Source organism: Leptospira gomenensis (assembly GCF_004770155.1).
GTDB lineage: Bacteria > Spirochaetota > Leptospiria > Leptospirales > Leptospiraceae > Leptospira > Leptospira gomenensis.
On sequence record NZ_RQFA01000014.1, the window covers coordinates 173,014 to 230,684 of the forward strand.

Genomic DNA, 57,671 nt, shown 5'->3' on the forward strand with positions numbered 1-57,671 from the left:
GCGGCGGTGTTAAACGACTTCCCGGAAGCGAGAAAGGAAGAGATTCTCATACAGATCCACGATCTGGATCTTTCCAGCGAATACGAAAAAAACCGTCTCGAACGTTTTCTCAAATTCAAACTGGAAGCGATCGCACTGGAGGAAAAAAGCCTCCCGATCCGGAACCCCAAAGGCAAAAAGGCGGCCGATCTGTTGGGACGCCTCCAACCCGGAGATTCGCAAAAAATCTTCGATCGGATCCGCGAGAAGCGCCCTCATTTTGCCGAAAATATTATGGAACACTTCTTTCGGATGGAAGACCTTTTGTTCTTGGAACGAGAACCTCTCAATCGGTTCTTTTCCGCCTTTCATCCGATCGTCCTGGCCTGCGCGTTAAAGGGAACCGAAACGGAGATTCAAATTCGAATTCTCGAAAAATTGGATCCGGCCCTGTGCGCTTCGGTTCGTTTGGAATCGGATTCGATGGGTCCGATCAGTCTGGCCGAAATGGAAATCGCTCAAAACGGAGTTCTTGAAAGGCTTCGGGACGAGATCGAGGAAGGAAGTATCAAATTTTGGAGGGCCACGTAGTCCATGGCAAAACTCGTCTTTAAACCGATTCAAATCGCCGACATCAAGGATCAGGTCGAATTAGCGATTCCAGATAAATACAAAAAATTCCACAGAGACGAGGACGCGGAGGAGTTCGAGGTAGACCAGGAAGGAAATATCATCGAACAATACCAAGGCCCTTCCATCGAGGAAATCGAAGCGGAACTCAGTCGTTATCGGGAAGAAAACGAAGAACAAGTTCGAAAACTTCTGGAAGACGCGAGAAGAAAGGCGGAAGAGATCGAAGAGGAAGGTCGCAAACGCGCCTTTCAGATGATCCAAGATTCCAAGGAAAAAGTTAAACTCGAAGAGGATACGGGCAAGGCAAAAGCGGAACAGATCCTGGATCGCGCCAAAATGGAAGTCGAGAGGATGATCAAAGAGGCGGAGATGAAGGTCGCCGAGATCGAACACGAAGCCTACCTCAAAGGATACGACGCCGGTCGGGAAGTCGGTTTCAAAAAAGGACAAGGAGAGGTTCGGCGTCTTATCGACCGCCTGGGAACGATCGTTGGTAAGGCGATCGACATTCGCGAAGAAATCATCCAGGCTTCCGAGAAACAGATGGTGGAAATGATCCTCATCATTTCCCGCAAAGTGATCAAGGATGAAATCATCGAAAGAAAGGAAATCGTTCTCAACAATATTAGAGAAGCGTTAAAAAGAATCAAGGATCGGGACCGCGTGGACATCCGAGTCAACTTTGCGGATCTCGAACTCACGACGGCCCACAAGGACGAACTCATCAAACTTATGGAATCCCTTCGGAAGGTCAATATCTACGAGGACTCCCGGGTGGATCGGGGCGGTGTTATCATCGAAACCGATGTGGGCGCCATCGACGCAAGGATTTCCACGCAGCTCAAGGAAATCGAGGAAGCGATCCGGAATGCGGAGCCGATCTGAAAAAGGCAGGAGTTCCCACGAGTATCCCGAACGTTCGGCGTGCTGTCGGAGCTCCTTTTCAAAACGAGACATTCTTCTCCCTTCTTATCGATCTCCCGGGGATTCCGGGAGATCTTTTCTTTTTCCAGAGAACTTGCGCAGGAATTCCGACGCCCCTGCCGTAAACAAGAAGGCGCCCCGCCCTGGTTGGGTGGTGGAGGTGGGTTGGCGGGAAAAAATCGACGGACTTTTCCCTATCACGAATTCCTCCGTTTGGCAAGCGCGATCCATTGCCTCCATTCGCGTGGGAGCTCCCACACAACGAAGAACGGATCGAACCAATCCCTCGCCCATCTCCCACGGCGACTATCCAACCGACTCTTCGGTTCCACCTTGCCTTTTTTCTTTTAGAGACATAATTCTTTTATTTTCCCATAGATACTTGACTTCCTCGCAAACCCCGCGATACAAAGGGATAATTCCGAGCCTTCTATGATCGAAAAGAAATTCCACGAGAAAGTGGACGTGATGTCCAAATACTTCCTGATCATGGATCGCACCGAAACGATCCGGAAATCCGGCAAAGTCATTCGTGTTTCAGGCAACGTCATCTATTCTGAAGGCCCCCCCGATTCCAAAATAGGCGAACTTATGGATGTCCAAAAAAGCGGAAAAGAGGGATACCTTCAGTGTGAAATCGTAGGCTTCGAAGGCCACGTCTATACGCTGATGCCCCTCGGCCCGGTGGAAGGAATCTACCCCGAAGCGTTCGTATTTTCCTCGGGAAGAAAACTTTCCATTCCCGTTGGCAAAGAACTTTTAGGGAGAGTTTTGAACGGGGTAGGAAGACCGATCGACAAAAAAGGTCATATCATCACCAAGGAAGAACGCGGCCCCGACAACGAAGTCCCCAACCCGCTGGATCGCCCGATCATTCGCGACGTTCTTACCACCGGCGTACGCGCAATCGACGGAATTCTTACCATTGGACGAGGCCAGCGCGTGGGAATTTTCTCCGGCTCAGGCGTCGGTAAATCCAGCCTTCTCGGTATGATCGCCCGATACACCGACGCGGACGTAAACGTGATCGCACTCGTGGGAGAACGGGGTCGCGAAGTCAACGAATTCATAGAACTCGACCTCGGCAAAGAAGGACTTCAAAAATCCATCGTTCTCGCGGCGACTTCGGATTCTCCAAAAATGGAACAAGTCAACTGTGCCCTTCTCGCCACATCGATCGCGGAATATTTTCGAGACCAAGGCAAACACGTAAACTTAATGATGGATTCCCTGACTCGATTCGCGCAGGCCAATCGGGAAATTTCCGCGTCCAATCACGAACCCCCGATCACAAGAGGATTCAGCTCCTCCGTATTTTCCAAACTCGCCAAACTCGTAGAACGTTCCGGAACTTCGAAAACCGGAGGAACGATCACCGGTTTTTACACCGTTCTTACGGAAGCCGACGAAATGGAAGACCCGATCGCGGACGCGGTTCGAGGTTACATAGACGGACACATCATCTTAAACAGAAAACTTGCGGAGCGCAATCACTACCCCGCCATCGACGTCCCCGCTTCTCTTTCCCGGGTGATGGCCCGAATCGCCTCCGAAGACCAAAACCTCAGAGCGGGAATGATCCGCGAACTCATCAGCGCCTACAACTCCGCGGAAGAATTGATCCGTCTCAACGCGTACGTCTCCGGTTCGGACGCGCGCGTAGATTTGGCCATCCGAAAGAAGGAGCAAATCGACCGTTACCTAAAACAAAAAATCCAAGAGCGAAGCTCGTTTTCCCAAGCGGAAAAAGGTTTAAAAGAAGTTCTGGAAGAAGAACAGGAAGAAGAGGAATTTTAATCTTTGAAACGGTTTCGATTCAATCTAGAACCCGTTTTAAATCTTCGCAAAAAAACGGAGGATGAAAAGCTCAAAACCTTTTCCCTCGTGGCGGGCGAAATCAATCAGATCCGCAATTCCATTATGGAAAACGAAAAACGGATCGAGATACTCACGGGAGAATCGTATTCGCTCCACGGCGCATCATTGCGAGATTATCAGTTGCACCAGGGTTATATCCGATCCTTAATCACGAAAAACGAAACTCTGGAGCAGGATATAGAAAACCGTAAACCGGAACTCGACGCCAAACGTGCGGAGTTGATCTCGGCGCAAAAGGATCGCAAAATTCTGGAGATTCTGAAAGAAAATCAATATAAAGAATACAGAAAGTTATATTTCAAAAAAGAGAAGTTCGAACTCGAAGAACACTACAACCAATTGAATTCCATCCAAAGGAGACAATCCGATGAATCCTCTCTCTCTCAACCGCCTCCGCGAATCTTTACATACGATACGGGATCGAGCGCTGAAAACCCGAACGACGACTCCGGAACCTCCGAACTCAAAAAACTCTACGAACGATTCAAAAAGTGAATCCATATTCCGGAAACTTTTGGGAGAATCCGTTTCGAATTCTTCCGGTGAAACGGATTCCATGCTCACCCTCCGGAGCAAAATCGCCGATTTTCAAGAAAAGGCCGAAAAGCTGGAGAATAAAATCGGCAGGAATCGGATCGACCTAAAGGTTTAACATGGCATCATTAAGCGACAAAGCAAGGGCGATTTACCTCGTTCTTTTAATTCTATTCCTTTTGGCCATAGGCTTCTTCGTTTTTGATTACTTTCAAATCATCAACGCTTCGGACATTTTTCCCTTTCTCAGAAAGGAACCGGCTCTCGTAAACCAAGACAGCGAATCGCCTACGGAATTGCAGAAGTTGGAATTCGCAAAAGCTCAGGAACGTTTCGCCGAGGAATTGGACGAACTCGAAAAACGTAAGGTCGAATTGTTGACGGAAAAAAGCAGACTCGAGGCCGAAATGGAAAAACTCGAAGAGATGCGTAAAGGTCTCATCACCAAAGAAAAGGAGATGAAATCTTCGGAAGCCGAAAAAAACAGTCGCCAGAAACTCGTAAAAGTTCTCGCAGATAAGGTAGGAAACATGCCTCCGGATTCCGCAGTCGGAATGCTCGTCAACTGGCCGGACGGAGATATCATCGACGTTTTTATCCAAATGGACAAAGACGCCGAGGATGACGGAAGACCTACGATCACCACGTATTTGTTAACCCTTTTTCCGGCGGACCGAAGGGCGATGATCACCAACAAATGGTTGAGCCGTTCCGGCGGGATCAAAACTCCGGACATCCCCGACGACGCGGTGGAAGCCAATCCTTAGAAACATAGGAACAGTGAATTATGAATTTAAAATATACGAAAACGTTTATCTTATTCTTGGCAGTTCTTTCGATTTCATCCGAAGCGACCGCTAAAAAAAAGTCCGCGGGACCTCCCCCGAAAGTAAGCGGCTACGAACTCGTCTCCAACCCTTCGGCCGCCGTAGGGAAAACGATTCAAATCGCGGGAACCGTTTCTGAAATCTTATACAAAGGAAATTCGATTCGATTCGTTGTTTATTTTTCCGGAAAACCGGTCGCATTGGATTCCGACTCGGCGTCCCTGATTTCCAATGTGCACGTGGGAAGTTATGTTTCCGTCTGCGGATTCTATCTCAAGGATCGCGAATTGAAAGCCAACGGAGTTCCGACCAATATGCCGTTTATTTTGGTGGATACTCCGGATTGTAGATAGAGCGAATCCGTTTTTCGTAACGGAAACCGAGCGAGGATCTTGTTTCGCGATCGTTCAAGGAAATTTTCGTGCGCTATTTATTTAGTTGCCGCGCGGGGACCTGGCTTCTAATCGTTCCGTTTTTCGAACTGTTGTCTATTGATTCCGAAAACCCATACTTTTCCAAATTCGTCGTTCGGCTCTTCGGATAAGAACGTCATTCCGCATTTTTTTAAAACTCGATTCGATGCGTTTTCTTCCGCCAAAGTAGTGGCCTTCACCTGAAAGACATTCGCCTCTCCGAACGCCAATGCGATCAAACGTTCGGCCGCGAGAGTCGCGTATCCTCGATTCCAAAACTCGGTTGCAATCTCATAACCGATTTCCACGGAATTTCCCGCGTCGGGTGGCCCGGTAAAACCTCCGTTTCCGACCAGGGTTTTTGTTTCGAAATCTATAAAAAAATATCCCCCAAAAATATCCGCGGTTTCTATACCATCGTCGGAGTTAGAGTCCTGTTGCGAGATTTGAAACGCTTCCGGAAAGGTGGGCCAAGATTCGGGAAGTTTCAGATTCAAATAACGACCAAGCTCCGCCTTTCCTTCTAAGAGTTTTAACTTGTGGATTTTATACACGGGCTGCAATGTTAGATTCATTCTTTTCTTTGCTCTATCGTATCATTTTCGATCGTCAATTTCCGATCGATTCTTAGAAACTTCAATCCGTGTTTCGTAGGAACTCCCACGATCCTACCGCAAACAAGGCGCCCCACCCTGTTTTGGGTGGAGGGGCGGGTGGTGGAACAAATCCGGAAATTCCCCTATAACAGAAACCCCGCTGCCAAACAAGCGCAATCCGAATCCGTGTTTCGTAGGAACTCCCACGGTCCTACCGCAAACAGGGCCGGTCAAAAAAACTCGGAATCCAAGAGAACCGAGATTTCGAATCCATCGTAAAACGGAAACATCGATTCGAAATCCTTTATCTCGAATCATTCCGAAAATTCGTTTCCTGACTTTCCTTCAAATTCGAGAAAATAATTTTTTCCAACGTTTCGAGCGCCGTATCGAGATCGTCGTTCACGATCTTATGATCGAATTCGTTCTGACGCTCCAATTCGAGCTTCCCGTTTTTGATCCGTTTCACGATGTTTTCCTCGGAATCGGTTCCCCTTCCCCGAAGACGCCGTTCCCATTCCGCATCGTTCGGGGGAAGAATAAAAATCGTCACGACTTTACCGGGAAGTTTACTCCGGACGATCCCTGCTCCCTGGACGTCAATGTCCATAATCACGGAAGAACCCACCGAGAACGCATCCTCCACGAACTTGGCCGGGGTTCCGTAATATTGATCGTGAACCAAAGCCCATTCCAAAAACGCAGATTCTGAAATCCCTTTTTCGAATTCCTCTTTGGAGAGAAAGTGATACGTTATGCCCTCTTTGTCCCCCGGACGAGGCGAGCGTGTGGTACAGGAAACCGAAAAAAGAATTTCCGGATGTTTCTCCCGCAGCTTTTGGATTAGGGTCGATTTTCCTCCGCCGGCGACGGAAGAAAGCACGAACAACTTGGGAAAATTCAGTCTACGTCTTCCTCGTCGGTCGCGATGGAATTATCGCTCGCTTCGATTCTTCTCGTTAAGGATTCCACCCGGAGATTGGAGAGAATCAAATGATTGCTGTCCGTCACAATGATCGAACGGGTTTTTTTTCCTTGAGTCGCGTCGATCAAACTGTTGTTGCTTTTGGCTTCGTTCCGGATCCGTTTTGCGGAAGCCGAATCCGAATGAATGATGCTGACCACTTTCGATACTAGAACGATATTCCCGAATCCTACGTTCAATACGCTAAACTGGGACATCAGAACCTCCTATTTCTGTCCAACCTGAATCTTTCTATGATATCCACTTCGCCGAGGGCAAGATCCAAAACTTCTGAAATTTCCTCATGAGAATACTTTCGTTTCAAAAGGAAAACAACTTTCTCGATTTTCGAAGCGTCTTCGGCGATTTCGAGCAAAACGGATTCCGCGGAGATTTTCGCGGAGTCGGATCGTTGCGGTTCGTATCCGGTCAACGTGTCGTTCAGAATTCTCCCGAAATTAGCTTCCTTTGCCGAACGATTGTCGGTAAAACGGGAAGCCCCCGTTGCTGCGGAATTTTCATTCTCTTCGGGAGCGAACGGATCCTCGTCCAAGGAGATATCCAAGGTTGAATTTCTTGTGCCTGGAAAATAATCGTTTTTGTCGGTTTCTTCCGCAATCGTTTTGATTTCCTGGATACCGAAAAATTTTCTCACCCCTTTGCCGATCGTTTCCAAAACGAGGTTGGACGTGGAGCCCGAGGTCGTCGGGATCGGGTTCGTTCCCCGAGAATTTTGTTTTGCCACTCGATTGGGAGCGGGAGTTCCCACGAATTTTCCGGGATCCGATGCGAAGGAAGATTGTATCCGTTCCTCGGAAGAGAAAACGGAAGTTTTTCCCTGTTTCGAGGAGGATTTATTTTTTGAAACAGGGACCGGATCTCCGTTTCCGGAAATAAAAACGTCTCGTTCGTCCTCATCTTCCTGGTTCAATTCCAAATTCTCTTTGTAGATATGTCCTATGCCTTGTTGGATCGAGCCGGGAATTTTAGAACCGGAGCCTTGCGCCGCGGTTTCGTATTTTTCCTGCGGATTCTGCAGAGCCGAATTTTTCCGGGAAAGAATCTGCGACTCGGAGTTCGTCATTCCCGCCTTGAGATTGGAAACAACTTCTCCACCGGCCGCCTGTTCGATCCTGCGAACCAACTCCTCCGCTTTGAGAGTCATTTCTTTGAATGTAAGAATCCTCGAACCGATCAGATCGACCTGTCGTAACGATTCCGTTTCCAACTCGTCCACGAAATCCCTGATTTCTTCGTTGATTTTTTTAAGCATATGAGTCCGAATTCTTTCGGTTACTTTGGAAGTGATCGTATAATAAAGTACGACCGACACCACTGCGTTGATAGCAAACACTGCAAATAGTTCCATTCGTTTTCCTCGGTTCCGTCTCCAACAACATTCCCTTCGGAAAATGGATTATGCGAAAATTTCGAACCTACCTCTGTGGGACAAATCGCTCGCGGACTTTCTACCCTGCGGGGAATACGTCACCAATTCAGCTTCTCGGGGAAGTTCTCCCGAAGCGGGTTTGTAGGTTTTGAGCTGATCCCGGATTCTGTCTATCTTTTCGTTTCGGGCGGAGGCCATCCGTTCTCTAGATTCGGGAGAAAGGGAAAAGACGTCGGTGTAAAGTTCGACGGCGTATTTCCGAGTGTCGTTGTATTCTTTGACGACTCTGGCGGTTTCCGAAATCAGATGCGGCATGGTGAATGGATGTTCCACCTGCTGTTTCCGGATCATGTCCGGAGCCTGACCGTAACCGAAGAGAGTGTCGTTCAACCTCATCCTACGGTTTAATTACCACGATTTCGTTTTTTTCTCCAGTCTTTTTTCTCGGGTTCCGGATCCTCATATGGAACTTGCCGGATCATTCCGTTTTCTTCCAGGAATGTTTTGGTTTTGATTTCGTTTCTGGTTTTGAAATCGGAGTTGCGGATCCGCATCGTGACCCCGCCGTAGAGAACCTTTTCGACGCTGATCTTTCCATGGGAGGACTTTTCCTCCATGTAGTTCTTCAGGTTTTCGATTTCGGTTTCGAATTCCTTGATCCGAGAATCGAGTTTGTCCACCGCCTTCTGCATTTTGACCATTTGATTTTGATGGTCTTCCGTAAACGAAGCAGGATCGGATTCTTTCCGGGCTTGAAGCGTTTTTAAACTTTTGAATACCTGTTCGTGTTTGGACTGACTTTCGTGCATTTTCGACTCGTAGTCGGCGATCTGTTTTAAAACCTTCGGATCGATTCCCACAACGAGCTCCGTAGCCGGGTTTGCCGGAGAACCGATCGTTCTGGCTCCGATCAATTCGGAAGCGCGCACGGTTCCCCCCACGATCTGTCCTCGCTTTCCGTTACAAAGCACTTTGCCGCCGGCGCTAACGAAGGAATGGAGAATCCCTTCCTGAACGAGAACGTCGCGTTCTGTAATCACGGTAGCGCTCTGGATGAATTTCGCGATCACGTTCCCGCCCGTCGATTCGATATGCGCTTCTTCCCTTCCCGAAATTCCCTGACGAATGATGATGTCTCCGTCGGCTTCCACACGCGCCTTTTGTACGGTGCCGTAGATTTCAATGTTACCCGCGGCCTTGACGGAATAGTTGTCTTCCACGTTACCCGTAATTACGATCGAACCGAGAAAGGTCACGTTCCCCGTTTTGATACCCACGTCTCCGTTGACTCGGTAAACGGTTTCCACCGAAAGTCTTCCGGTCGCGTAGAGAACCTGCCCATTGACCTCGGCGGTGAGTTTACTTCTGTCTTCCGATAGGATGGTTCCCTTTCCTTGTTTGAGATCGGTGTCGATCCCGTCCTTTGCGGGAAGAAGTTCGTTGAAAAGAGTACGTCCGTATTTCCCTTTTTCTGCGGGAACTTTTTCGGCGAGAAGTTGACCTACGACCACGTTTTCGATCAGGTCGAGATCCTTAAAGTCCACACGGCCGCTTTCGTCTTCTTTGAAGGAAACGTTTTTGCTCGTTCGAACGTGATAGATGATCTGCGCGTTTTTGCCGTTGATCGGAAAATCCCCTTCCGCGGCGAGAAAGGGTTGGTTGAAAAATTCATCTTCCAGTTTTTTCTGGATCTCTTCCTCTTTAAAGCCGTATTTGACTCCAGCGTTTTTGAGATGATTGATCACGTCTTTGACGTCCAAGTCTCTCCCGCCCGGTCTCGGCGGAAGAACGGTCACCTTAGCCTTCATCTTATCCGGGGTGATGTCGAGGATCATCTTGGCTTCCATTCCCTGTCTCGGTTTTTGTTCCGAGATAAGAACCGGTTCTCCCTTTTGATCCTTTGCGATTTTACGGATCAGTTTCTCGTCCTCTACGGCAACCCCTCTTAGGGAAAGTTTTTTGGAAACCTCGTCGAACTGCACCGCGCGCCCTTCGCCTAACGGTGGAAAGACGGTAAGATAGGTTCCGTTTCGGAAAATCTGAACCAAGACCCGTCCGTCCTTGTCCTTGGCTTGGATGAATTCTTTGAGATCTTTAGAGACGAGTTTTCCCGATCCTCCGGTCAACTTCTGATCCAGTTCGGTGAGTTCGTCCAGAAAGTTATCTTCGGGAAGGATGCTTACGCGGATATGCCAGGGTTCATGCCCGAAGAGTTTTTTCTTTCCGCGTTTGAGAACGACGTAGTCTAGTTCGTGAACCTGTTTTTTGAGATGTTTGGCGGCAAGACGTAGCGAATTTTCGAGCGTATCACCGAATACTTCTACCTGTTCCTTTTGGATCCGATCCAGTTCCCGGACTTGGTCTTCTAAAAACGGTTTGAGGGAGCCCATTTCGTTTTCCTAATCGGTAGGATTATTTGCGGGAGATAACGGATTTAACTTTTCCCAGTTTGCTTCTGAGTCTCGAAACCGCACGCGTATGAAGTTGGGAAATTCTGGATTCGGTTACTTCCAAAACTTCTCCGATTTCCTTTAACGTTAGATCTTCATAATAATATAATACGATGACTTTCTTTTCCTTTTCGGGAAGGGTTTTGATCGCTTCCACAATCACGTTTTTGATCTCTTCCTTTTCGATGATCGTATCCGGATTCATGTTCATCGGAGATTCGAGCGTTTCCATAAAGGAAACTTCGTCGTTTTCGTCTCCGAGAAACCAGATGTCGTTTAGGGAAACGAGGGAAGTGCCGCTGATTTTGGTGAGCAGGGAATTGTATTCTTCCATGGAAATCCCGAGTTCTTTCGCGATCGCCTCGTCGTCCACCTGTTGGCCTTCTTTGTTCTCCAACATACCGATGATCTGCTCCAGTTGTTTCGCCTTTTGGCGGATCGATCGGGGAATCCAGTCGATGGAACGAAGTTCGTCGAAAATACTTCCCCGGATCCGAGTCATCGCGTAGGTTTTGAACTTGATGAGTCGATCCGGATCGAATTTTTCGATCGCGTCCAACAATCCGAACACACCGTACGAAACCAAATCGTCGAATTCCACGTTCTGCGGCATTCCGATCGCGATTCTTCCGGCCACGTGTTTGACTAAGGGGGAATATTTTTCTACGAGATACGAACGGATGTCTTGGTCTTTGTTATCCCGATAGGATTTCCAAAGTTCCGTCTCATCCTGCTGGTTATATTTCTCATACTTTTTGGACATAAGCTCGGATCTGGAAAAACCTTGACCTTCATTCTAAAGTGTCGAGCTTCTCAGAAAATTGCAATAGCATTTTTTGGGGCAAAAACGGGGAAATCAAGCAGTTTTTTGTCTCATTGGCTTTCCCGGTCGCGGAAGAGCGAGTTTGGAAAAAAATTTCCTACTTTTCTCCCATGTCGTCTTTGGCGAGCATCGTACGGATGGCCTCGGCCATAAGTTTCGGCTCGTTTTTGATCGCGATATTTTCCACCATGATATGATCCCCGAAATTCCCGCTTTTCTGACGTTTCGGAGTCGCGGAAGCAAAGACTTCGGAAGAAGAAGGTCCGTCCCCCGTGGAGGAAGATTCGTACGTATCGGAAGGTTGTTGCGAATAATCTCTCATCCCCGCTCCCGCCAACGCGCCGTCCCCCGACGAAGACCCGACGAATTCTCCCCCTAAATTGGAAATAAAATCCAAAAACTCGGGAACCTTGGTCTCCAAAAAAGCGTGAATTCCGAAACCGAGAACGGCAAACGCGAGCGTGGACAAAACGGAGACCAAAAGAATATGACTCCACTGATTTCCGGTTAAAAAACCGCAGACCGTGCTAACGACGAGAGCGACGGAAGAAAAAACTACTAGGAACGAAATCTGGAGATTCAAGGTTTATTCTTCGTCGCCCTTCTCGAGTTCCTTTTCGCGGACGTCCATAAAGTTGAAGAACTTCTTAAAAAATCCGCTGATGCCCGAGTCTTCGAGCGGTTCCATCTCTTGATTCAAAAGCGAATACGTAATCCGATTGAGACAGGCGGCCGCCTTACTTTTGGGGGAATTGATGATGTAGGGTTTTTGTTCCCGAATGCTCTTTTCCACCTCTTCGTCCTGAAAGATAAATCCTAGATTGTCCACCTTCACTTCCAGAAACTGACCGCTGATATCGATGACACGATCGGCGACTTTTTTTCCTTCGATCGCGCTTCGAACCCGGTTGACGACCATTTTCAGATTTTTGTCCCGACTCTGCGAAACGATCGCCTTGATCAATCCGTAGGAATCGGTGATAGCCGTCGGTTCGGGAGTCGTGATCACGATTACGTCGTCCGCGGGAAGTGTGAGACCGATCACGTTCGAGCTGATTCCCGCTCCGGTGTCGATGATCATAATGTCGTAGTTGTCCAAATCGGCGAATCCCTTGATGAGGGAATTTCTTTGTGTATCGTTTAGGTTTGCAAGTTGCGAATATCCGGACGCTCCCGCGATGATGTCCACTCCCTCGGGAGTTTGTATGATGATGTCTTTGAGGCTTTTGTGACCTTTTACGACGTGGTAGAGGTTGTATTTGGGAATGATCCCTAAGATAACGTTTACGTTCGCGAGACCCAAGTCTCCGTCGAAAACGAGAACTTTCTGACCGGCCCGGGCCATGGATATGGCGAGGTTTACGGAGATGGTACTTTTGCCCACTCCTCCCTTTCCGGACGCGATCGCTATGATCTTGGTCGTCGGCTTTCTGGATGACAGAACTTTAAGACTCGTATTTCCCTCGGTGAGTTTACGTAAATGAGTCGCCTGGTCCATTCTTTACCTCTTCGAAGCTCTGCGGATCAGGCACCGGCAACGGTGAACACTTCTCCTCTGAGTTCTGCAATTTTCTCGGGAATTACCACACACTCCGCCAAAAGATTTTTTTCCGCGGGAAGGATATCGAAAGGAACCTCCTGCCCCACGCTGTAGTATGTGAAACTCTTAGAGTATGTATCGGCCAGTTCCAGAAAACCACCTAAAAAATCCGCTTCGTCCAATTTGGTCAAAAGGATTCTCCGGTAATTCAGAGACTCATAGGCTTTTAATACCGTATTGGTATGATGGTAGGAGGAAGTGGCGGAAAGGACAAGAAGATTTTCCACCGAGTCCTTTTCTCCGAAACAGGAAAGATACGCATTCATCTTTTCAAGCTGCTCTAGATTACGATGGCTGTAACCGGCCGTATCGATCAGGATCAATTCCGATCCGTCACGGGCCAAGGTTTCCTTGAATTTTTTTATGTCTTTAACCGGATAAAACGGCATTCCCATCGTATCGGCGTAACGTTTGAGCTGTTCGATAGCCGCGATTCTATAGTTGTCGGTCGTATAAAGCGAAACGGATCTTCCCATATGTAGGAAATACTTCGCCGCAAGTTTGGCTACGCTCGTCGTCTTTCCGGAGCCCGTCGGACCCACGAGAAAAACCACCTTTCTCTGATGTTTACCCGTTCCGCGAAAAAGATCGGGGTCCACGCTCACCCGTTCTTTGAGAACTTCGATCGCACGTTCTCCGACCGTATGATTTCTTCCTTGGTCGATCGGAGAAAGTCTTTCTTCGATTTTGGAAAGGAGTTCCTCGACGTAAGAAGGGCTCATTCCTTCCCGGAGAAATCGTTCGCCGAGTCTGGTTAAGGGAGAATCCTTTCTCGCGCGGGCGGCCGGATCTTTTTGCGCGCGTTGCGTTTTGTCAAAAAGTTCTTTCTCAAACGAAAGCCCGACGCGTTCCGGTTCGGTAGTTACTTCCTGAATTTCCCAGATATCTTCTTCGGACGGTGAAACCGGATTTTCCTTTTCTTCCAAAGTGCGGGAAAGAGGTTTGATCGTCTGCAGAGTCTTTTTACGCTCGGGCGCCGCATAGGATTTCTGTTTGAGAAGGTCCTTTAAGTCCTGGAGTTTACGTTCTATCTTTTCGCGGGAAGCCTGTTTTTCGGGAATTCCTATCTGGATTTCGATCATCTTTTTAGCAAGAAGACCGGTTCCCATGACCCCGCCCTCGGTCACGACGGTTTGAGAAATCACGGTCGCTTCCGGACCGTATTTCATCTTCATTTCCATCAGACAGTCCTGATAACTTTTACCGCGAATTTTAGCGAATTCCATAATCGGCTCCTTGCCCTTTCCACATTAAAAAGAAAGAATATTCAAATAATTTCATATTTCGTCGCCCACTCCCGCCGCGGCGGCCGCTTGTGTCTGCGGAAGTTTCAGCTCCGCTTCGATCACCGAATCCACCGAGGAATGGATCTCTTCGTAGGCCAAAACGCCGAAGTTACGCGGAGGAAATTCCTTTGCGAGAAGGTATGAGAACGGAAGTCTCACTTCCCTGTTCACAACGAAGATAGGAAATTTTCCTTCGGTCCGGAAATTGCGGTAAAGTTCCGCGACGCCGTCGATCAACCTTCTGTAAAAATCGGGAGAAAGCGAAAGGACGTCCCTGTTTTCGATCCTATCCTGCGCGATCGACTTGTTGAGTCGGTCCAGGATTCTACTTTCGAGAGTGATGACGCGGAGTTTACCGTCCATGGAAAGATAATCCCGGACGACCGTGCGCGAGATCGACTGCCGTACGAGCTCCGTGAGAATGTACGGGTTTTGATATTTGCTCAAATTATTGGCGATCGATTCCAAAATCGGAACGAGGTTGCGGATTCCCAAACCTTCTCGGAGAAGATTCTGAAGAACTTGTTGAATGATTCCGAGATTTCCCGGTTTGTCCGCATCCAGTTCTCCCACGAGAGTCGGATAACTCGCCTTATAATGATCCAGAAGTTTTTTAACCTCTTCCCTTCCGAGTAACGTGGATGCGTGTGTGGCGAGAAGTTCCTTAAGATGAGTGACCACGACCGTGGAAGCGTCCACGACCGTATAACCTTTCGCTTCGGCTTCCGCCTTGTCCTCCGTGCCGATCCACTTGGCCTTTTGTCCGAAGGACGGTTCCAGAAAATCCTCTCCTTGAATCGGCTCCGCGGTTCCGGGGCTGGTATTGAGTGCCATCAACTTATCCGGTTTGACTACGGAAGTTCCCACCTCGGTGCCGTTGATCTTGATCGAGTACGTATCCGGATTTAAATCAAGATTGTCTAATATTCGTACGGGAGGAATGACCACTCCGTTGTCTTGGGCGAATTTTTTTCTTAGGTTGCTGATCTGATCCAGCAGCGCCCCGCCTTGCGAAGCATCGACTAACGGAATGAGATGATATCCCACTTCGATTTCGATCGGATCGGTTCTGAGTTCCTCGTAAAAGTCCTTGGGTTTTCTGTCCTGACCCGATTCCTTTTCCTTCTTTTCGATGGATTCGAGCTGTTCCTTGACCGTCTGTTCCAACGAATAACCGAGATAACCCACACCCGCCGCCAACAACAGAAGGGGAATAAACGGAAGTCCCGGAATCAGGGAAGCGAAACCCAAACTTCCGGAAACCACGTAAAGAACTTTGGAATTGCTGAATAGTTGACTTTTGAATTGTGTCGCGAGATCCGATTCGGAACCCGATCGGGTGACGATGATACCGGTTGCGACCGTGGTCAGAAGAGCGGGGATTTGGGACACCAATCCGTCCCCGATCGTAAATTTGCCGTAGGTTTCGATCGCCTGGGTGAAGGATTCTCCGCGGATCGAAGCGCCTATGATTACACCGCCTAACAGGTTAATGGCGGTGATGATGAGGCCGGCTCGCACGTCTCCTTGGACGAATTTACTCGCACCGTCCATGGAACCGTAGAAATCGACTTCGGCTTCGATTTTTTTTCTTCTTTTTTTGGCTTCCTCTTCATTGATGTTACCGGAGGAAAGTTCCATGTCGATGGCCATCTGCTTACCGGGTAACGCGTCCAAGGTAAAACGTGCTGCCACTTCCGAAATCCGGGTGGCACCTTTGGTGATCACTAACACCTGAACGAGAACCAAAATGATGAAGATGATAAATCCCACCACGTATTTTGAAAGGCCGGACTCGCTTCCGATGATAAAGGATCCGAATGCGTCGATGATACTACTGTTCATCGCGGGTCCTTTGGAAAGGATCTGTCGTGTAGTAGACACGTTGAGCGCCAGACGATACAGGGTCGTGATCAATAACAAACTGGGAAAGATCGAAAAATCGGCCGGTTCACGGACGGAAAGCGACGTCAAAAGTACGAGGAGTCCGATCGCCAAACTGAGAATAATCAAAATATCTAATATGAATCCGGGAAGCGGAATTACCAACATCGCCACGATGGCGACGGCCCCGATTCCGAGAATGATGTCGGATTGATTCCACCATTTTTTTTCCATAACTTCCCCTTACACGGCCCTCCGAAAAGATTCCAGACGCGAAAGAATCGCCGCGATCGCACGGTAAAATTGTTGAGGCACTTCCGCTCCGAGTTCCACTTCCTCGTAAAGGCCTCGGGCCTGAAGTCGATCTTCCACGGTGGGAACTCCGTTTTCGCGCGCGATACGGATGATCAACAACGCGAAATCGTCCACTCCCTTGGCGACTACCACGGGCGCTTTGTGGATTCCGGGTTTGTATTCCAGTGCAACCGCGAAATGTGTCGGGTTGGTGATGACCACGTCGGCTTCCGGAACCTTGGCGAGCATCTTACGTTTATTCATCATATCCCGGGCGAGTTGTCTTCTTCTCGCCTGCAAAGAACGGTCCCCGTCGGATTCTTTGGCCTCTCTCTTCGCTTCGGAAGGAGTCATCTTTAAGGATTCTTCATATTCGTATCTTTGATAGAGATAATCGACTATGCTGATCGCAAGAAGGATGATTCCCACGACGAGAAATATCTTAAACGAAGTGCTCATAACGAGCGCGACCGCCTGTTCCAGACCCATTTCACCGGAAAGAAGGATGGGAAAAAAATCCTTACTGATAACGATGTACGAAACCCAAGCGATCAGGGCCACTTTGGAGAGGGACTTTCCTAAGTTAAAGAGCGTCTGACGTGTCGGTAATACCTTTTTAAAGTTGGGTCGGATTCTACTGAAATTGAAACTGAGTGCTCTCGGTGCAAAGATGAATCCTACCTGAGCCACGTTTCCGAGAACGGCTCCCACCAAAGTGATTCCCAAAAGCGGCCAAAGAAGCGTGAACAGATCGGTCGATGCATTTTTCAAAAGTTCGGTTACGGATTCGGAACTGATATCGTTTCGAAGTCCGACCCCGTGTATGTATTTGCGAAGTATGTAAAACGCCCTCATGAAAAAATATTCTCCCATGAGGTAAACGAGTGCGACTCCCGCCAAAAGGACGACTGCGGCGGGAAGTTCGGGGGATTTGGGAACATTACCTTTTTCGCGCTCTTCTCTTCTTCTGCGTTCGGATCCGGGTTCTGTCCGGCCCTCGTCTTCCGCCGCAAAAAGTTGGAGATCGATTCGAAACTCTTCCGCCGTGTCCAACAAAAAAGCGGTTGGCGCGGTCGTACTTCCTACGAAAGGGTCCGTAGAACGCGCGTTTGTCGGAATTACTACCTCGGAAAAAAAAAGGAATTCGAATTGCAGAAAGTCGCCTTTTGTGATAGCGAAAAATTTCCGGAGTTTACCCGCCACCACACCCCTCCACCCAAGATCGGGGCGGGGCGCGCTCGAAAATACGGCGGGAGTCGGAGTTACGACGACGTTTTCCGTTCTCACGGAATGTCTCTTCTTGGAGAGAAATTCCCGGATCGATGAATAGGCCGTTTCCCAGACGAAATTCATTTCGGCCACTCCTGGAGCATCAAATTCAACTTATCAAATGACAAATCGAATGCCACTCCCATCTGCGAAACCAAATACGGGGTGATAAAAATCATCACCACAAGACCGATCGTCACCTTGATCGGAAAGGACAACTGAAGGATGTTCAACTGCGGGGCCGCCTTTCCCATCAACGCTTCCGATACGGTCACGAGCAAAATGATTCCAAGCACAGGAAGAGACAATTTAAACGCGACCAAAAACATAGCGCCGACCGCGTCTTCCAAGGCCTTATAAATTCCGTTTTGAATTTCCGGAACGAACGTCAAAACCTGGATTTTTTCGAAGGAATAAGCGATACTTTCGAACATCACGCGATACGCGCCTAACGTCAGAAAGAGTAACATTCCCAAAAGATTCTTCAACGTACTGATCACAGGCAAACTCGTCTGAGTGACCGGATCCAAAACTTCCGCGTATCCGAATCCCAACTGAACGTTAAAAAATTCTCCTGCCATCTGAAAGGAAGCAAAGATCAAGCTGATTAAAAAACCCATCAGCATTCCGATGAGCGCCTCCGCAATCACTACCAAACCGTAATGCCCCATATCTCCGGGAATAGGCGGAAGGAAACCGGCGGTCACCGGGAAAAGAATCACGGAAACTAAAAAAGAAAAAATCATCTTCTGCGGAACGCTGATCGACGGATAGGAAAAAATCGGCGCCACCGACAAAAGCCCCATCAGTCTCGAAAGAATGAGAAGAAATACTTGAAAATGATTGATAAAGTATTCCATAATATTCTAAAATTTCTCTATCATCAAAAATAGGTCGCGCGTATAATCCGTCATAGTCTGGATCATCCAGGATGAAAAAATCACGATCACGATGAAAATGGCGACCAACTTAGGAACGAAAGCGATCGTGGGCTCCTGGATGGAAGTTGTAGTCTGTAGAATTCCTATGATAAGCCCTACCACCAGCGCGGTCGCGAGGATAGGGGAAGAGATTTTAAGCGTGACATACAACGCGTCCCGGATAAGAGACATCGCATCCAATTCCGTCATTTATAACTCCTGACGAGTTCGTAGACGATCAGATTCCAACCGTCAACGAGGACGAATAAAATCAATTTGAACGGAAGGCTGACCATAACGGGAGGAAGCATCATCAAACCCATGGAAAGAAGGGCCGACGCGACCACTAGATCGATTACTATGAACGGAATAAAGATTATGATCCCGATCCAAAACGCCTTTTTGATCTCGCTTAACATAAACGCCGGAATCAAAACGTAAGAAGGAACGTCGTCGAAGGATTCCACGTTCTCCACTTTTCCGATTTTCAAAAACAACGCTACGTCCTTGGCGCCGGAGGTCCCGATTTGACGCATCATAAATTCGCGAATGGGTATCATTCCCTTTTCGAAAAAAGTATTGGTGTCTATCTTTCCTTCCAGATATGGACCTAACGCGCGTTCGTTGACGGTGTTCAAAGTCGGAGCCATGATAAAGAATGTCATAAACAACGCAAGACCCATCATCACCTGATTCGGAGGAAGGTTCTGAATGGAAAGAGCCCTTCTCACGAAATCCAAAACGATCACGATTTTGGTAAATGAGGTCAGGGACATTACGATCGCCGGAGCCAGGGAAAGGATGGTGACTAAAAAAAGTACCATCAAAGAAAGACTGGTTTCCCTCGGGCCTTTGGCCTCGTTTACGTTGATGTTCAAATTCGGAATCGGAATTCGAGTTCCGGCCGATTGAGCCTCCAGCGTAAAGAATGAGGAACTCAGAGACAATCCCGCAACCAGCAGAAGCATCCATATTATGTTCTTAATAAGTTTTTTATGTCTCATTCTCACGGAACAACGACTTCCTAAATCCTATTTTTCAAAATCCTATCTCAAATCGAAAAGCCCGCTTTCCAGCGAGCTCGTCTTTTCTTTGAGTTCTTCCAACTTTTTTCGAGCTTGCTTACGCTTTTCTTCCCGAGCCGCCCCGCCCGCTTCTTTCGAATCCGGAGGGCCTTCCTGAGTTCCGGAAATTCGAGAATTCAAATCCTTGATCTGTTCCAACACCGTCACTAAAAAGCCGCCTTCTGGCGGTTGATACGTTTCCTTTTTTTGGAGAATCCGATGTTTCACTTCCGGATCCGAAATTTCGGTGATCAGATTGATCCCGTGATCGGCGACTCCCAACACCAACAATTGACCCGAAACCTCCACGATCTGCAGTTGTTTATTGGGACCGAGAATCAGGCTGGAAAGAACGTTCATTTCTCCGCGAACGGGAAGGCGACCTTCCCTATTTTTCGCCACATACTTTAGAATATAATAAAGTCCTACACAAAGAAGGCCTAATATAAAAACCACACGAAACAAAGTTCCTGCGATTCCCGGGCCCTCGTCTTTTGGGCGATACCGTTCCTCTACGGGATTGCTCTCGGGCGCGATAGTTTGTCCGGAATCCGATTTCTGCCCGTTAGTTTCCGCAGAATCGTTAGAGGGAGTCCCCGAGGAGGTTTTTTTTTCCTTGGAAACTTCCGCGGCGGAACCCGATTTTTTTTTGTCATCACGATCCGAAGAAGGAGTTTGACCCAATTCTTTTTTGAGGGCTTCGTCCATCAACTCGCGTTCGGATTGAGCGTCGGAGGAAAGCGCAAAAAAGAAAAATAAGAATAGTAGAATAATCGAATGTAGGATCCCGGCTCGGAACGTCCGGGAATAAGCCGCGGATTTCACTTAGCCTCCGGCTTGATCCTATCGGTAGGACTGACGATATCCGTTACGCGGACACCGAAGTTTTCGTCGATGACCACGACCTCTCCCTTGGCGATGAGTTTTCCGTTCACAAGTAAATCCACCGGCTCACCGGCGAGTTTATCCAGCTCGATGATCGAACCTTCACCCAAACCGAGTATGTCCTTAATATACATCTTGGTTCTTCCCAGCTCCACGGTGACGCTCATCTGAACATCCATCAAAAGATTGAGGTTCGGTGTGCTGGAAGCTCCGCTTGCGGTTCCCAGATTCGGAAACGCAACCGACTTGACGGATAAGGAGCCCGCGGACATTCCCATTCCGCCCATGCCCCCCATTCCCATTCCGCCCATTTCCCCTCCGCCGCTTCCGGAACGACGATAGAGATTCAACAGATCGGCTGCCGTGGGCATCGATAATAAAAACTGAACACGAAAGGAAGGAATACTTTCGATCGTAAGATTGAAAAACACGCGTACGATCGTTTCTCCGTCCGGCAATACGAGCGCCGCCGGTGAAGTTACGTTTCTGGTTTCGGAAGGAGATCCGTTTACGCCTCCGCCCGTTTTGGTGCTGATCTGAGAGATCAAAGCTCCCATCACCGGGGTCAATGAATCCCGGAGAGTTTGCATTTGCGCCTCATCCAAATCTCCCGAATCGAAACCGCCCATCATCGAGTTTGCGATTTTGACGGCATTTTCTGCGGACATGGCAAGCACCGCCCTGCCGTTGATGCTTCCGGATAAGGTGGAATACAAAAGGAAGGATCCGGATTTGAGTTCCGATTCGATATCCTTCCGGGATTTCGTCTCGACGTTGGGATTTAAAAATGCGGAAGAACGCGAAAGAACGGCGCCTAACGTATTCCCGGCCACTTGAAAACAAGAAGACAAAAGATCCGATAGCATGTCCCGGTCCACAGGAGACATTCCTGGAACTTCTTTCTGCGCGGCCGCAGACGCGACCGCACCCGGATCGAACGAATCGCTTGCACCGGCTAATAATGCGTCAATCTCTTCCTGTGAAAGGGAACCTTCACCCATTTTGGGAACTCTCCCGGGAATTTTGGTTAATGGGACATAAGAAAAGGGTTTTTGTCACTCCTTTTTTTGTTCCCCTTTGGATTCCACCCGATTTTCAGGTGAAAACAACCTTTTTTCCAACGGAGACTACGTTTTAGATCGTCAAATCCCCGCCCAGTCCATCGGCCAACATGCGCAAGGAATCAAAGGAATAAATTCCCGTCTGATGATTGTCGCTCCACACGGGGTGAATCGCATATCTTCCCACCCGATTGACCCCGTAGAGTTGAATCGATTGGATGGATCCTGTGGTAGTTCCCACTTTTCCTCCGTGCCCTCCCTTACAAACCACACAGGGGCAACGTTTTCTTAGATCCAAAAGTTCGAAGACTGAGGTCGCTCCATCTTTCCAAACGATCGTGAGCGAGGTTTTATCGAAATCGATTTGATCGGGGGTGGTCGCGCGTAAACTCAACTGTGCCATTTTTTTGCTTGTCCGTGTGTTACTCGGGAGCGGAAATTTTTCGAAAAATCGATAAAGGCAGGAGTTCCCGCATCCCTTGCACAACCAAACTTTCGGGCGGTATGAGTTCCCACGGTTTTCTTGGATAAAAAATTCACTTCGGCAAATTGCATTTTTTATCCAAGAACCGACCGATGGTGCTACCATAGGTGACCTTTTCGTTCACCGGCAAGGAATCGAATTCGAACGTATTTTTTTCCATCAAAAGAATCACCGTAGAACCCATTTCGAATCTTCCCAACTCCGCACCCTTGTCGATCATGATCGAAACGTCCTTATATTCCACGGTCCTTGCGGCTCGAATCAGAGAATTGGTCACGATCTTATTGTCATACGTGACACGAATCCTTCCCACGTTGGAAGCCCCTACCTTGATCACCGCAACTTTTCCGTACTCGGTCTGAAGATACGTGATCAGCCGTTCGTTTTTCGGGAAAAGTCCTCGGATTCCGAAAACCGCCAATTCGTTGACGGGAAACAACTTACCAGGTTCATAATAATATCCTAATATTCTACCGTATGCGGGAGAATGAATCCTGTGGTAGTCCTGGGGGGAAAGATAAAACGTGATGTATTTACCGTTGGTGAAATCGTCCAGATATTTGGAAGCGCCTCCGCCCAGAAGCTCCTTGAGATTGTAGTCCACACCTTTCGCCTGAAGAATGATCCTTTGGTTGATGTCTCCGTAGCCGGTGATCCGCGCGTCCACGGGCGAGACCATTTCGTTGTCGGCCGAATCGATGATTCTCGCCTCGGCTTTCAAGGCGCGCGTAAAAAAGGCGTTCAAGGAATTGTATTCCTGGATCTCCAATTCCGCCTCGTCGAGATTGATCTTATACGCTCTCGCAAACGCCTTAAGAATCGGAATCAATAAAAAACGGGGAAGTCTCGAAGAAGCCAAAAGCCCGAACAAACGGGAAAGCAGGTTTTTCGGAACGAGAGAAAGAATCAAAAGATAAAAATCCTTCAAGACTTCGTATCTGGCTCCGCTTTCCGTGAGAAAACGTTTCAATTCCGCCCTAGCGATTTTTTCCAAAAGTACGAGAGAAATCAGAACCGGAACCGCCGTCACGATCGAAAGGGAATATCCCAAGCCGAAGGCTTCAAAAAGAATCGTTTCTCCGGCTTTCGTATAAAGATAGGCCGAGACAAGGATCGTCGCCAAAAAGGACATTCTGAAAAAGTTGGCGAAACGTTCACCGAGTACGTAAAATGCGTTCTGTTCTCCGGTATAAAACCAGCCGGAAATAGAAACGATTCCGAATAAAACAAACGATCCGAAAAAAGCCAAATGAACCGGACCGGTTTTCCCTTGAAACAGGGATTCCAAAAACAGAAATTGCTCCTGCATCTGAAACGCCCCGTACGAAGAAAGAGCGTAGATCACCATCGTCGAAATTACGAAACCCTCGAAAAAGGTCGCGAGCATACTGACCAAACCCTGTTTTGCGGGAAAGTCGGTCCGTACGACTCCGGAAATACCCGCGCTTTTTCCGATTCCCGTTTCCGTGGAAACGAAAAAGATTCCCGAAGCGGCGCTAAAGGTTCTCGCCAAGACAAAACTTCCTCCGGCCAGAGCGGTCACCGGCTGAAACGCATCCTGCAACGACAACCAAAGAAACTCTCGGAATCCCATCAAGGATCCTTGGAAGAGAAAAAAATAACCGAAAAAGAAAAGTAGGATTCCGATCGGCGCGAGATAGGAGGAAACCTTTCCCACCCTTCTAACTCCGCCTAACACGATAAAGACGAGAATCACCGAGAGTAAAAAAGGAACCGTCATTCCCGAGATGTCGAAGGCCTTTTTGGAGATATGCGTTACGTACAACATCGGAACCGCACCGCCCATCACGAGCACCGTAAACAAACCGGCGATCGCAAAACTCACCGCGAGCCATCTCGCCTTGAGCGCCTTTTCGATAAAATACATGGGACCGGAAAGATATCTTCCCGATTCCGTTTTGGTCCGGAAGCGGACCGCCAACGTAGAGGAAACGAATCGAAGCGGCATGATAAAAAACGAAGAGATCCAGATCCAGATCAAAACACCCGGACCTCCGATCATCAGAGCCAATGCGGAACCGATCACGGCGCCCGGAACCAAAGAAGAAGCAGTGCCTGAAAAAAAAGCCTGCGAGTGAACCACCCTTCCCCGGGAACCTTTGTAATCCATATTGCCCGAGAAAATTTTCACAGCGAGGAAAAGAAAACGCACTTGCGGGAATCTAAGACGGAAGGTCAGATAAACTCCGATAAAACCCAAAAAGTAAAAGAAGGGTTTGAGTAAATCCCAATCGAAAACCTGAAAAAATTGAAACTGAAACATGATCCCACCCGGTAGAAACGAAAATCCGCTTTTTTTGGAAGTCCTTGCTAGAAATCCTGTAAGAATGCGGACTACCAGCAAAATTTTCGCGATTCTAACCCGTGTCCTCGTTTTTTTAAATTTGTTTCTTCCTTGGCTTTCGAAAAGCCCTTCCCTACACGCTCAAACCTCGTATCCGAAAACCAAAGGACATTCCGTCAAACCGCAGATCGAACTCGACTCCGAAGAATCCCTTTCTTGGGAGTTGGGTCTTCGCGCGGGAATCGGTTACAAAGGAGAAGATCGACTCAACTCCTATTTGAGAGGGTTTACCGACACATACGATCCGAGAGTGGCCACCAAAACCAAATTGAATCCGCCCGACACGCTCGCGCAGGGAGAACTCTTCCTCAGAAGAAAGATCGCTTCCGAAAGTAGGGTCGGATTTATCGGAGGTTATCGGGAATGGAAGCGCTTCGGCATTCGACAGATATCCACCGAACCGTTTTATACCGAATTGAATTTCCGTTTGTCCAATCCGTATTTTTTACTGATGTATTGGCACGACTGGGCGTACAAACGTTGGTCCTTCGAAGCCGGATTGGGATTGGGAATGTCCCAGGTCTACTGGGATACGAAAGGATTCGCGACTTCGGGAAGGGAATACTATCCACAGGAAGGTTCCCTCACCGGAACGGGAATCGAATTTCGACTGGAAGGAAGTACTTCGAGAAAGATCACGGATTCGACGAGTTTACAACTCGGCCTGGCCCTTTCCTGGATCAATATCCCTTCTCTGACCGGATCGTTTAACGGCGAAACGGCGAGTTTTTATCTGAGAGAGGACGGAAGGGTCACGCCGCTCACGGAATCGAACAACCAAGCCGCGATCCTTTTGACCAATCAATTTTCCCGAAAGTTGGAATTCCAAGCCTTGACAACGGTATTGTTTTTCGGAGTCGCCCAGAAATTCTAGATTTAATTTTTAGAATATTCTTTTTTTAGAATATAATTTCTCTCAGGTTCCGGATCCTGATTTTCGCGTTTGGGCAATCGTCTGAATTCAGGACCTTTGCCCGAGTTTAGATTTCTTCCGGATCCACCCCGCCTCTCCCTGTTTTGGTCTCAAACCTCATACGTCGAACGGGGTTTTTTCGCGTTTGTATCGGAGCGGTTTTTTGAGATATTTGATGAGCAAAACCTTGTTTCCTTTCTCGTTGAACTTGATGATATCGAAAACCCGTCTCGTCATCACGATCCCTCGACCGTGGGTCAGGCTCGTTTCGTTCAATTTTTGAATGTCTAAGTTTAGAATTTTCTTATAATCGAAACCTTCACCTTCGTCCGAAATCAGAAATCCGATCCGTCTCGCGTTCAACGAATACGAAACCTTTACCGTACGAAGGTTGTAAAACGGCTCCATTTGTCTTTTTTGGATGAATTCGAGATATCTACCCTCGTTCAAGGCTTCCGTTTTTTCGTCGAAGCTGATCGCGAGATTTCCGTGTTCGATGGAGTTGATTATGATTTCACGGATACAGGTCCGAATCGCGATCACCACCTCGGTTCCGACGAAGGAGGAAAGATTCACCGTCAAAAGGCGGCTCAACAGATCCGCGTTTCTGAGATAATTGTTCAGAGTAAAGTGCATCGATTCGCTGACGATGAACTTGGCCAGAACGTCCTCGTTTAATTCATAAGCCTTTCCTAATATACCTTTCGTATCACCCGAATCCAAAAGTTGGAGACGAACTCGTATCTGCCTCGGTTCGAGAACGAATTTTTGTCTGAATTCGACCGTGAACTCGGAACTTTTCCCCGTACGCAAAAGATCCTCGATCTTCTCCTTTGCCAGGATTTTGGAATAGGCTCCTTGTGCGAGACCGGAAGAAAGCCCTACCTCCGACACGGAATCGTAGATATCCTCTCCGCTGGGAACGAAAACCAGATCCAGAAAATTCCAACCGATGACCTCCTCCGGTGTAAAACCCAAAAGACGACCCACGGACTTATTGGCGCTCCGGATATTTCCGTCCATACCCAGGGTGAATAAAAATTCCTCCGATTCCTCGAAAAGATTCCGGAACCGTTTTTCGGATTGTTCCGCGGTCAATCGCAACGCCTCCAACTCCCGGATCTTCTCCGAAAAAACGCCAGCAAGTACCTTGACCCGATCCGCCAAACCCAAACCCATGAGAACGACGTGTAAAAGCGAAGCGGCTTCGACGACCCAAAACGTAAGACCGTAGTCCTGCAGTCCGCCCACGGGGAAGAACAGATACAAAAAGGCTCCTCCGCCTAACACTGCCCAGGCGGAGAGAAAATAAAGACTACTTCCCTGGTTTCGAAAAACGTTACGAATCCCTCCTCCGAAGGCTAAAAGCGCACCCGGAAACGAACACAAAAATCCCAAAAGAATTCCAGTTTTCACTGGAATCAGAAACGAAAGAGGAACGTAACACCACAAAAGAATTCCGGAATACCGGAACCAACGGTTTGAAAGAACACCCCGACTATTTCCGGGATCGAGGTAGGAACCGGCGAAAAGATACATCAACGCGAGTGAAATCCACAGAAAAATCCAGGGACTACGGCTCGTCCATTCCACCGAGGTTTCTGGCCAAAGAACCTGAAAACCGAAACCTTCCAAAACGAATTGAAAAAAGGACAACGCTACGATATACGCGGCGAAAAAAAGATAATTCCGATCCCGAGTGGAAACAAACAAAAGAAAATTATAAAACGCTAAAATTAACATCGAACCGAAAAAAAGGCCGAACAACAACTGTTCGTAGAGCACCTTCTTGTAAAAACCGATCGCGGTATATTGTCGAAAGGAAAGATGAATCACCGAACTCGAACGGATCTTCAGATATACGAACTTCTCCCCGCGAGGAAGAAGAACGGAAGGAAACGCCGGATTTCTATACTGGACCGGTCTTATCCGAAACGGCAGAGAATCCCCCGCTCTGTAAAAAGCCGTTTCTCCTTTTTTTACGTCGTAGAATTCCACCGAATCGGCGTTGGGAAACGGGTGTTCCAGGATCCACCGAATCTGCTTTTCCGAGGAGTTCAACGTCCGAAAACGGACCCATACGGATGCATTCGTATATCCTAAAGAACGAATATTCGCAGAAGTGAATTTTCCCGCTTCTGCCAAGGACCTAATCTCGGCGAACTCCGCTTTTCCGGACTCGTCCAGATAGTATTCGAAAAAATCCTCCGACCCTACGGAAGAATCGGTAAGACGAATCAGATCGATCGCGGAAATGGGAAAAAACACCCCGAAAAGAACGGATAAAAAAAGAAAGAACCGGAAACCACGAAAGTGTTTCCTTTTTTTTTCGTTCTTGCGGATGGATAGGAAAAACGACCGGATTAAAACTTCCACAGAATCCACAAAACCGCGGCCGCAAACGCGAAAAAAATCCGGATCCTATTCGTTTCGATTTCACTTCCGTCGAAACGTTTGGCCGTATGCCAAAACCCGAAAGCGACCGTAAGCGACAACGGAATCAACTTCCACAGCGCTAAGTTTCCCGATTTGAAAAGCCGGATCGAAACGAGGGACAAGACCGTCCAAACGATAAATTCCGCAACACCGAAGATTTTTCTTTTTTTAGAAACGATCGGATCGTATTTTCGATAGGAGGTTCGATCGATCGGAGAAGGTACGACCGAAGCTCCCAAAACCGCAGGCCTCCATCCAGGAGGTTTGATCAAAAGCAGGAACTTATCCTTCCAATTCGGAATTCTACCGAACAACTCCCACATTTCTCGATAGACGTGCAGATTGGTGAAAATCGGATCGAAGGTGGTCACCGGTTTGGTCAAACCGTAAACGGGCTCTTCTTCCTCCCTCGCAAACGAACCGAACATTCGATCCCAGAAAATCAAAATTCCTCCGTGGTTTTTATCGATGTATTTCGGATCCCTTCCGTGATGAACCCTATGATGGGCGGGGGTCACCAAAATCTCCTCCAAAAATCCCAACTTGCCGATCAACCGAGTATGCACCCAAAATTGGTAGATTTTCAGGATTCCGTGAGCGAATAAAAACGCCTCCCAAGGAACTCCGCAAAAAGCGATCGTAAGATTGAACGCGTATTCGAACACCCTTTGAAAACTGGACTGACGCAGAGCGACGGAGAGGTTGAATTCTTCGCTGGAATGGTGCGTAACGTGACAGGCCCAGAGAAAATTGACCTCGTGCGTTGCGCGGTGAAACCAATAATAAACGAAATCGACCGCGAGAAAAACGAAACTCCAACCCGCAAACGACGCGGGGTCGAAACGAAACAACCCTTCCTCGAACCGGAAAGGATTTCCCAGAGGGATTTCGGGAACGCCGAACAAGGTCTGCAAAGAACAGTAAATTCTAAAATTCTCATATACCCAAAGCGAGGCCGCGGTCACAGCCACTCCCGTGAGCGAAAAAAGAACCCCCGTACTCAGATCGGCGACCGTGTCGTTCCAACGATAGACTTTTCGTTTTCCGATCGCGGAGAAAACGGATTCGACCGCGACGAGAACGATAAAAAAAGGAACCGCTAAATCGATGATCGAAGTCCGCATAGTTTACCCGTTTTGATTGATGAATTTCGCGATCTTACGGACTACGAGTCGGGGAGTAAACCGAACGCTCTGCGCCAACAACCAGTTGAATACCCCCGCGATCACGACCGGTTTCCCTTTTTTCAAAGCATCGTATCCGATTTTGGCGACGGAATCCGCGCTCATCATCGGCGCCAAAGGATTGTTGAGAAGTTTGGATTTCGTGATTTCGGCACGTTCGAAAAATTCCGTTTTGGTAGGGCCGGGACAAAGAACTGTCACGGTCACGCCGTCGTCTTTTACGTCCTCGTACACGGCTTCCGAAAACGAAAGAACATACGCTTTTCCCGCGTAGTAGTTGGCCATGTTCGGTCCCGGTTGAAACGAAGAAGTGGAAGCCACGTTCAAAATTTTACCGCGCTTGCGCTCCACCATCCCCTGTAAAAATCGGTGCGTCAATTCCGCGAGCGCGGTCACGTTGACCTGGATCATATCCAATTCCTTGGCGAGATCCATACGATCGAATCGCCCGCTGGTTCCGAAACCCGCGTTGTTTACCAGGATCTCCACGATCGCCTTGGATTTCTTGGCGAAGTCGAAAATTTTCTTGGGGGCTTTTGGGTCCGAAAGATCGGCGGAAAGGGTTTCCACCTTCACCCGATACGAAGACTCGATTTCCCGTTTCACCGACTTCAGGTTTTTTTCGTTTCTCGCGACGAGGATCAGATCGTATCCGTCCGCCGCGATCAACTTACTCAACTCGTAACCGATTCCCACGGTCCCGCCCGTGATGATTGCCGTTTTAGTCATTTGCACCGTATCCTCTTTTTATAAAAATCCAAGTCTGGATCTTGGGGAACGGAAAAGAAAGATTTTTTCGAAACACAAAAAATTCTTCCAAACGGAGACGGTTCTAAAGAAGGTTTCCGGATCATGCTCAAACTTCACGGAACAAGCATCAGCAATTACGTAAACAAGGTAAAACTGGGACTTCTGGAAAAAAAATTGGAATTCAAACAGATACGTTCCGCACCGTCGCAAGAAGAGGAATTCCTAAAAATCAGTCCGATGGGAAAAATTCCCGTGTTGGAATGGGAGGGAAAATTCCTGTTCGAGTCCGGAGCCATTTTGGAATTTATCGACACGGTCTTTCCTCAGGAGCCGAAACTCATTCCGGACGATCCTTGGGAAGCCGCCCGCGTTCGGGAAATCACCACGATCATCGAAACCTATCTGGACGTTCCCGCCCGAAGAATTTATCTTTTGTCTTCCCGCGGTAAGGAAGTTTCCTCGGCGTTGAAGGAGGAAATCCTACCCATCCTCGTCAAAGGAATGCGGGCCCTCCAAAGAACGGCCCGATTTTCTCCTTACATCGCGGGGGATCGTTTCACCCTCGCGGACTGCGCGGCGTTCGCACATCTCACCGTAATGGACGAGGAACTGCGTCCGATATACGCGGAGGACCATCCCATTCGACATCTAAGCGGTTGGAAGGAATACGTAGAATTTATGAAAACGAAGGAAGGGCCGTTATCCGTCGAAAAAGAAAAGGAAACCTTGCTCAAGATCATCGCGAGATCCAAACAAAAACTCTAGAAACGAATTCCCCGGGGATTTTCTACAAGTCCCCGTTCAAAATTGATTTGACTCTCTCGGGAAGGGAAATAGCCTGCTCTGGTCTTTATGGAACCGGAAAAAGTAATTTCGATCCCGATCCGGGAACTCCCCCATCTCAAAGTTCTTCTGGCCGGCTGGTACAACTTTCTCAAGGAAAGTTACGATCAAAAGACGATCACACAAAACGAATTCAAAGACGCGCTCAAAAGCAACGTGGTCTACAATATCGATCAGGATCAGGTGGAAGTGCTTTTGGCAGGTAAGGAATCCCTCCTCCAAAGTTTCCGCAAAAGCCTTTCCTGATGCGTAAACTTTATCGTCGTTAGGCGGCGGATTTTAGACCGTAAAGTTTCAAGAGAGAATTGACCTGCGGTTCCCTTCCCAAAAACCGTTTAAAAAGAACCATCGCGTTTTCACTCCCCCCGTTTTCTAAAATCTCCCGAAAATACGCGGCGCTCAGATCCGCGTCGAAAATTCCTCGTTCCACAAACGCGAAAAACGCGTCGGCGCTCATCACTTCCGCCCATTTGTAACTGTAATACCCGGCCGCATAACCGCCGGAAAAGATATGGGAGAATCCGTTCTGAAACCGGTTGTATTCGGGAGGAAGAACGACCGCAACTTCTCTGCGCACGTTCTGCAGAATGGAATGCACCTCTTCTTCCGAAAACGCGTTCTCGTGGATGAGAATGTCGAAGAGGGAAAATTCCAACTGACGAACGATTCCCATCGCGGAAAGAAAGTTTTTGGTTTCCTTGAGTTTGTCGATCATCGAATCCGGAATCGTCTCTCCCGTTTTGTGGTGTTTACCGAAAATTTTCAGAACGCCCGCCTCCGTCGCGAAGTTCTCGAGAAACTGGGAAGGGAATTCCACAGCGTCCCACTCCACGCCGTTGATGCCGCTGACGGGAGGTTCCTCGATTTTCGTACAAAGATGATGAAGCGCGTGACCCATTTCGTGAAAAAAAGTGACCACGTCCCCGTGTTTCAAAAGCGAAGGAGAATTTTCGGTGGAAACCGGAAAGTTACAGACCACGAACGCCGTGGGGAGAATCTCCGCACCGTTCACACGGTTTCTACCGAACCAATTGTGCATCCATGCCCCGCCTTGTTTGTCCTTTCTCGCCTCCAGATCCAGATACAAACGCGAAAGAAGGATTCCGTTTTTATAAAGATCGAAAACCTGTACCTTCTCCTCCCAGACCTTGGCCGTCGTTTGACGGAATTCCAAACCCAGAAGTTGTTGCAAGAATTTGAATGTTCCACGAACCACGGATTCCTTTTCGAAATACGGACGGGTTTCCTCTTCGTCAAAATCGAAACGAGATTTACGCAATTTCTCGCTAACGAACGCAGTGTCGTAGGCTTCGAGGGAATCCAGGGAAAACGTTTTGGCGAAAGCCGCAAGATCGGCGAACTCGCGTTCGGCGATCGGTTTCGCCCGTGTGGCGAGATCCCGCAAAAAGGAAAGAACCGTTTTTCCCGAATCGGCCACCTTATTGGCCAGAGAAAGTTCCACGAAGTTGGGATATCCCAAAAGACGGGCCAACTCGTTCCGGAGCGAAAGGATTTTTTCGATGAGTTTTCCGTTTTGCGGAGCCTTTGTTACATAAGCCTTATATAACGTTTCTCGAATAGATCGATTGGGACCGTAGGTCATATAAGCGATGTAACTAGGAGCCTGAAGAGTAAACCGGAACTTTCCGTCCGGAGTTTTTGCGGCGTTTAGGTCGGCTTCCGGAATTCCCTCCACGTCCTCCGGCCGATCCAGAATCAGTTCGTAGGCGTTGACCGCGTCCAGAAGATTCTGAGAAAACCGGTTGTCCAGATCCGAAAGTTCTATCTGTATCTCCTGAATCCGTTTTTTCGTATCGGCGGGAAGACCTATCCCGCTCAATTTGAATTGTAGGATGGAATCGGTGAGGACTTTTTTACGGGGAGTATCGAGCGTCTCGGATTCGTTCTTAAGAATTTCTTGATATACTAAATTTAGTTCCTCGTTTTGGCCGAGATCGGAATAAAAAGCGGTGATCTCGGGAAGCGTATCCGAATACAAAGCCTGGATTTCCTTGGAATTTTTAACGCTGTTTAAATGCGACAACACCGTGAATTCGATCTGCATTTCCTGAACGAGATCGTTCAAAGGACGGATCACCGATTCGTAGGTTTTTTCCTTTTGGGAAAGAAGCTCCGGAAGTCGTTCTCGGATCGTTTTGATTTTTTGAAGGACGAGCTCTTTGGTCTGTTCTGGGTTTTCGGTTTTAAATTCTGGAAGCATAACAAGGTCAATCTTCCTCGACCGGACGAAACTTCATCCTTTTTTTGGGAAGCGAAACCCGGGAAACGATTCGGATTGACCGAAAGCCTCCGCCGATTAAAAACGTTCCATGTTCGATCGAAATTTCTTCCTCGTATTAATACCGTTTTACGCGGCGATTCTTTCCTGTTCCGTTTCCAAAAACGAACTCCCCGTATTCGAAGGCGCCTCCGAATGTTCTCGGGAGGAACTCCCCGTGTTCGTCCAACCCGTCTCCGATATCCGGGACGGAAACGGAATCGAAGCGGCGTATTGTTCCTCCCGGGATATCGATCGGGAACGAAGAATCGAACTCAGTATAATCTTTTCGGACGAAAGACATCCGAGTCCCTGGAAGGATTTTTTGTATCGGATTTATAGAAAATTCAGATACGGAAGAAACAAGGACATAGAAACCCTACGACTGCAGATTTCCTCTTCCGGAAATCTTTCCAAGGTTCATCTCAAAAACGTATATTCCGGAACGCAAAAATTTTCGAGCGATCCCGTGGAACACTACGACGCCGTACTCGGAACCGAACGATTGAAACGGGAGGGCAAACGTCCCGTCCTTTACGTCAATACCTGGAATCACATGTTCGCGGAAACAGATGGAAATCCGGAACTCGAAAAAAGAACCCACTCCGAATACGAACTTCGTTACGGAACCCGCGACGATCTCGACGGATATTATTCGGGAAAATAAACTTTTCCGAAAGGTTGCGGACAAAAGACTGGAAAAAACGAAAGAATCAGAGGCCACTTCATGACCAAAATTCCAAACAAACCGTTTGCGGAACTCGCACCGGGAACCCCCGTTTCTAAAGATCAAGTAAAACGTAATATATACGGAAGATATCTGGAGGAATTCACCGAAGGGGAAATATTCGAACATCCCCGCGAGATCACGATCGACCGCGCCTTCGCTCAGGAATTCGCGACCACGTTTATGGACGCCAATCCTCTGTTTCTCTCTTCCGCATATGCGCAAGCGCACGGATTCCAAGACGTGTTGGTTTCTTCCCTTCAGGTTTTCAACATCGCACTTTCTTTGGGAGTTCAGAACGATTCCGAAAAAGCGCTCGCCAATCTAGGTTATTACAACGTTCAATTTTTAAAACCCGTGTATCCCGGAGACACACTCTCCGCTAAGACAAAAATTCTCAAAGTGGACGACAAAGGACCGGACAAACCGGGGATCGTCAGCGTTCGTACGATTTGTTTAAATCAGAAAAAGGAATTGGTCCTTCAGTATGAAAGAAAGATCATGATCTATTCATCCAACGGAAAACCGAAAGGGAATCCGAAGCCGGTGATCAAGGACGCGTTTTTTCCCGAAACCGATTCCCCCGTCATCGAACTTCCTTCCCTCAAGTTTCCGACCGAATTCAAATCCTCGACATGGTCCGATACGTATTTCGAAAACTTCAAACCTGGACAAATTTACATCCACCAAAACGGAAGAACGATCACGGACGAACATTTTCCTTGGACATACAGAGTGGGAAACACACATCCGCTCCATTACGATAAACTGTATTCCGCGGGAATTTCCGGCCCGATGGGCGGAGAACCGGTCGTTTACGGAGGGCTCGTCTTTGCGTGGTTATGCGGAATGGCTTCCCGTGACATCACCGAAAATATGATCTGGGATCTGGGTTTCACCGAAGGATATCACACACAACCTTCCTTCAGCGGGGATACGGTGACCGCAATCACACGCGTTCTTTCGGTCGAGGACAGAGGAAACGATTTCGGAATTCCAGCGGGGGCCGTACATCTACAACTCATCGGACTCAAAAACATCAAGGCCAACGAAGCGTTCGAAAAATTCGGAGAGGATCTTTTTCTAAAGGAGAACGACAAGAAAAAACACGGTAAGGAAAAACTCGCCGAAAAGATTTTCGAAATCGAAAGAAAGATCCTGGTCAAGAAAAAAGGATAATCCTTTTTTTCGTCGAAGGACGGGCGTTCGGAACGGAACGCTCGTCTCGAAACGTTCTCCTGACTTTCGTAATTCCTTCGTTTCGAAGCGTAAACGTGAATCTCTTCGAAACGTTCCCCCGACTTTTCACTTCACTTCACTTCACTTCGAATCGGAAGTTTACACTCGGGAGGCTGGCCTTAACTTCCAAGATTATTTCGCGTCGAAACGAGCATTCATCGAATGTTTGATTCGAGTCGTTTCCTCTTTTCAAAGATTCAACGCAAATACAACGCTTCGATCATTTCGGATTCCAATTCCTGAAAGTAGTCCTGTTTTCCGGTAATACGAAACAACTGCGCACTTCCTTGGAAGAGTTTTAGAATCCGTCTCGCCGCCGCGTTACAATTTACGGAAGGATCCAAATTCCCCTTTTGTCGTTCGGATTCGAAGTAAGAAACCAGAGCCTGGGTCCAACCTTGCAGAATCCGATCCGCTACCAATTCGAAATCCTCGTTGTGTTCTTCCACGCTGTTTAAAAAACGCGCAATCGGACAACCCAGAAACTTTCCGCTTTTCACCTGCTTCAAAAGAAGAAGATTCCATGTATGAAGAAACTGTTTCCAGGAATCGGAACGTTCCATCATTCTACGAAGGTTGTTCTCGAAATTCTCCCCCTGCAACTTGAGATATTCCAAGGCGATTTCCTCCTTGGACTGAAAGTAACGGTAAAAGCTGGCCTTATGCGTTCCCGAATCCTCGATCAGTTGATTGGTGGACGTTCCCGCATAACCCCTGTGATAAAACAGATCCAAAGCGGAGGTCATCAGTCGATCATAGGGATTGTTTTGTTTTTCGAGATTTCTACTCATCGTAAGATCAGAATCCCGTACGTCGAAAAAAGTTCAAGAAAAACAGAAAAAAAGAATAGACTATCCGGTTCATACGGAATTAAACGGAGATAGACCAAATAGTCTACAAAGGAAATACGATGTCCGATCCGATTCTTACCGAAAAAAAGGGTGCGATTTTACATATCGTTTTCAACCGTCCTGAGGAAAGAAACGCGTTTAACGTGGATATGTTGTATGCCCTGAGCGCCGCATACGATCTTTTGGAAAACGATCCGGAACTACGCGTCGGACTCGTATACGCAAACGGCAAACACTTCACCCTCGGTCTGGATCTAAAGAACGTAGCGGATTTTCTAAAAAAAGAAAGACGCTTTCCCCTTCCTTCGGAAAGCGTAAACCCTTGGGGAACGACGCCCGATCGCTTCCGCACCAAACCGATCGTGACCGCGGTTCACGGAATGTGTCTCACTCTGGGAATCGAACTTCTATTGGCGAGCGACGTCCGTATCGCCGCAAAACTTACCGTATTCGCTCAAGTGGAAGTACAACGGGGAATTTTTCCGTTCGGAGGAGGAACCATACGTTGGCCGGCCCAGTGCGGCTGGGGAAACGCGATGAGATATATCCTTACCGGAGAACCCTTCGACGCGGAAGAAGCGTATCGAATCGGTCTCGTACAGGAAGTGGTCGAAAAGGATCGGCTAATACGGAGAGGCGTCCAACTTGCCGAATCGATCGCCGCACAAGCTCCTCTCGGCGTTTACGCAACGTTACGCTCTTCTTGGGAATCGGTCGTATTGGGCGAAACCGCCGCCGCACGAACCCTTTTCGAAAAACTCCTAAACCTAATGGATTCCGAAGACGCAGAAGAAGGATTGAATTCCTTCCTCGAAAAACGGACCGCAGTATTTCGGGGAAAGTGAATGGATTCCGTTTTTTAATACATTCTAATACTATAATATTTTCATCCGATCTGCTATTATTATGAAACGTAAAAAAAACTTAGGACAAAACGATGAAACGAATCGTATTCAAAAAAAAGCATACACTGGAATGGGAGAACGTACCTGAACCGGAAATCACCGGAAACAACCAGGCGATCGTTCGCCCCATCGCGGTCTCCCGTTGTGATCTGGATCTTCCGATCGTACAAGGACAAACCCTCTTTCGATCCGGAATTCCCATCGGTCACGAATTCGTCGCGGAAATCGAGGAAACCAGCCCGGAAATCTCCGGAGTATTCCCCAAGGGAACCAAGGTGATCATTCCCTTCCAGATTTCCTGCGGACTGTGTCCGGACTGTTCGAGCGGTCATTCCAAAGCCTGCACTTCCGTTCCGTTTGCGAGTCACTACGGAATGGGATCCTCCGCGAAGGAATTCGGCGGCGCATTATCCGAAAAAATTTTTGTCCCTTTCGCCAAACAGATGTTAATTCCGATGCCTTCCGACGCGGATCCGATCGCACTCGCCGCGATCAGCGACAACATAGTCGAATCCTGGAAACTCGTAGGACAATGGCTCGAAAAAAAACCGAATTCGCCCGTGATGGTTTTGGGAGGATTCGCGAGCAGCATCGGTTTGTATACCGCTTCGTTGGCAGTCGGAATGGGGGCCTCGGAAGTTTTGTATCTGGACGACAACCAGGAGCGTTTAGGCATCGCAGAATCGATGGGCGCTCACGCCGTCCCCTATTCCGTTCTACCTAAATCCTGGGAAAAAAAATTTCCGATCGTGGCGGATTGCCACGGCACCAAAGAGGGGATGGATTTTTCCTTTAGGTCGATTTCCACGGAAGGAATCTACGGAACTCCTTCCATATTCTGGACCAATAAATTAGAAATTCCTTATTTAGAATTATATAATACGGGGGCGGTTCTAAAAATCGGAAGGGTGGATTCCCGCGAACACATTCCGGAAATTCTGAAAAAAATCTCCGAAAAGAAAATTCAACCGGAAAAGGTGGTGACTAAAACCTGCAGCTTCGAGGAGGCCGTGGACGCATGGCTCGAACCCGCGACCAAACTGGTCGTAAAAATGGAACGAACGTAGGTAGATACGGGTGGACGTCGTTTGCGAATCTCCGGTTCACAAACGACCCAAAAATTCTTTCGAGGAGGAATCCGATTCCGCCGAACGAGGCTCGAAATTCCGAACGACCTACGCCGGTCCAGGAAATTTCTTTTTTCCTTCGGCTTCGGGGAACGGATCCTTCTTTTTTTGTCGAATCGGGGGATTCCTCCCAACTACGAGGATTTCGAAAACGGAAAGGTCTAGAGCGTAAAAAAACTCTAATCTTCTTTTTTAATGCGAAGAACTCCGTTCGTTCGGAAATTTCTTGCAGATTCCGTTTCGAGGAATTAATTTCTTTCTATGGTACGAACCGTCGTGTCCCTCGTATTGATTTTCTGTTGTCTGGGATGTTCGCAGTCGATTTATAATCCTGCAATTCCGTTTTCAGACGCATGGTTCCGGCAACAGATCCTTGTTTGTTCGTTGGGTTCCTCGTTCGGACTATTGGGAAATCGTTGTATTTATCCGAACGCGATCGGTCAAAACGACGTATATACGAATTGGAACGCACGTTTCGGCACCTCGAACGCAAGGATGAACTTATCCTTTCACCCGCTTACCGGTTTACGGGAACGCGTCTTACTATCGGAGGAATCCAGCGGTCGTGTGCGGATTTGGAACGGTCCGTCTTCCGTTTTAAACGCGATTCCCGACGCGGTCTTAGGTGTTGCCGATCCGGATACTACTTCCTTTTTCAACAACCTTCGACCTCCCGAAGCGAAGATCATCGGTGGAGCACACAGCGCCTGTAGTTGCGGCGGACAAATTTTCGTAACCGATCCAGTCTTCCATCGAGTTCTGGTTTGGAACGAACCGGTTTACGGAGTTTATCCGAGCGCCTCCTTCGTGATCGGCCAACCCGATTTCCAATCCTCCGCCGCAAATCACGGAGGATTGGGATCGAAATCCTTGAACCAACCGGAAGGGATCGATTGTTTTCGGGATCGTCTTTACGTGGGAGATTCCTTAAACGGAAGAATTCTCATCTATTCCCTTCCCGTCTTGTCCAACTTTCCGGAGGCCGTCGGAATCCTGGGTAAGTCTTCGTTTACCGATTCGAGCGCGGGGGTTCCCTTGCAGAATCGGGTCGGCAACCGTCTCTCGGATATTTTCGTCACGGAGGAAGCCTTGTATCTCGCGGACACGATCAACTATCGCGTGTTAGGTTGGAATCGTACCGCGCTTACCGACGGAGCGCCCGCCAAATTCGTCTTAGGACAAACAGACTTTGTTTCTGGAGGAATTTCAGCACCGAGCGCGAACACGCTCAGTTCTCCGTCTTCCGTTTTTGCGGGTGAAGGAAGGTTGCTCGTTTCGGATTCCGACAACCATCGTATGATCGGTTTGAATACGATTCCCGATCTGAGCGGCGCTGACGTCGTAGGAGGGAACTTCGATTTTATCGTAGGACAAAACACCGCGGCCGACGGCTCCGCAAACGGAGGTTTGATTTCGATCGGAGCCTCCGGTCTAAACCGTCCTTCCGGAGGATTTTTTTTCGGAGGGGGATTGTATGTCATGGACGGAAGTAACAGAAGGATCAACCTCTGGAACAAAAACTCGCTTTCGTATACGGGAACCGAGTTCGTCCCGGCGGATCGGATCTTCGGACAAAATAAATCCACGACGGATTTCGACAACAACGGAAATTCAAGAATCGACGCCTCTCATCCCGTATCCGCGGCCTCGGATGGAACACGTCTCTATGTTTCGGATAATTTGAGAAATCGGATTTTGGTTTGGAACCGGCTTCCTCTGGAAAACGGAGTCGTTCCGGATTTCGTATTGGGACAACCCGATCTGAACGCGGATCAACCAAACGCGGGAGGTTCTGTAGGTCCTCTCACGTTCAACCGTCCCGGAAAAATCAAAATCGCCGGGGGAAAATTCCTGGTAGCGGATCAATCCAACGAACGCGTGTTAGTCTGGGATCATCCCCCGACCCATCCGGCGGACGCCCCTACCTTGGTGCTCGGCCAACCTAATTTTACTACCAATACTCCGCTTCTTTCTCCCACGGCGGATTCCACCGGTTCTCCCATCGACATGGATACGGATGGAACGAAGTTAGCCGTGGTAGACACACGATTTTCCCGCGTGATGATTTGGAATACCTTTCCTACGACCGACGGGGCTTCCGCCGACGTGGTCGTAGGCAAACTCGACTTTTTGGACAACAGCGCCGCCGGACCTCCGGACGAATTCAATTTTCTCGACGCAAACGGAGTTTTGTTGTACCAGGGGAAGTTGATCGTTTCCGACGGAGAAGGAGTGCGAATCAAAATCTGGAATCGGATTCCGACGGTAAATCATTCGCCCGCGGACCTCGTGCTGGGTCAACCCGACATGAACACCGCGATTCCGAACAACGGTCTGGGTTCGCTTCCATCGTTCGTAAACGAGCGATCGTTGACGTTTCCATATTTCCCGTTTCTACTTAAGGATTCATTTGCGGTCGTGGATCTTGCGGGCAATCGGATCCTGGTTTGGGATACGTTTCCTACCGCGAACCACACACCCGCAAACCGGGTCATCGGACAAACGAATTTTTATACCACATACGCCAATCCGAACGGAATCGGACCCTATTCCCTAAGCGCTCCGGCGGGAGGGTTTTACGAAAAAGAAAGACTTTGGATCGTGGACGCATTCAACTTTCGAATCGTCAGTTATCCCTATTGAAAAGAATCGGTAGCGAAGTTTCGAAGTTTATGAGATTCTAAATTTACCCATCGTTTCGAAGTTTATGAAATTCTAAATTTATCCATCGTTTCAAAGTTTATGAGATTCTAAATTTACCAATCGTTTCGAAGTTTATGAGATTCTAAATTTACCAATCGTTTCGAAGTTTATGAGACTCTAAATTTATCCATCGTTTCGAAGTTTATGAGATTCTAAAATTATCAATTGTTTCGAAGTTTATGAAATTCTAAAATTATCAATTGTTTCGAAGTTTATGAAATTCTAAAATTAGCGCTGCGGCAAAGTTGACCCCGGAATCGAATGAGAAAAAACGGAACGTGCACACAAAAACCGGCGAAACAGAAGTTCAAAAGACCGACTAACGTTCCAGAGTAGCGCTCATAGAACCTTTGGAGTTGGACATCCTAGGATCGGCTCCGTAGGTCAGAATCCGTTCCTGCACGTGTTCCGCGTGTTCGAATTCACCCGAAAAAACGACGGTTCGTTTTTCCTGATCCACTTGGACCGCGTGTAAAAATGCCTTTTCCACGGACATCGTACAGATTTCCACGAGCATTTCGATCACGTATTCGTAGGTATGTTCGTTGTCGTCCCAAAGGACGACCCTCCACGGTCCGCCCGTGGATTTGGTGGAATCTTCGGTGATTTCGTTCAGGTCCGGAGTTTGTGTGCTTGCCATCTCGCCCATCGTATCCGAAACGGTTTCGTACGGAATTCGTTCGGAAGAGGAAGACCTCTCCACCCCGCGCTTTCTTTTCCTTTACAAAAGAAAAAGCACCCACGAAACTCCGTTTCGTTCAAGCCGCCCGATTTTTACTTTTTAAGTTGAATCGCCTTTTTTGCGGTTTCCACGATATTCCCGGAACGCAATCCGAAATAGTCTAAAAGTTCTTTCCAAGTTCCGGACTTTCCGAATTGGTCTTTCATTCCCACTTTCAGGACCCGAACCGGATATTCCTCGGATAAAAATTCGCTCACCGCAGATCCGAGACCGCCGATCACGTTGTGTTCTTCGCAAGTGACCACGGCTCCGCATTGTTTCGCGTATTTTAAAATCGTTTCCTTGTCGATCGGTTTGATCGTAGCCATATTCAAAAGGGTCGCTTCGATTCCTTCCCGGGAGAGCGCTTCCACCGCCTTCATCGCCTCGTTTACGATCACCCCGTTTGCGATGACGAGAACGTCTTTTCCCTCTCGCATCACTTCCGCTTTTCCGATCGCAAAGGAATAGTTTTCCCTTTCGATCACGGGAACGTTCGGACGACCGACTCGAACATAGACCGGACCTTTATAATCCGCAATCGCATGAATGACTTGTTTGCACTCGTTGTAATCCGAAGGACAGATCACCGTCATTTCCGGAATGGCGCGCATGATCGCAAAGTCTTCGATACACTGGTGGGAAGCTCCGTCTTCTCCTACCGTAATTCCACCGTGAGACGCCACGAGTTTTACGTTTAAGAACGGATAAACGACACTGTTTCGGACGACTTCCCAAGCCCTTCCCGAAAGAAACATGGCAAAGGAAGACGCAAACGGAACCAAACCCGAAAGAGCCAAACCCGCCGCATGACCGACTAAGTTCTGTTCGGCGACTCCCACGTTGAAAAAACGATCCGGATAACTTTTTGCAAACTTATTGGTTTTGGTGGAACCGGAAAGATCCGCGTCCAAAACCACTACGTCCGGACGGGAAGCGCCCAGTTCAAACAATGCGTCTCCGTATCCGTCCCGGGTCGCTTTTTCGGTCGCGGTGGCTGTGCTCGGCGCTCCCATGGATCTTAACCCTTCAACGCCGCGGCTTTGTCGGTTTCTTCCCAGGTAAAGGTGGACCCTTTTCTACCGAAGTGACCGTAAGAAGCCGTCTCTCTGTATTTTCTTCCTTTTTCCAAAAGTTTGAGAGATTCGATGATTCCTCTCGGGGTCAGTTTGAAGTTGGCTCGGATGCGTTTTACCAATTCGTCCTCGCTGACCTTGCCCGTGCCGAACGTATCCACGTGAACCGAAACCGGCTCCGCGACCCCGATCGCGTACGCGAGCTGCACTTCGCATTTGTCCGCAAGACCGGAAGCGACTACGTTCTTCGCGATATAACGTCCCATATACGCCGCGGAACGATCCACTTTGGAAGGATCTTTTCCGGAGAATGCGCCTCCTCCGTGTCTTCCGTAACCGCCGTACGTATCGACGATGATCTTTCTTCCGGTGAGACCGGCGTCTCCGTGCGGTCCTCCGATGATGAACTGACCCGTCGGGTTAATAAAATATTTCGTATTCACGAGAAGGTTGGCGGGAATCACTTTTTTGACGCACTCTTCAATGAGAGATTCTTCGATCTGTTTGTGGGTCACATCGGGAGAATGTTGAGTGGAAATCACGACCGTGTCGATACGAACCGGTTTTCCGTCCTTGTATTCCACGGTGACCTGCGACTTTGCGTCCGGTCTTAAGAATTTCAATTTGTTGCCGTGTCTAAGTTCGGCTAAGTGTTTTACCAATTCGTGGGAATAATAAATCGGCATCGGCATGAGTTCCGGCGTTTCATTGATGGCAAAGCCGAACATCAGACCTTGATCGCCCGCACCTTGCTCCTTAAAGAGACCTTCTCCTTCGGTAACTCCTTGAGAAATATCGGGGCTTTGCGCGTGAACGTGAGCGGAAACGACAGCGAAATCAGCGTCGAACCCCATCGTAATATCGTTATAACCGATGTCGCGGATCACGTTTCTTGCGATTTCCTGCGCGTCTACTTTACCCTTACTTGTAATTTCTCCGGCGATGACGACGAGATTGGTGGTTACCAGAGTTTCGCAGGCTACTCTGGATTTCGGGTCTTGTTCGAGATACGCGTCGAGAACCGCATCGGAAATCTGATCACAAACCTTGTCGGGATGACCTTCCCCTACCGACTCCGATGTAAAAATAAAATCTTTTAAAGACATCTGTTCTTCCTGATGGATGTGAGTGACCGGACCGCTTCAACGCCGAACCCGCCCTGATCCCAAAAACCCGCGCGTTCGTAGGGTGTCAAGAAGATCCAAACTATGTTCCTTTGGGATTCCGGAACAAATTGAACCTTCATAGAAAGAATTGAATTGAACACAAAGGCCCCCCGAGCAATTTGAGAAACAATGAAAATTCGAGTCTCGGACATCAAAGTAAAGAATCGGATCCGCAAGGATCTAGGGGACCTTCGTCCTTTGAAAGAATCCATTCAGAAGTTGGGATTGTTACATCCAATCTTGATCGATCTGGACAATACCTTGATCTCCGGAGAAAGAAGACTGGAAAGTGTACGAATGCTCGGATGGGAGTATGTGGACGTACGGATCGTGGATATTCGCGATAAAAAAGAAAGAGTTCAGATGGAAGCCGAGGAAAACAATATCCGTTTGGAGTTTACCGCCCAGGAACAGGAGCGTGTTCAGGAGCTGTTGGCGAGGTATTCATACACAACCATCTTTGGAAGAATTTTTGCATTGATTCTCGACTTTTTAGATTGGCTCAAACGGTTTTTTCAAAAAAAGTAAAGACGACCGAATTTCCAAACCGGATCACACAAACGTTTGTGCGTATTTCGAAACGCCGTTCGTCCCGATTTTTTTTTCGAACTAAGGCCCCGACTCGTAAATGGCCTCCTATCCTTCAGGCACTGATAGAAATTGTTCGCTTTCAGGCAAAAAATTATCCAATATTGATTTACAAAAAGTTCCGGACTTCATACCGTGATTTTCCTAACCAAGGAGAGTCTATGAAAAAACTTTCGATTTTGGCTATCTCCGTTGCACTCTTTGCAAGCATTACCGCTTGTGGTGCCTTCGGTGGATTGCCAAGCCTTAAAAGCTCTTTCGTTCTGAGCGAGAGCACAATCCCAGGGACAAATGAAACCGTGAAAACGCTTCTTCCCTACGGGACAGTAATCAACTATTATGGTTACATCAAGCCAGGACAAGCGCCGGACGGTTTAGTCGATGGGAGCAAAAAAGCATACTACCTCTACGTTTGGGTACCTGCTGTGATCGCTGAAATGGGAGTTCGTATGATTTCCCCAACAGGCGAAATCGGTGAACCAGGCGATGACGATTTAGTAAGTGACGCTTTCAAAGCTGCGACTCCAGAAGAAAAATCAATGCCAAGCTGGTTTGATACCTGGATCCGCGTAGAAAGAATGTCAGCTATTATGCCGGACCAAATTGCAAAAGCTGCGAAAGGAAAAGCGGTTCAAAAATTGGACGACGACGATGACGGGGACGATACTTACAAAGAAGAGAGACACGCAAAGTACAACTCTCTTACAAGAATCACCATCCCTAATCCTCCGAAATCTTTCGACGAACTGAAAAACATCGACACTAAAAAACTTTTAGTGAGAGGTCTTTACAGAATCTCTTTCACCACCTACAAACCAGGTGAAGTGAAAGGATCTTTCGTTGCATCTGTTGGTCTGCTCTTCCCACCCGGTATTCCAGGTGTGAGCCCACTGATTCACTCAAATCCTGAAGAACTGCAAAAACAAGCAGTAGCAGCTGAAGAGTCTTTGAAAAAAGCTGCAGCTGACGCAACTAAGTAATTCGCACACGCGACTTATAAAGTTGATTTAGGTAAAAGCCACCGAAAGGTGGCTTTTTTTTGTGTTCTCGCTGCGATCGAATTCGAAAACGCTCTCACAAGAAGAATGAAAATCGGTTTCGAAGCAACGGCCCAAGTTTTAACTTCCCTCTTACTGTTTAACTTTCTCTCTTACTGTTTCGCTTCCCTCTTTTTGCCGCTGAAAACTACATTCTAAAATTAAAATATACGGAAAGTTCGGAAATTTTAGGTGGAAAAACCCGCACGATCGTCTTAAAATCGAATCCTCGTCTTAGGTTTGGATCGCCGTTTTTCCCCGTTTCGGAGTGAAACGATCGGACGGAAATTTCCAAACGACGTTCGATAGGAAAGAATTTCTGTTTCCAACGCGGAAAATCGGATTCTTTCTGACCTAGAAACGAAAATAATTCGAACAAACGTTCACAAAGGACAACGAAATGATCGAGAACAATTACTTTTTGGACAACCAGGATCTTTTGGAAAATTTCCGATCCATCGTGGATTGGAAGGAAATCATAGACGGATTTGAGGGAGATTTCCGGGATCATAAGGAATATCAGAAAAACGGACACGAAGAATTGTCCATGGCCCCGGGCTCCTACGAAGACGCATTAGAATATTATAAATCGATTTTAGAGTCCGGAGGTGATATCGCCGGTAAACAGATCGCACCACTCGCAAAGGATATGGATCTGGAAGGTTTAAAGTATTCCTCCGGAACGGTGACGTTTCCCGAAACCATGAAACGAGGAATCAACCAGGTCAAGGAAGCAGGAATTCTGCCATACAGCATCGGAAGAAAACACGGAGGATTGGGAATTCCGGCGACCGTACAAACGATGATGATGGAACTTTTCTCCCGCGCGGACGGCTCCTTTGCGATCGCACTGGGATGTCTCAATCTCGCGGAAACGATCGAACGTTTCGGATCCAAGGAGATGATCGACGAATACGTTCCGAAAATGGCGAAAGGAGAACTTTTCGGAGCCATGGCCCTTACCGAACCCAATTACGGATCCGATCTTCCCAATCTGCAAACGAAAGCGGTAAAGGACGAAAACGGGGTCTGGCGTCTAACAGGCGCTAAACGATTCATCACACACGGATGCGGTTTCGGAGAGATTCCCGCGGTGATTTTGACCCTCGCGAGGACGGGAACTCCTACGAGCGGAGCGAGAGGGCTTTCCTTTTTTCTGGTGAAAAGCGAGGACGTATTCATCGCCGGAATCGAAAAAAAGATGGGATTACACTGCTCTCCGACCTGCGAAGTCGTCTACGAAAACACTCCCGGAATTCTGATCGGAGAAGAAGGATACGGTTTGGTGCGTTATTCCATGGCGATGATGAACGGAGCCCGTCTGTCGATCGCGGCTCAGGCGATGGGAATCGCGACTGCGGCTTATACCGAAGCGAAAAAATACGCTTCCGAACGCGAACAATTCGGCAAAACCATCCAGAACATCCCGGCGGTAAAAAAGATGTTGTCCTCTATGGACCGTGAGATCGCCGGAATGCGCGCCGTTTTGTTCGAGGCGTCTCGTTCGATCGATTTGTATCATTGGAAATCCGAACGAATGAAAGAGGAAGGAATCGACGACCGGGAAATCAAAAAGGACGAAGGCGTGAAAAAATGGGAAAAGCTGGCAAACCTCTTTACTCCATTATCGAAATATTATATTACGGAACTTGCAAATAAGATCGCCTACGACGGTTTGCAGATCCACGGGGGCGCCGGTTTCACATACGACTACGACATCTCTCGGATTTACAGGGACGTTCGAATCACGAACATCTACGAAGGAACCACCCAACTTCAGGTGGTAGCGGCGATCGGAGGAATCGTATCCGGGATGTCCGCCAAAGGGCACCTCCGTCAATATTTCGACGAAGAGTTGTCCCGTTTTGCGCCTTCGACCCAGCTTTTGGAGAACAAGGAATCACTGGAGAAAATCGTGGAATCGTATTCCGCGATCGAAAATTCTTTGCTGCGGGACGAAGTCGCTTTTGAAGTGGTTCAATCCACGGCACGCGTTTTAATCGGCCTACTTTTGGAACGCGGAGCTTCCCGACTCAAGGCGGACGCCAAGGACAAACGGGAACGTCTCGCCAGGGAATACAACGCGGAATCGAAATCGATCCTCGCGGCGAACACGATCGAAATAGAAAATCGAAGGGGAGTTCCCGCGTTAGCGTAAAACGAAGCGCCGATAAGCCGAAGAATTCCTCTTTCGCTTATCGGTTTCTTTTTTTAGTTCGCTCCTATGGATTCGATCCGGTCCGATTCGAGGACGCGCACTCCGGATGGATTTTTTTCCGCGATCCGCAACATGGCCTTGGCCACGGTTCTTCCGTGAATGGATCTGTATTTGCGGATTCCTCCGAGTAGAAACGGATTGATCAGCTTCGCCAAAAGATGGCCTGCGGTTTCCCCGGCTCTGAATTCCTCACGTTCTCCTTCCAACAAAGAAGGTCGGAAAATTCCTAAGAACGAAAATCCGATCGTTTCCAGATCCCGCTCCGTTTCACCTTTGATTCGATTGTAGAATACGAACGACTTCGGATCGGCTCCGAGTGCGCTCACGAGTAGAAAGGAAGAAGCGCCTTTTTCCTTGGCGAGTTGTGCCGTTTTTAAAACGAAATCGTGATCCACACGTTTGAAATTCTCCCGATTTCCCGCTTTAGAAATGGTCGTTCCTAGGGAACAAAAAACGTCCGTAATACCGGAAGGTAGATCGGAACCGGTCAACGTTTCGAAATCACGAACGATTTCTTTCGCACCCGGGACGACGCCCTTTCTGCGAACGAGCGCGTAAACCTCGGAATAATTTCCGGAAGCAAGAGCCTCTTCGACCAAATACCTTCCGATCAGACCGCTCGCCCCGACGATCAAAGCTGCTTTATGACTCATTTCCCTCATCCCTCTTTCGAAACTTTCCGGAAAGGTTCGTCCGCACTTGATTTTACGAAAGAATTTTTTTTTCAAAAGCGGCGACTCTCTTCGGAATGGATTGATCTCGAAACCGGAAATTTCTATCTTGAACTTTGTGAATCCATTTCAATCGATCAAAAATGCGCTTGGGATTCTGGATCGTAAGTCGATGCCCGAATCCGTTTTAGAAGTGCTGAACGCGGAAGAGCGGCATGGAATCGTAATCACCAACTACTTCCGTTATCTGATCTCTTTTTTTTTCGCGATTCAGGTGATCGCCAACTTAGAAGCCGGCAGTAAAACGACGAATCTCATCGCTCTTAGCGTTTACGTTCTTTTGACGGTGACACACACGGTCGTGATTCGGACTTGCCCGACTTCGGTGATTTCCTTCTTTAATTATCTGACTCTGTTCGCCGAATACGTTTTGATTCTTCTGATACTGTTGTATTATACCTTTGCCACTCCGAATGTTGATCTGGGGTTCACCCTAAAAAATCCGATCAATCTTTTTTTTCTGTTCCCCATCATCTATTCCCTGCTTCAATTCAGAATTCGTTTTGTTTACATCGGTCTTTTCAGTTTCTACACGATCTACTTTACGATTTTTTGGATCGCCTTGCAATACGGGAACCTCAGCTTCGCGTCCCATTGGGGAGAATACGTAAGCGGACCGGCCGTTTTGTTGGAGGATATCGTCACCGGCAAACCCGGTTTGTTTTTTTGTTTTTCCGCGGTGATTTCGATGGGAATTTACAGAACCGTTTCGATGGTCCGCAGAATCGGAATCGCCGAAGGACAAAAGACGGAACTCTCCCGTTATTTTTCCCCGAAAATAGTGAACGAGATGATGGACAATCCGAAGTCGCTGCAGAGCGGAAATCGTCAGATTGTGAGTATTCTTTTTTTGGATATTCGAAATTTCACCTCCATGTCCGAAAATATGGATCCGAAGGATTTGAGCGAACTTCTATCAGAATTCCGTAATATTATGATGGAGTGCGTTTTTGAAAACAACGGGACCTTGGACAAATACATCGGGGACGCTGTGATGGCGACGTTCGGAACCCCTCATCCGTCGCCTTCCGCGGAAGTGGACGCGAGAAACGCGGTAGGCTGCGGTGTTATCATGCAAAAACGTCTTTCCGAATGGAATTTTCAGAGAAAATCCGAGGGGAAAATTCCGATCAGTATCGGTATTGGAATTCATACCGGAGAGGTCTTCGCTGGAAACATCGGCAACGAACTTCATCGGGAATATACCGTTATCGGAGACGCCGTGAATACCGCTTCTCGGATCGAATCTCTTTGTAAGGTTTTAAAAAAATCGTTTTTGATTTCTAAAGACACCATGGAGCTGTTAGGCGGCAAATACACTCTCAACAGAATGCCTCGCGTCAAGGTGAAAGGTAAGGAAGAACCGCTCCAAGTTTACGAGGTCATGTGGAGTTGAGCGACCCATAGGGAGCGAAACTGTCACGAGCCGCGGAGCGAGAGCGAGTGACTCTCCTGCGAAAAGCAGGAGATCCTACATCCACAAAAGCGGACATCCCGACGCCGAGCGAGAGCGAGTGACTCTCCTGCGAAAAGCAGGAGATCCTACATCCACAAAAGCAGATATCCTACCGCGGAGCGAAAGCGATTGACTCTCCTGCGAAAAGCAGGAGATCCTACATCCACAAAAGCGGACATCCTACCGCGGAGCGAAAGCGAGTGACTCTCCTGCGAAAAGCAGGAGATCCTACATCCACAAAAGCGGACATCCTACCGCGGAGCGAAAGCGAATGACTCTCCTGCGAAAAGCAGGAGATCCTACATCCACAAAAGCGGACATCCTACCGCGGAGCGAGAGCGAGTGACTCTCCTGCGAAAAGCAGGAGATCCTACATCCACAAAAGCAGACATCCTACCGCGGAATTCCTACACGCGGTTTCGGGCTTGCATTTTATACGATTTTGTGATAGGAAAAAATCCTCCGACTTTTTCCCACCACCTCTCCTCCTCCACCCAATTCAGGGTGGGGCCGCAGCATTTCACGGACGAATCGTCGGAATTACGACTCGAAGACAGAATAGCCGTTCGCGTCAGAACGAGAAGATTCTGATTTCCAAAGCGACAAGAACGATCAGGATGACGATTGAATGAAGAAAAAACGATCGATTTCGAACGCAGTTCCTCCGAATTTACGCGAGCTCAATTCTCTCTTTTGGAGAAATTACGCTTTACAAATCGATGATTATCGAGTGGAAGAAGAAAGCGTCGAGTACAATGCCGCTCATATTCAAGTGAAAGAAAAAAGGATCGTATTTCGAACGGGAAAAATCACCCCCAAAAAAAAGGGCATGTTCGTCACGCTTTGGAAAAGGGACAAAAACGGAAATACGATCCCGTATCATAAAAATGATCCGATCGACCTTGTAATCGTCGAAACGAAAAAATCCGATCGGATCGGATTTTTCATCTTTAACAAAAAAATTCTTACGGAAAAAAGAATCATCTCGAACGAAAAAGAAGGAAAAAGAGGATTTAGAATTTATCCTCCCTGGGAAAAGACGAACAATGCGCAGGCGGCGAAATCCCAACTTTGGCAATCACTGTATTTTTTCGAAAACCAAAGAGCGAGTCAGGAGGATCGACTTCGTTTCCTGGAATTCACGGGTCTCAAAGAAGGCGAATCTACCTCTAAACGACTCTAATTTCTTTTATTACGTTAGACGAAACCTCTAACTTCCTTCCACAAACTTAGCAGGCGTGTTGCTCGGCGAACGCAGTAGTAGATCCAACCTCGGCAAAAGCAGGCGGCCCCACCGTAGATCAGATCATCGAGCGGAATTCCTACAAGGCATTTTCGGGCTTGCATTTTATACGATTTTGTGATAGGAAAAAATCCTCCGACTTTTTCCCACCACCTCTCCTCCTCCACCCAATTCAGGGTGGGGCCGCAGCATTTCACGGACGAATCGTCGGAATTCCGACCAAAAACCGGACAAAAAAATCGAACTTTTACGGAATCGTTTTTTATGTTCTCTAAAATCGGAAGATAGGGTCCGGGCTGGGAATCGAACAGAATTTTCCCGGAGAGGGGGTAGCGAAAGACGCAACGCGTCTGAAGCGAGGGGGAAACTTCCCCCACCGAATCCATTTATTTTTTTCCGATCTTTTCCAATTCCTTACCGATTTGTCCGGTGAGAATATAAAAATACATCACCCAGTCTCCGAGAAAGGATTTGAATGGATACGTAAACGTAGCCGGGCGATTTTTCTCGACGAAAAAATGACCGATCCACGCGAAAAAATAACCGGAAAACAAGGCCGCTAAAATATAAAACGGATTTAGATTTACGATCGCAGTCAAAATCCATCCGATTGCAAACGACGTTCCGATAAAATGAAGGGCACGATTTACGGGATGCGCGTGTTCCCCCAGATAAAAAGGCCAGAATTCCTTGAAAGTGGTATACGTCTTAGGTGCGGTTTCCGATGTCATAAACCGTTCCTCCTCTTTTTCTCCGATCCTAACCGCCGCGGACGCAAAATGCAAGCAAAGATTCAAAACAAACCTGTCTCTCCGGTTTCCAGTTCGCGGATATAATCGAAATACTCCTGCAACTTGAATTTTTTCGCGGTCGAATCCGATGACATATAACGTATGTTTCCGAACACGTTCCTCTCCGGAAACCAAGGCCGATCAAACAAACCGAAACACCACAAAATCCCCGTATACGAATTCGGATCCCTTCCGTCATACGCGTATTTGTTGTTAAAATCCTCGAGGATCTCGAACGCGGTTTCGTAATCGCTCGTCCATTCGATCACTTTTTTTCCCCAGAGCATCCGCAGATAATTCTGCATACTTCCCGAAAGGACGAGTTCTTTTTGAGCCGCGTTCCAAACCGGGTCGTGCGTTTTTGCGTTCTCCAATTGTTCCTTCGTATAAAGATACGGACGCACGTCGTTTCTGTGATAATCCAAATTCTTTCGGACCCAATCGGGAAGCGAGTTCAAATCCTTTCGAAAGGACGGTTCGTTCCAAAACGCAAGAAAACCGACGTCCCTCCAAGTGACGAGTTCGTCCAAAAAGGAATTCACGTTTTCGTCCGGATGAAAATAACCTTCCCGTTTATTTTTGTTCTCCGGAACGATCACTCCCGGATTCCAACCTCCCTCCAGATTCCAATCCAACGCTGCGCAGACGGTTTCCTCCTGGGAAATGTGTCCGAAGTGAAGATACGGGGACAAAAAGGAGGAATACGAATCCTCCGGTCTCTGCGGTCTGCTTCTTTTCTCCGCATATCCGCCTAATCCATGTTTCACGAACCGTTTCAGAAGTTTAAGACCTTCCGACCTTCCCCCTTTTTTTTCGGAAACGGGAAGAACCTCCGGACAAAGAAAATTCGTTTTTTTGCATATACTTTCGATCGTGTCCGGTCCCGGAAAATACCAGCGTACCGTATACAAGGGAGAATCCGGATTTTTTGCGAGCCAGGATTCTCCTTTCGGAGAATACGGTTTTTCCGGTTTGGAAGAGGATACGTTCGGCCAAGAAAGCGGAAACAACCTGTGGATCCTCGGCCTCAAAATTCTCGCGGCGGAAACGGATTCCCCGTATTGCGAAAGCGGTAGGATGGAATTGGAATCCACCGCAAGGAGTTTACATTCCAGTTTTGCCGAAATCCCTTTCAACAGATCCGGTACGATATAACAGGGATAATCGTCCGTGACTACGAGCGAGGCGTTTGCCGCGATTTTTCCCAAAACCTCCTGGATCGGATTGTCCGGCGTTTCGACGAACGCGCGATAGACGAACCCGAGTTTCTCCGCGTCTTTCGCATTCGCTTCCATCCCTTCCAAAAGAAAACGATGCAACCGAGGCGAACTCCATGGATAATCCATCTTCAAAGGTTCGTAGATTAGAAGTTCTTTCTGATATTTTTTCGAAACATGGATTGCATAATCCAAAGAATGATTCCAGGCAAGCCGGCGGGCTGTGGACATCCAATACAAGACGAAAGCCCCCTCTTCCCGAACCGGCTTTTGATTGAGGTCCCGTACTCGGACCAAGTTTTCTTTGGAAAACATTCCCACTCCCGAACGAAGATTTTGTCGTTTCTTAGACGGAAATCAATTCGCCCCAACCCGGGATTTTACGGATCTCGAAATTTCGATCCACAAAAATCGACACGAAATCCTCGTTTGAATTTTTTCTCCGTTTCATCGCCGGATTCTTTTTTCGCTAAAATCCTCCGCTTGATTCCTCCAATCCAAGGGTTTTCCCCTCGAATTCGAATTTTACTCTGATAAATTTTTAGCACTCTACCCACGAAAGTGCTTGATTGTTGGGAACCGGATTTTTTTAATGGGAAAACGAAGTAAGCACTCTTCCGTTTTAAGTGCTAAAACACATTATTTGCAAGGAGTTAGTCTATGGCATCGATTAAACCTCTGGGTGACAGAGTCCTCGTAGAACCAAGACAAGAAGCCGAGGAAAAGATCGGTAGCATTTTCGTTCCTGATACCGCGAAAGAAAAACCGCAAGAAGGTAAGGTTGTGGAAGTAGGAAGCGGCAGATACGAAGACGGGAAACTCGTTCCTCTCGAAGTGAAAGCCGGCGATACCGTTCTTTACGGTAAATATTCCGGTACAGAAATCAAATCCGAAGGCAAAGAATACCTCATCATCCGTGAGAGCGACATTCTCGCCGTCGTTAAAAAATAATTTAGGAGAGTATCATGGCTAAAGAAATAGAATACAACGAAGCGGCGAGACGCAAACTCCTCGAAGGCGTAAACAAACTCGCCAACGCCGTAAAGGTGACCCTCGGCCCGAAAGGTCGTAACGTAGTCATCGATAAAAAATTCGGAGCGCCCACCATCACTAAAGACGGCGTCACCGTTGCGAAAGAAATCGAACTGGAAGATTCCCTGGAAAACATGGGAGCGCAGATGGTAAAGGAAGTTTCCACGAAGACCAACGACGTCGCCGGAGACGGAACCACAACCGCTACGATTCTCGCGCAATCCATCATCAACGAAGGTCTGAAAAACGTAACCGCCGGAGCGAATCCGATGTCCCTCAAACGAGGAATCGACAAAGCGGTGGCCGCCGCGGTGGAAAGCATCCAAAAAAGAGCCGTTAAGATCGAAAACAAAAAAGACATCGCCAACGTGGCGACGATCTCCGCGAACAACGATACGACGATCGGAAATCTGATCGCGGACGCGATGGACAAAGTCGGTAAGGACGGAGTCATCACCGTGGAAGAAGCGAAGTCCATCGAAACGACGTTAGACGTCGTGGAAGGGATGCAGTTCGACAGAGGATATATTTCTCCGTATATGGTGACCGACCCCGAGTCCATGACGGCGACTTTGAACGATCCGTTCATCCTTATCTACGACAAAAAAATCTCCTCGATGAAGGACCTGATCCACGTTCTTGAAAAAGTGGCGCAAGCGGGAAAACCTCTCGTCATCATTTCCGAAGAAGTGGAAGGAGAAGCGCTCGCGACTATCGTTGTCAACACTCTCCGTAAAACCATTTCCTGCGTCGCAGTTAAGGCGCCCGGTTTCGGCGATAGAAGAAAGGCGATGCTCGAAGACATCGCGATTCTTACCGGAGGACAAGTGATCTCCGAAGACCTCGGAATGAAACTCGAAAATACCACTCTCCAAATGTTAGGCCGCGCGAACAAGGTGACCGTGGACAAAGAAAACACCACGATCATCGAAGGCAAAGGTCAAACCAAGGACATCCAAGGAAGAATCGGTCAGATCAAAAAACAGATCGAAGACACTACTTCCGAATACGACCGCGAAAAACTCCAGGAAAGACTGGCGAAACTCGCGGGTGGTGTCGCGGTGATTCACGTAGGAGCCGCTACCGAAGTCGAAATGAAAGAGAAAAAAGCCCGTGTGGAAGACGCTCTTTCTGCGACACGCGCGGCAGTGGAAGAAGGAATCGTTCCCGGTGGGGGACTCACACTTCTGAAAGCGCAAGAAGCGGTATCTTCCTTAAAACTCGAAGGGGACGAGGCTACTGGTGCGAAAATCATCTTCCGTTCTTTGGAGGAACCGATTCGTATGATCACGAACAACGCAGGTCTGGAAGGATCCGTGATCGTGGAACACGCGAAAGGTAAAAAAGGAAACGAAGGTTTCAACGCCCTTACCATGGTTTGGGAAGACCTCGTCGTTGCAGGAGTCGTGGACCCGGCGAAAGTGGTTCGTTCCGCGCTTCAAAACGCGGCTTCGATCGGTTCGATGATCCTTACCACAGAGGTGACGATCACCGATAAACCGGAAAAAGACGCTCCAAACCCGATGGCGGGAATGGGCGGCGGCATGGGAGGAATGGGCGGAATGATGTAAATCATCCGAACGTTCGCGTTTCCAAACGCAAAGGCGGCGGGGAGAATTTCCTCGACCGCCTTTTTTTGTTTTCAGGGAAGCAGAAGTCCGAAAACATTCCGAAACATGATCCGAACAAAAATTGCAACCCTACTCCTCTTGTTTCCCGTTTTGGGAATTTCCTCCGAATCCAAACAAACGATCTCGGTCTCCGGCAACGGAACCGCACTCGTAGAAACCGATTACGTACAAATGACCTTCGCCATAGAAGTGGAAGATCCGAGCGCCAAAACCGCGCAGGAAAAAAATCTGCAAAGAGCGGCTAACGTGATCCAATCCCTCTCCAAGGAATTTAAAATTTCTCCCAAGGACATTTACACGACGGATTACACGTTACAAAGACAGTATCTCGAGGAAGGAAAACAAAGACCGTATCTCGCCTCTTCCGGAATCCTATTGAAACTCAGAAACCTCAAACTTTATAAGGATCTTCTTTTGGAAATCCAAAAGTTGGGAGTCAACCAGGTAAGCGGGATCGAATTCAAATCCGATTCCACGGCACAACAGGAAAAGGAAGCGTTGACCGCGGCCTACCAAGACGCCAAGGACAAGGCATTGGTTCTAGCCAATACTCTGGGAAAAAAGGAAGTAAACGCGGTGAAGATCGTGGAATCCGACTCCTCCGTAAACCCCCTCGTAGTCTATCAAATGAAGGGAAGACCGGAAGAATCCTCGCCGATCTCGGTCGGAGAAAGAAAGATCCAAGCAAAGGTCGTCGTGGAATTCGAAGTCCGATAGGAATCGTAAATTCTCTTGATTTTTCTCCGACTTGCAGTTCCACTTTCGCTTTATGAGTACGGCAAAATTCGAACAAAGCAAACGGGAAGGAGTTCATAAGGAATTCGAAACCCTAGTGGGAAACTGGAAAGGAGTCGCGCAGATGATGTTCGAAGAGAACAAAATCGCCGACGAATCCCCGATCTACGGAACGATCCGTACGATCTTAGGGGGAAGATTTCTTCTGCACGAATACAAAGGAAGTTACGGAGGAGAACCTCTCGAAGGAATCGCGATCTACGGATATCATATCGACAAAAAAAGATACGAGTCCGCCTGGATCGAAAGTTTCGGAATGGGAACGGGAATCCTTTTTTCGGTAGGAACTCCGAGCGCAAAGGATTGGTCGTTTACCGGTCACTACGGCGGCGAAACCCCCGAAACCAGTTGGGGCTGGAGAACGAACATCGAACTCGACGGAAACGACAAACTCGTCCTTTTTTCCCAAAACCTCCGTCCCACGGGAGAAAAGGCGGGAGGCGTCCGCATCCTCTACGAAAGAATCATCTAAACACCGTGACCTTCGTTTCGAGACGGACTTCGAACGGTGCGTTTCGTACCCGACTGCGAGCGTTTCTCTTTTTTAGATCCACGAAAAATCGGTTTCTCCCGGCTTCGTCCGAACGAAGACGGGTATCGCTCGCGTCGTAGAAATAAGAGGAACACGAAAACTACGAACACGACTTGGATTCCCGATCAAAAATTAATTTCCAGCCCGATCGGAAAGTGCGGAATCCGAGGAGGATATGTTCCCGGAAAAAAAGTTTTGGAACCTTGGATCGTATCCCGTCCGATTCCGTTCTAAAAATCCTTTGACTTTCTTCCAGGTATGGGAAGACATATTCAGGAAATGAAACAAACGGGGTATTTTATTTCCATAGGAGCCGGAATCAACCAAGTGCCCTTGATCAAAGCGGCGATCCGTTTGGGATATTCCGTGATCGCGGTGGATCAAAACGACAAGGCCCCCGGACTCGCGCTCGCCTCTCTGCGTATCATGGAATCCGTAACCGAATATCGTAAAATTCTAAAGATCCTTTCCGAAATTCCCATGCAGGGAACGATAGTCGGAATCGGAACACGTTCCTACGGAAAGGCGACGTACACCGCTTCGTATATCGCCGATAAGCTGAAGCTGCGTTATGCGCCTCTTGCCTCGGTGGAAATCTGCTCCGATAAAAATCTGCTAAAAAAAGCCGCTTCGGATGCGGGAATTCTCGTGCCGCAAGGATACGATCCCAAGGCGGGAATTTCCAAAAACCAGTTTCCCTTCGTATACAAACCCTCCGGCGGCAGCGCTAAGGAAGGAATCAGAACGTTTCACGAACAGGAAGAATGGGAACTCTTCCTAAAGACGCGAAAAAAAAACGCCCGCGTAAAAACTGGAAACACCGGACGAAAAACTTCCCTCCCCGAACGGGAGGAATGGATCGCCGAAGAATACGTGCCCGGTTTCGAAATCACGGTATGTGGTCTCGTGCAGAACGGAAATTTTTTTCCAGCTTCGATCTCCCACAAGGACGTGACTT

Annotated in this window: 54 protein-coding genes and 1 pseudogene (2 of these 55 only partly in view); 25 read left to right on the forward strand and 30 right to left on the reverse strand. The window is 48.1% G+C overall.

Annotated features, from left to right (window positions below; all coding sequences use genetic code 11):
• The 7 genes from EHQ17_RS03095 to EHQ17_RS03120 all read left to right on the forward strand — a co-directional run.
• Positions 1–570, forward strand: the 3' portion of a protein-coding gene (locus EHQ17_RS03095; RefSeq protein WP_135595436.1) for a FliG C-terminal domain-containing protein. Its footprint begins 399 nt before the window's first position; the window shows 570 of its 969 coding nt (coding positions 400–969); its start codon lies off the left edge, out of view; the stop codon is at positions 568–570.
• 3 nt (positions 571–573) lie between these two features.
• The gene (gene fliH, locus EHQ17_RS03100) at positions 574–1,497 is read left to right on the forward strand and encodes a flagellar assembly protein FliH (RefSeq protein ID WP_135595435.1); all 924 of its coding nucleotides are present in this window, start codon (positions 574–576) and stop codon (positions 1,495–1,497) included.
• Between the two features lie 471 nt (positions 1,498–1,968).
• Positions 1,969–3,333: a flagellar protein export ATPase FliI gene (gene fliI / locus EHQ17_RS03105; protein ID WP_135595434.1), complete on the forward strand. Its 1,365-nt coding sequence runs from the start codon at positions 1,969–1,971 to the stop codon at positions 3,331–3,333.
• Positions 3,334–3,336: 3 nt separating this feature from the next.
• The gene (gene fliJ, locus EHQ17_RS03110) at positions 3,337–3,909 is read left to right on the forward strand and encodes a flagellar export protein FliJ (protein ID WP_135595433.1); all 573 of its coding nucleotides are present in this window, start codon (positions 3,337–3,339) and stop codon (positions 3,907–3,909) included.
• A 19-nt stretch (positions 3,910–3,928) separates the two neighbouring features.
• A complete protein-coding gene (locus EHQ17_RS19725) occupies positions 3,929–4,066 on the forward strand; it encodes a hypothetical protein (protein WP_167881158.1) in 138 nt (45 codons plus the stop codon).
• A gap of 1 nt (position 4,067) precedes the next feature.
• Positions 4,068–4,715: a periplasmic-type flagellar collar protein FlbB gene (locus tag EHQ17_RS03115; protein WP_135595432.1), complete on the forward strand. Its 648-nt coding sequence runs from the start codon at positions 4,068–4,070 to the stop codon at positions 4,713–4,715.
• A 20-nt stretch (positions 4,716–4,735) separates the two neighbouring features.
• Entirely contained in the window at positions 4,736–5,128 is a 393-nt protein-coding gene (locus EHQ17_RS03120; protein ID WP_135595431.1) for a transporter, read from the forward strand.
• A 107-nt stretch (positions 5,129–5,235) separates the two neighbouring features.
• On the opposite strand, the gene EHQ17_RS03125 is transcribed toward EHQ17_RS03120, so the two are convergent.
• The 19 genes and pseudogenes from EHQ17_RS03125 to asd all read right to left on the reverse strand — a co-directional run bounded on the left by EHQ17_RS03125 (position 5,236) and on the right by asd (position 24,442).
• Positions 5,236–5,763, reverse strand: a complete 528-nt coding sequence (locus EHQ17_RS03125) for a GNAT family N-acetyltransferase (protein WP_135595430.1) — start codon at positions 5,761–5,763, stop codon at positions 5,236–5,238.
• Between the two features lie 325 nt (positions 5,764–6,088).
• Positions 6,089–6,667, reverse strand: a complete 579-nt coding sequence (gene gmk / locus EHQ17_RS03130; protein ID WP_246057350.1) for a guanylate kinase — start codon at positions 6,665–6,667, stop codon at positions 6,089–6,091.
• 17 nt (positions 6,668–6,684) lie between these two features.
• Positions 6,685–6,966: an extracellular matrix/biofilm biosynthesis regulator RemA family protein gene (locus EHQ17_RS03135; protein WP_135595428.1), complete on the reverse strand. Its 282-nt coding sequence runs from the start codon at positions 6,964–6,966 to the stop codon at positions 6,685–6,687.
• On the reverse strand, positions 6,966–8,117 hold the full coding sequence (locus EHQ17_RS03140; protein ID WP_135595427.1) for a hypothetical protein: 1,152 nt from the start codon (positions 8,115–8,117) through the stop codon (positions 6,966–6,968). Before EHQ17_RS03140 ends, EHQ17_RS03135 begins: the two co-directional genes overlap by 1 nt.
• 48 nt (positions 8,118–8,165) lie before the next feature.
• Positions 8,166–8,534 carry a hypothetical protein gene (locus tag EHQ17_RS03145; RefSeq protein WP_135595426.1) on the reverse strand — a complete coding sequence of 123 codons (369 nt, stop codon included), beginning with the start codon at positions 8,532–8,534 and terminating at the stop codon, positions 8,166–8,168.
• 8 nt (positions 8,535–8,542) lie between these two features.
• The gene (locus tag EHQ17_RS03150; protein WP_135595425.1) at positions 8,543–10,528 is read right to left on the reverse strand and encodes a FapA family protein; all 1,986 of its coding nucleotides are present in this window, start codon (positions 10,526–10,528) and stop codon (positions 8,543–8,545) included.
• A 22-nt stretch (positions 10,529–10,550) separates the two neighbouring features.
• Positions 10,551–11,351 (reverse strand): RNA polymerase sigma factor WhiG, encoded by an 801-nt coding sequence (gene whiG / locus EHQ17_RS03155; protein ID WP_135595424.1) that lies wholly within the window; start codon positions 11,349–11,351, stop codon positions 10,551–10,553.
• Positions 11,352–11,508: 157 nt separating this feature from the next.
• Positions 11,509–11,994, reverse strand: a complete 486-nt coding sequence (locus EHQ17_RS03165; RefSeq protein ID WP_135595422.1) for a hypothetical protein — start codon at positions 11,992–11,994, stop codon at positions 11,509–11,511.
• A gap of 3 nt (positions 11,995–11,997) precedes the next feature.
• Positions 11,998–12,909, reverse strand: a complete 912-nt coding sequence (locus EHQ17_RS03170; RefSeq protein ID WP_135595421.1) for a MinD/ParA family protein — start codon at positions 12,907–12,909, stop codon at positions 11,998–12,000.
• A gap of 26 nt (positions 12,910–12,935) precedes the next feature.
• Positions 12,936–14,237, reverse strand: coding sequence for a flagellar biosynthesis GTPase FlhF (gene flhF, locus EHQ17_RS03175; RefSeq protein WP_135595420.1), 1,302 nt, complete (start codon positions 14,235–14,237; stop codon positions 12,936–12,938).
• A gap of 51 nt (positions 14,238–14,288) precedes the next feature.
• Positions 14,289–16,415, reverse strand: coding sequence for a flagellar biosynthesis protein FlhA (gene flhA / locus EHQ17_RS03180; protein ID WP_135595419.1), 2,127 nt, complete (start codon positions 16,413–16,415; stop codon positions 14,289–14,291).
• Between the two features lie 9 nt (positions 16,416–16,424).
• On the reverse strand, positions 16,425–17,828 hold the full coding sequence (locus tag EHQ17_RS03185) for an EscU/YscU/HrcU family type III secretion system export apparatus switch protein (protein ID WP_342776080.1): 1,404 nt from the start codon (positions 17,826–17,828) through the stop codon (positions 16,425–16,427).
• Entirely contained in the window at positions 17,825–18,604 is a 780-nt protein-coding gene (fliR, locus tag EHQ17_RS03190; RefSeq protein ID WP_135595418.1) for a flagellar biosynthetic protein FliR, read from the reverse strand. The genes EHQ17_RS03185 and fliR overlap by 4 nt, the downstream gene beginning before the upstream one ends.
• Positions 18,605–18,610: 6 nt before the next feature.
• Positions 18,611–18,874, reverse strand: coding sequence for a flagellar biosynthesis protein FliQ (fliQ, locus tag EHQ17_RS03195; protein ID WP_135595417.1), 264 nt, complete (start codon positions 18,872–18,874; stop codon positions 18,611–18,613).
• On the reverse strand, positions 18,871–19,668 hold the full coding sequence (fliP, locus tag EHQ17_RS03200) for a flagellar type III secretion system pore protein FliP (RefSeq protein ID WP_167881160.1): 798 nt from the start codon (positions 19,666–19,668) through the stop codon (positions 18,871–18,873). Before fliP ends, fliQ begins: the two co-directional genes overlap by 4 nt.
• Positions 19,669–19,710: 42 nt before the next feature.
• Positions 19,711–20,340, reverse strand: a pseudogene (fliO, locus tag EHQ17_RS03205) (flagellar biosynthetic protein FliO); the annotation flags it as partial.
• A gap of 209 nt (positions 20,341–20,549) precedes the next feature.
• The gene (fliN, locus tag EHQ17_RS03210) at positions 20,550–21,614 is read right to left on the reverse strand and encodes a flagellar motor switch protein FliN (RefSeq protein WP_135595415.1); all 1,065 of its coding nucleotides are present in this window, start codon (positions 21,612–21,614) and stop codon (positions 20,550–20,552) included.
• 133 nt (positions 21,615–21,747) lie between these two features.
• Positions 21,748–22,077, reverse strand: coding sequence for a DUF971 domain-containing protein (locus tag EHQ17_RS03215; protein WP_135595414.1), 330 nt, complete (start codon positions 22,075–22,077; stop codon positions 21,748–21,750).
• A 133-nt stretch (positions 22,078–22,210) separates the two neighbouring features.
• Positions 22,211–24,442 carry an archaetidylserine decarboxylase gene (asd, locus tag EHQ17_RS03220; protein ID WP_135595412.1) on the reverse strand — a complete coding sequence of 744 codons (2,232 nt, stop codon included), beginning with the start codon at positions 24,440–24,442 and terminating at the stop codon, positions 22,211–22,213.
• Between the two features lie 64 nt (positions 24,443–24,506).
• On the opposite strand from asd, the gene EHQ17_RS03225 reads away from it, so the two are divergent.
• A complete protein-coding gene (locus EHQ17_RS03225; protein ID WP_135595411.1) occupies positions 24,507–25,397 on the forward strand; it encodes an LIC_11366 family protein in 891 nt (296 codons plus the stop codon).
• Positions 25,398–25,553: 156 nt separating this feature from the next.
• Here EHQ17_RS03225 and EHQ17_RS03230 read toward each other — a convergent pair whose 3' ends face one another.
• The 3 genes from EHQ17_RS03230 to EHQ17_RS03240 form a co-directional block, all read right to left on the reverse strand.
• Entirely contained in the window at positions 25,554–27,704 is a 2,151-nt protein-coding gene (locus EHQ17_RS03230; RefSeq protein WP_246057352.1) for a 7TM diverse intracellular signaling domain-containing protein, read from the reverse strand.
• A 95-nt stretch (positions 27,705–27,799) separates the two neighbouring features.
• Positions 27,800–28,996: a sterol desaturase family protein gene (locus EHQ17_RS03235; protein ID WP_135595410.1), complete on the reverse strand. Its 1,197-nt coding sequence runs from the start codon at positions 28,994–28,996 to the stop codon at positions 27,800–27,802.
• 3 nt (positions 28,997–28,999) lie between these two features.
• A complete protein-coding gene (locus EHQ17_RS03240; RefSeq protein WP_135595409.1) occupies positions 29,000–29,785 on the reverse strand; it encodes an SDR family NAD(P)-dependent oxidoreductase in 786 nt (261 codons plus the stop codon).
• Between the two features lie 123 nt (positions 29,786–29,908).
• On the opposite strand from EHQ17_RS03240, the gene EHQ17_RS03245 reads away from it, so the two are divergent.
• Together EHQ17_RS03245 and EHQ17_RS03250 are read left to right on the forward strand one after the other, a co-directional pair.
• A complete protein-coding gene (locus EHQ17_RS03245; RefSeq protein ID WP_135595408.1) occupies positions 29,909–30,571 on the forward strand; it encodes a glutathione S-transferase family protein in 663 nt (220 codons plus the stop codon).
• Between the two features lie 87 nt (positions 30,572–30,658).
• Positions 30,659–30,895 carry a hypothetical protein gene (locus EHQ17_RS03250; protein ID WP_135595407.1) on the forward strand — a complete coding sequence of 79 codons (237 nt, stop codon included), beginning with the start codon at positions 30,659–30,661 and terminating at the stop codon, positions 30,893–30,895.
• Between the two features lie 19 nt (positions 30,896–30,914).
• Here the strand turns inward: EHQ17_RS03250 and EHQ17_RS03255 are convergent, their stop codons facing one another.
• Positions 30,915–32,870: a M3 family metallopeptidase gene (locus EHQ17_RS03255; protein ID WP_135595406.1), complete on the reverse strand. Its 1,956-nt coding sequence runs from the start codon at positions 32,868–32,870 to the stop codon at positions 30,915–30,917.
• 109 nt (positions 32,871–32,979) lie between these two features.
• Here EHQ17_RS03255 and lsa23 point away from each other — a divergent pair, with 109 nt between their 5' ends.
• Together lsa23 and EHQ17_RS03265 are read left to right on the forward strand one after the other, a co-directional pair.
• Complete coding sequence (gene lsa23 / locus EHQ17_RS03260; protein ID WP_135595405.1) at positions 32,980–33,594, forward strand: surface adhesion protein Lsa23; 615 nt, start codon at positions 32,980–32,982, stop codon at positions 33,592–33,594.
• Between the two features lie 60 nt (positions 33,595–33,654).
• On the forward strand, positions 33,655–34,833 hold the full coding sequence (locus EHQ17_RS03265) for a MaoC family dehydratase (RefSeq protein WP_135595404.1): 1,179 nt from the start codon (positions 33,655–33,657) through the stop codon (positions 34,831–34,833).
• Positions 34,834–35,090: 257 nt separating this feature from the next.
• On the opposite strand, the gene EHQ17_RS03270 is transcribed toward EHQ17_RS03265, so the two are convergent.
• The gene (locus EHQ17_RS03270; protein ID WP_135595403.1) at positions 35,091–35,684 is read right to left on the reverse strand and encodes a TetR/AcrR family transcriptional regulator; all 594 of its coding nucleotides are present in this window, start codon (positions 35,682–35,684) and stop codon (positions 35,091–35,093) included.
• A gap of 119 nt (positions 35,685–35,803) precedes the next feature.
• Here EHQ17_RS03270 and EHQ17_RS03275 point away from each other — a divergent pair, with 119 nt between their 5' ends.
• The 3 genes from EHQ17_RS03275 to EHQ17_RS03285 all read left to right on the forward strand — a co-directional run bounded on the left by EHQ17_RS03275 (position 35,804) and on the right by EHQ17_RS03285 (position 40,419).
• Positions 35,804–36,589, forward strand: coding sequence for a crotonase/enoyl-CoA hydratase family protein (locus EHQ17_RS03275; RefSeq protein WP_135595402.1), 786 nt, complete (start codon positions 35,804–35,806; stop codon positions 36,587–36,589).
• Positions 36,590–36,681: 92 nt separating this feature from the next.
• On the forward strand, positions 36,682–37,716 hold the full coding sequence (locus EHQ17_RS03280) for a zinc-dependent alcohol dehydrogenase (RefSeq protein ID WP_135595401.1): 1,035 nt from the start codon (positions 36,682–36,684) through the stop codon (positions 37,714–37,716).
• A gap of 321 nt (positions 37,717–38,037) precedes the next feature.
• On the forward strand, positions 38,038–40,419 hold the full coding sequence (locus EHQ17_RS03285) for an NHL repeat-containing protein (RefSeq protein WP_135595400.1): 2,382 nt from the start codon (positions 38,038–38,040) through the stop codon (positions 40,417–40,419).
• Between the two features lie 379 nt (positions 40,420–40,798).
• Here the strand turns inward: EHQ17_RS03285 and EHQ17_RS03290 are convergent, their stop codons facing one another.
• From EHQ17_RS03290 to metK, 3 genes are all read right to left on the reverse strand, one after another.
• Positions 40,799–41,119 (reverse strand): ATP-dependent Clp protease adaptor ClpS, encoded by a 321-nt coding sequence (locus EHQ17_RS03290; protein WP_135595500.1) that lies wholly within the window; start codon positions 41,117–41,119, stop codon positions 40,799–40,801.
• Positions 41,120–41,253: 134 nt separating this feature from the next.
• Entirely contained in the window at positions 41,254–42,216 is a 963-nt protein-coding gene (locus EHQ17_RS03295) for a transketolase family protein (RefSeq protein WP_135595399.1), read from the reverse strand.
• A gap of 5 nt (positions 42,217–42,221) precedes the next feature.
• Positions 42,222–43,382, reverse strand: coding sequence for a methionine adenosyltransferase (metK, locus tag EHQ17_RS03300; protein ID WP_135595398.1), 1,161 nt, complete (start codon positions 43,380–43,382; stop codon positions 42,222–42,224).
• Between the two features lie 189 nt (positions 43,383–43,571).
• Here metK and EHQ17_RS03305 point away from each other — a divergent pair, with 189 nt between their 5' ends.
• From EHQ17_RS03305 to EHQ17_RS03315, 3 genes are all read left to right on the forward strand, one after another.
• Positions 43,572–43,970, forward strand: a complete 399-nt coding sequence (locus EHQ17_RS03305) for a ParB N-terminal domain-containing protein (protein ID WP_135595397.1) — start codon at positions 43,572–43,574, stop codon at positions 43,968–43,970.
• Between the two features lie 221 nt (positions 43,971–44,191).
• The gene (gene lipL32, locus EHQ17_RS03310; protein WP_135595499.1) at positions 44,192–45,010 is read left to right on the forward strand and encodes a major surface lipoprotein LipL32; all 819 of its coding nucleotides are present in this window, start codon (positions 44,192–44,194) and stop codon (positions 45,008–45,010) included.
• Between the two features lie 457 nt (positions 45,011–45,467).
• On the forward strand, positions 45,468–47,225 hold the full coding sequence (locus EHQ17_RS03315; protein WP_135595396.1) for an acyl-CoA dehydrogenase family protein: 1,758 nt from the start codon (positions 45,468–45,470) through the stop codon (positions 47,223–47,225).
• Positions 47,226–47,278: 53 nt separating this feature from the next.
• Here EHQ17_RS03315 and EHQ17_RS03320 read toward each other — a convergent pair whose 3' ends face one another.
• Entirely contained in the window at positions 47,279–47,938 is a 660-nt protein-coding gene (locus EHQ17_RS03320; RefSeq protein ID WP_135595395.1) for an oxidoreductase, read from the reverse strand.
• 127 nt (positions 47,939–48,065) lie between these two features.
• On the opposite strand from EHQ17_RS03320, the gene EHQ17_RS03325 reads away from it, so the two are divergent.
• Positions 48,066–49,412 (forward strand): adenylate/guanylate cyclase domain-containing protein, encoded by a 1,347-nt coding sequence (locus tag EHQ17_RS03325; RefSeq protein WP_246057354.1) that lies wholly within the window; start codon positions 48,066–48,068, stop codon positions 49,410–49,412.
• A gap of 688 nt (positions 49,413–50,100) precedes the next feature.
• Positions 50,101–50,655: a MepB family protein gene (locus EHQ17_RS03330; protein ID WP_135595393.1), complete on the forward strand. Its 555-nt coding sequence runs from the start codon at positions 50,101–50,103 to the stop codon at positions 50,653–50,655.
• Between the two features lie 446 nt (positions 50,656–51,101).
• On the opposite strand, the gene EHQ17_RS03335 is transcribed toward EHQ17_RS03330, so the two are convergent.
• Positions 51,102–51,446: an Mpo1-like protein gene (locus tag EHQ17_RS03335; protein WP_135595392.1), complete on the reverse strand. Its 345-nt coding sequence runs from the start codon at positions 51,444–51,446 to the stop codon at positions 51,102–51,104.
• A gap of 62 nt (positions 51,447–51,508) precedes the next feature.
• The gene (locus tag EHQ17_RS03340) at positions 51,509–53,038 is read right to left on the reverse strand and encodes a deoxyribodipyrimidine photolyase (RefSeq protein ID WP_135595391.1); all 1,530 of its coding nucleotides are present in this window, start codon (positions 53,036–53,038) and stop codon (positions 51,509–51,511) included.
• A 345-nt stretch (positions 53,039–53,383) separates the two neighbouring features.
• Between EHQ17_RS03340 and groES the strand changes: the two genes are divergently transcribed.
• From groES to EHQ17_RS03365, 5 genes are all read left to right on the forward strand, one after another.
• The gene (gene groES / locus EHQ17_RS03345; protein WP_135595390.1) at positions 53,384–53,674 is read left to right on the forward strand and encodes a co-chaperone GroES; all 291 of its coding nucleotides are present in this window, start codon (positions 53,384–53,386) and stop codon (positions 53,672–53,674) included.
• A gap of 14 nt (positions 53,675–53,688) precedes the next feature.
• On the forward strand, positions 53,689–55,326 hold the full coding sequence (gene groL, locus EHQ17_RS03350; RefSeq protein ID WP_135595389.1) for a chaperonin GroEL: 1,638 nt from the start codon (positions 53,689–53,691) through the stop codon (positions 55,324–55,326).
• Positions 55,327–55,431: 105 nt separating this feature from the next.
• The gene (locus EHQ17_RS03355; RefSeq protein WP_135595388.1) at positions 55,432–56,103 is read left to right on the forward strand and encodes an SIMPL domain-containing protein; all 672 of its coding nucleotides are present in this window, start codon (positions 55,432–55,434) and stop codon (positions 56,101–56,103) included.
• A gap of 52 nt (positions 56,104–56,155) precedes the next feature.
• The gene (locus EHQ17_RS03360) at positions 56,156–56,653 is read left to right on the forward strand and encodes a DUF1579 domain-containing protein (protein ID WP_135595387.1); all 498 of its coding nucleotides are present in this window, start codon (positions 56,156–56,158) and stop codon (positions 56,651–56,653) included.
• A 339-nt stretch (positions 56,654–56,992) separates the two neighbouring features.
• Positions 56,993–57,671, forward strand: partial view of an ATP-grasp domain-containing protein gene (locus EHQ17_RS03365; protein ID WP_135595386.1) — the 5' portion only. It continues 575 nt past the right edge of the window; the window shows 679 of its 1,254 coding nt (coding positions 1–679); the start codon lies at positions 56,993–56,995; its stop codon lies off the right edge, out of view.

What these genes read in the sequence shown, in the direction of transcription:
- fliH (WP_135595435.1), top strand. Translation starts at nt 574, where the DNA reads ATGGCAAAACTCGTCTTTAAACCGATTCAAATCGCCGACATCAAGGAT.
- fliI (WP_135595434.1), top strand. Translation starts at nt 1,969, where the DNA reads ATGATCGAAAAGAAATTCCACGAGAAAGTGGACGTGATGTCCAAATAC.
- EHQ17_RS03115 (WP_135595432.1), top strand. Translation starts at nt 4,068, where the DNA reads ATGGCATCATTAAGCGACAAAGCAAGGGCGATTTACCTCGTTCTTTTA.
- EHQ17_RS03120 (WP_135595431.1), top strand. Translation starts at nt 4,736, where the DNA reads ATGAATTTAAAATATACGAAAACGTTTATCTTATTCTTGGCAGTTCTT.
- EHQ17_RS03125 (WP_135595430.1), bottom strand. Translation starts at nt 5,763, where the DNA reads ATGAATCTAACATTGCAGCCCGTGTATAAAATCCACAAGTTAAAACTC.
- EHQ17_RS03135 (WP_135595428.1), bottom strand. Translation starts at nt 6,966, where the DNA reads ATGTCCCAGTTTAGCGTATTGAACGTAGGATTCGGGAATATCGTTCTA.
- EHQ17_RS03140 (WP_135595427.1), bottom strand. Translation starts at nt 8,117, where the DNA reads ATGGAACTATTTGCAGTGTTTGCTATCAACGCAGTGGTGTCGGTCGTA.
- EHQ17_RS03145 (WP_135595426.1), bottom strand. Translation starts at nt 8,534, where the DNA reads ATGAGGTTGAACGACACTCTCTTCGGTTACGGTCAGGCTCCGGACATG.
- EHQ17_RS03150 (WP_135595425.1), bottom strand. Translation starts at nt 10,528, where the DNA reads ATGGGCTCCCTCAAACCGTTTTTAGAAGACCAAGTCCGGGAACTGGAT.
- whiG (WP_135595424.1), bottom strand. Translation starts at nt 11,351, where the DNA reads ATGTCCAAAAAGTATGAGAAATATAACCAGCAGGATGAGACGGAACTT.
- EHQ17_RS03170 (WP_135595421.1), bottom strand. Translation starts at nt 12,909, where the DNA reads ATGGACCAGGCGACTCATTTACGTAAACTCACCGAGGGAAATACGAGT.
- flhF (WP_135595420.1), bottom strand. Translation starts at nt 14,237, where the DNA reads ATGGAATTCGCTAAAATTCGCGGTAAAAGTTATCAGGACTGTCTGATG.
- flhA (WP_135595419.1), bottom strand. Translation starts at nt 16,415, where the DNA reads ATGGAAAAAAAATGGTGGAATCAATCCGACATCATTCTCGGAATCGGG.
- EHQ17_RS03185 (WP_342776080.1), bottom strand. Translation starts at nt 17,828, where the DNA reads ATGAATTTCGTCTGGGAAACGGCCTATTCATCGATCCGGGAATTTCTC.
- fliR (WP_135595418.1), bottom strand. Translation starts at nt 18,604, where the DNA reads ATGGAATACTTTATCAATCATTTTCAAGTATTTCTTCTCATTCTTTCG.
- fliQ (WP_135595417.1), bottom strand. Translation starts at nt 18,874, where the DNA reads ATGACGGAATTGGATGCGATGTCTCTTATCCGGGACGCGTTGTATGTC.
- fliP (WP_167881160.1), bottom strand. Translation starts at nt 19,668, where the DNA reads ATGAGACATAAAAAACTTATTAAGAACATAATATGGATGCTTCTGCTG.
- fliN (WP_135595415.1), bottom strand. Translation starts at nt 21,614, where the DNA reads ATGGGTGAAGGTTCCCTTTCACAGGAAGAGATTGACGCATTATTAGCC.
- EHQ17_RS03215 (WP_135595414.1), bottom strand. Translation starts at nt 22,077, where the DNA reads ATGGCACAGTTGAGTTTACGCGCGACCACCCCCGATCAAATCGATTTC.
- asd (WP_135595412.1), bottom strand. Translation starts at nt 24,442, where the DNA reads ATGTTTCAGTTTCAATTTTTTCAGGTTTTCGATTGGGATTTACTCAAA.
- EHQ17_RS03225 (WP_135595411.1), top strand. Translation starts at nt 24,507, where the DNA reads ATGCGGACTACCAGCAAAATTTTCGCGATTCTAACCCGTGTCCTCGTT.
- EHQ17_RS03235 (WP_135595410.1), bottom strand. Translation starts at nt 28,996, where the DNA reads ATGCGGACTTCGATCATCGATTTAGCGGTTCCTTTTTTTATCGTTCTC.
- EHQ17_RS03240 (WP_135595409.1), bottom strand. Translation starts at nt 29,785, where the DNA reads ATGACTAAAACGGCAATCATCACGGGCGGGACCGTGGGAATCGGTTAC.
- EHQ17_RS03245 (WP_135595408.1), top strand. Translation starts at nt 29,909, where the DNA reads ATGCTCAAACTTCACGGAACAAGCATCAGCAATTACGTAAACAAGGTA.
- EHQ17_RS03250 (WP_135595407.1), top strand. Translation starts at nt 30,659, where the DNA reads ATGGAACCGGAAAAAGTAATTTCGATCCCGATCCGGGAACTCCCCCAT.
- EHQ17_RS03255 (WP_135595406.1), bottom strand. Translation starts at nt 32,870, where the DNA reads ATGCTTCCAGAATTTAAAACCGAAAACCCAGAACAGACCAAAGAGCTC.
- lsa23 (WP_135595405.1), top strand. Translation starts at nt 32,980, where the DNA reads ATGTTCGATCGAAATTTCTTCCTCGTATTAATACCGTTTTACGCGGCG.
- EHQ17_RS03265 (WP_135595404.1), top strand. Translation starts at nt 33,655, where the DNA reads ATGACCAAAATTCCAAACAAACCGTTTGCGGAACTCGCACCGGGAACC.
- EHQ17_RS03270 (WP_135595403.1), bottom strand. Translation starts at nt 35,684, where the DNA reads ATGAGTAGAAATCTCGAAAAACAAAACAATCCCTATGATCGACTGATG.
- EHQ17_RS03275 (WP_135595402.1), top strand. Translation starts at nt 35,804, where the DNA reads ATGTCCGATCCGATTCTTACCGAAAAAAAGGGTGCGATTTTACATATC.
- EHQ17_RS03280 (WP_135595401.1), top strand. Translation starts at nt 36,682, where the DNA reads ATGAAACGAATCGTATTCAAAAAAAAGCATACACTGGAATGGGAGAAC.
- EHQ17_RS03285 (WP_135595400.1), top strand. Translation starts at nt 38,038, where the DNA reads ATGGTACGAACCGTCGTGTCCCTCGTATTGATTTTCTGTTGTCTGGGA.
- EHQ17_RS03290 (WP_135595500.1), bottom strand. Translation starts at nt 41,119, where the DNA reads ATGGCAAGCACACAAACTCCGGACCTGAACGAAATCACCGAAGATTCC.
- EHQ17_RS03295 (WP_135595399.1), bottom strand. Translation starts at nt 42,216, where the DNA reads ATGGGAGCGCCGAGCACAGCCACCGCGACCGAAAAAGCGACCCGGGAC.
- metK (WP_135595398.1), bottom strand. Translation starts at nt 43,382, where the DNA reads ATGTCTTTAAAAGATTTTATTTTTACATCGGAGTCGGTAGGGGAAGGT.
- EHQ17_RS03305 (WP_135595397.1), top strand. Translation starts at nt 43,572, where the DNA reads ATGAAAATTCGAGTCTCGGACATCAAAGTAAAGAATCGGATCCGCAAG.
- lipL32 (WP_135595499.1), top strand. Translation starts at nt 44,192, where the DNA reads ATGAAAAAACTTTCGATTTTGGCTATCTCCGTTGCACTCTTTGCAAGC.
- EHQ17_RS03315 (WP_135595396.1), top strand. Translation starts at nt 45,468, where the DNA reads ATGATCGAGAACAATTACTTTTTGGACAACCAGGATCTTTTGGAAAAT.
- EHQ17_RS03320 (WP_135595395.1), bottom strand. Translation starts at nt 47,938, where the DNA reads ATGAGTCATAAAGCAGCTTTGATCGTCGGGGCGAGCGGTCTGATCGGA.
- EHQ17_RS03330 (WP_135595393.1), top strand. Translation starts at nt 50,101, where the DNA reads ATGAAGAAAAAACGATCGATTTCGAACGCAGTTCCTCCGAATTTACGC.
- EHQ17_RS03335 (WP_135595392.1), bottom strand. Translation starts at nt 51,446, where the DNA reads ATGACATCGGAAACCGCACCTAAGACGTATACCACTTTCAAGGAATTC.
- EHQ17_RS03340 (WP_135595391.1), bottom strand. Translation starts at nt 53,038, where the DNA reads ATGTTTTCCAAAGAAAACTTGGTCCGAGTACGGGACCTCAATCAAAAG.
- groES (WP_135595390.1), top strand. Translation starts at nt 53,384, where the DNA reads ATGGCATCGATTAAACCTCTGGGTGACAGAGTCCTCGTAGAACCAAGA.
- groL (WP_135595389.1), top strand. Translation starts at nt 53,689, where the DNA reads ATGGCTAAAGAAATAGAATACAACGAAGCGGCGAGACGCAAACTCCTC.
- EHQ17_RS03355 (WP_135595388.1), top strand. Translation starts at nt 55,432, where the DNA reads ATGATCCGAACAAAAATTGCAACCCTACTCCTCTTGTTTCCCGTTTTG.
- EHQ17_RS03360 (WP_135595387.1), top strand. Translation starts at nt 56,156, where the DNA reads ATGAGTACGGCAAAATTCGAACAAAGCAAACGGGAAGGAGTTCATAAG.